This is a genomic window from Pseudoalteromonas sp. Z9A4 (genome assembly GCF_011378845.1).
Taxonomy (GTDB): domain Bacteria; phylum Pseudomonadota; class Gammaproteobacteria; order Enterobacterales; family Alteromonadaceae; genus Pseudoalteromonas; species Pseudoalteromonas arctica.
The window spans coordinates 230,687-288,357 of sequence record NZ_WTLA01000002.1; the positions used below are offsets into that span (position 1 = coordinate 230,687).

Below are 57,671 nucleotides of genomic sequence, written 5' to 3' on the forward strand. Positions count from 1 at the left end.
CATAAAATTAGTTATAACGTAAGGGCGTGCCATTTTGGGTAATGTTTGTAAGGTTTCTACAATAATGTTGGCGTAGTCTTCGCTGGGCGCAAGCGCTGAGGGAGTATGGATAATCAGTAAGTTTTTAACTTCTTTTGCGTGCAGTAAAATTTCTAATGCTTGCTTATAACGCGCAGGTGCTGAGTCGCCAAAAATATCCACAGGGTTTGAGGTGGTTTCTGATTGCGGAATTACTTTATTTAGCGCATTTCGGGTTTCAGCGCTCAACTCGGCTAATTTACCGGAGCTTTGAATTAGCTCATCAACGGCCATAACACCTGGGCCGCCACCATTAGTTAAAATTGTCAGTTGCTCTACTTTTAATAATTTTGGATGCATGGCGAGTGTTTGTGTTGCTGCAAATAGCTCTCGTAAATCATTTACGCGCAGCATACCCGCTCGTTGAAATAACGCATCGTAAACAGCATCAGAGCTTTGCTTTCCGCCGGTGTGAATTTCGGCTGCAAGTGCGCCTGCACTTGTTTTACCTGTTTTAATTGCAATTACAGGTTTACTAAAGGCCGCAGCTCTTGCTGCTGATATAAAGCCACGAATATCTTCAATGTTATCAATGTAGAGTAAAATAGCTTTGGTTTTAGCATCACGACCTAAAAAGTCGAGTAGTTCATTAAAGTTTATATCAAGGCAATCACCTACCGATACAAAATATGAAAATCCAATTTCTTTGTTTTTAGCCCAATCTAAAATGGTTGAGCATACTGCTGCTGATTGCGATACAAATGCAATTTTACCTGGGCTTGCTACTGTATGTGAAAAGCTCGCATTTAAACCAATATGAGGGATCAGCAAGCCCAAACAATTGGGTCCAAGCAAAGTAACCTGTTTGGCTTGAGCGCATGCTTTAAGCGCGCTTTTTTGCTCTCCAGAAAGCCCATCTGCAATAACAATCGCCGTTTTACAGCCAAGCTCTCCAAGCTGCTCAATAATATCAATTAAGGTATTTTTGTTAGTACAAATAACAGCAAGGTCGGGTACTTTTGGTAAGTCAGCAATAGAGGGGTAAGCAAGTACGCCATGTACTGCGCTATGGCTCGGAGTAACGGGCATTATCGGCCCTTTAAAACCGCCTTGAAGTAAGTTGCGCATAACCACAAAACCAGCACGAGTTGATATATTAGAGGCACCAATAACGGCCACTGAGCTTGGGTTAAAAAACTGGGTAATGCGCTTAAGGCTCATGGTTTTTCCTAGGCTGATTAAATTTTGCGTTATTTATAGTCTCAATGTACCCTGTTTACTGTGTTATTTCGAGCGTCTAGATGCTTATTATTGATATCAATCAAGGAGATTATTGTGAATAAAACCCCCGGTTTTTACATTGTTATAGCGGCTATTTGTTTAAGTATAGGCTTAATTAGCTTAGGGTTTATTTTAAAGAGCACAGCTCTCAGTGTAAAAGAGATGGAACGTACTGTGCAGGTTAAGGGATTGGCCGAGCGAGAAGTTATAGCCGATACGGTAATTTGGCCTCTGCAATTTAGTGATGCCGACAATAATCTTGAAAAATTAGTCAGCCGAGTTGAGAAAAAAAATGATGCTGTAACTGCTTTTTTAAAACTGCATGGTTTTGACGACGATGAAATAACAATAGGCAGCCAGTCAGTTATTGATAAGCAAGCACGTGAATACAGTAATGAAAATCAGCAATTTAGATACATAGTGCGTTCAAATATTATTGTTTATTCTGATGCGCCAGATAAAGTGCAAAACGCGCTGAGTAAAGTAAGCCAGCTTGCTAAACAAGATATCGCGATAGTGCAGGACAGCTACGAAACAAAAGTTGAATACATTTTTACAGGCCTCAATGATGTAAAACCTGCGATGGTGCAAGAAGCAACTGAAAAAGCGCGTGAAGTCGCTAATAAATTTGCTAAAGACTCTAATTCAAAATTAGGCAAAATAAAAACAGCTCGCCAAGGGCAATTTAGTATCAGTAATCGAGATTCAAACACACCGCAAATAAAAAACATAAGAGTGGTAACCAGTGTTGAATATTATTTAAATGACTAGGAAATAATATGTCAGAGTCTAAATATGGTCAGTTTGTACTGGCGCCCCGTTCGTATTTTTTTACTGCTATAGCGAGCGTAGTGTTTGCATTTATAGGCTTTAGTTATAATGCATGGCGAATGGAGGCAAGTGAAGAGAACAACAATACACGCATTGCTAGCTTTCAAATATTACAAGAACTAGCCGAGCTTGAGCTTATTGTATTTGCCGCACATTACGATAATAACAAAATAGATGGCAGCCCTAGAAAAGGCTGGGTTAAAGTTAACTTAATTCATGACTTAAGCTACTTAGCCGTTGATAAAGTACATTTAAAAACAAAAGACTTACAAAAGGTCTGGCAAACAAATTGGCCAAATATGGTTGATCACGAAAGTGCTGCGCAATCTATTACACATGCCATAGACAGTGTGCGTACAGAAGTTGTGAGTGAATTAAAGCGCCTTGATTAAGTGAGCAACTTGCGCCGTTGAGCGTTGCAAGTAAGCGGCGCTCAGTAAAATTGTGGTCTCGTTAACTTTTTGCCCTTTTAGTACGTTGGCAAGCTGCTGTTTTGCATTAGGGTTTTGTTTTTGCTCTATTTCCATTAATGCTAACAAAGCTGAAAATTCATGCTTTACCGGTGTGCTCGGTTTATTTGCATAGGCAATGTAGCAGGCAACTGGTGTTAATCCGTGAGAGTTGGGCTGCGCGACTGCTTTAACTAAGTCATCATTTGATTCAAACAACATTAAAGAGCGTACATAGTTAAATGGCAGCTTTGTAGTATCGGCATGTTTAAACACATTATGCAGTACGTTATTTCCTTGAGTATCTTGTACTAAAAAGCCTTTATTTACTCTCAGCGCTGGGGTGAAAAAGCTCAATGCGTCAATATTAGTGAGTTGGTTAATAAATAGAGAAGGTGCTGTATTAGTACTTAATATACGGATTGCTATGTTTTGCATAAAGTCATACTTAACACTCAACCGTTGGGCGCTGTCATATAAATGGTTAAGCTGCAAAGTTTGCTGAGCAGGGCTTAACTGCCTAAAGTCGTTATCGAGCTCATTTAACTGCTGCTTTGAAATACGCGCATTAAGTAGTTGTATGCTTAAATCCATTATTATTTCCAAAATCTTTTTTACTACTATAAAACAAAAAAGGTCGCAAATGCGACCTTTTCATATTTAAAGCAATTGTTTAAATTGGTTTTAAGCCTTTTTGCTTGCTACCCATTCATTAACAAAGTTTTCTAGTACATTAAGTGGTACAGGACCATTTTTAAGCACTACGTCGTGGAACTGGCGAATATCAAATTTATCACCAAGTTGCTTTTTAGCTTCTTCACGAAGCTCTAAAATCTTAAGCATACCCACTTTATAAGCTGTTGCTTGTGAAGGCATTACAATGTGACGCTCAACCATTTTAACACCGTCAGATGTTGCATTAGGCGTGTTATTTACGTAGTAATCAATACCTTCTTGGCGAGTCCACTTCATTGCGTGAATCCCCGTATCAACCACTAAGCGACATGCGCGCCATAATTCCATTGAAAGACGACCAAAATCTGAGTAAGGGTCTGAGTACATGCCCATTTCTTTAGGAATGAACTCTGAGTATAAACCCCAGCCTTCAATATACGCTGTGTAGCCACCAAACTTACGGAACTTAGGAATACCTTCTAGTTCTTGCGAAATAGCTATTTGCATGTGGTGTCCCGGAATACCTTCGTGGTATGCCAGCGCTTCCATTTGATACGTTGGCATTGCTTCCATATCGTAAAGGTTAGCGTAGTAAACACCTGGGCGTGAACCATCAGGAGCTGGCTGTTGGTAAAATGCTTTACCTGCTGCTTTTTCACGGAATGCTTCAACCGCTTTTACTTTTAAACCTGCTTTTGGTTTAACAATGAATAACTCATCTAAACGCGTTTTCATTGTATCAATAAGCCCAGTGGCTTCATCAAGGTAGCGTTGTTTACCTTGTGCATCATTAGGGTAGTAAAATTGCTTGTCAGTTTTCATAAACTGCATAAACGCTTTTAAGTCGCCTTTAAAGCCAACTTTGTCTTTAATTTCACGCATTTCATCATGAATACGTGCCACTTCAGATAGGCCAATTGCATGAATTTCTTTAGCAGTTAAATCTGTTGTAGTTGTGCGCTTAAGTGCGTTGTTATAAAACGCTTCGCCATCAGGTAATTTCCATGCGCCATCACGGTTATCTGCGCGTTTTTCAAGCTGTGCAAGGTAATTAATTAACTTAGAGTAAGATGGTTTAACAGCCGATTTTAATGCATCTGATGCATCGCTGATTAACGAGTCTTTTTCGTCTTGGCTAATTTCAAGCGCTGTTACTTTACGTTTAAAGTCAGCAAGCAAGGTAGAATCATCGCCTTTTTCAAACGGTGCACCGTGAATAATGTTTTTGCTTGAATCAATAACATGCGGGAATACAAATTTAGGGGCAATGATGCCTTTTTCTGCACGTACAGTTAAATCAATAATAAGCTGATCAATAACACCAGTTACACCATTTAAGCGTGAAATGTAGTCTTTAGCTTCTTTTACATTACTAATTGAGTGCTGATTAATTAAAAACGCAGGGATCATAGAATGCGTACCAAACATTTGGTTCACAGGGTAGTTATGGTAACGCCATTTAAAGTCAGCAATTGAGCTTTCAAGATCTTGTTTTTTTAAGTCGTAGCTAACTTTTGTTGCATCATCTAATAAATCACGGCTGATTGCTTTTAGTGCAACTAGGTCAGCTTTTGTTTGCGCTAAATCTTTAAGCTGTCTTTCTTCGCTGCCATCATCCCACTTATCGTAATCTTGCTTAATACCCATGTATGTTTGATATACAGGACTGCTCATTACGTCGCGGTTAAATGTATCTTCAAAAAAAGCATTCGCTTTGTCTATTTCACTTTGTTGTGATTGAACTGCTTGTGCAATAGGAGCTGAAGTCGCTTGTTGTGTTGTTTGCTGGCAACCAGCAAGTAGTGCAACGCTTACTGCGGCCGCAATAAAAGTAAGTTTACGCATTGTTTTCCCTTTTGTTGTTAGAAACCCATTAGGGTGTTTTATATTTATTTTTTGTGTAGCGCTGGGGGCTACACAAATAATTCTAGCAGGTCATTTAAAAAGCGATGACCTTTTAAGCTTACCTGCCAATGGCTGTCTGTTTGAGTCAATAAACCTTTATTAATTGCTTGGTTTAATGCGCTTTGCTGACCTTGCAGTGGCAGTGTTGTTAGTTTATTAAAATCATTAATTGGGCAAGGCTCAACAAGGCGAAAGCGGTTCATAAAAAATTCAAACGCTAAATCGTCTTGCTCTACATGCCAGCTTTTATACATATACGGTTTAATTAAATCCATATAGCCGCGTGGGTGTTTAACCTTTTCAGTACGCGTAATAAGCCCTGTATTTGCATCAGTAACCTTACCATGCGCGCCGCAACCAATACCGAGATAATCGCCAAAACGCCAATAATTTAAGTTATGTTGGCATTGATAACCCGGTTTTGCATAGCCCGATATTTCGTATTGTATGTAACCTGCTTGAGCGAGTAACTCGACCCCTTGTTCTTGAATGTCCCACAGTATTTCGTCTTGTGGCAAGGTAGGTGGTTTTGAAGCAAACTGAGTATTGGGTTCAATAGTTAGTTGATACCACGATATATGCGGTGGATCGAGCGCTATTATTTGTTTTAAATCGCTCAGTGCATCGTCAAGTGTTTGCCCAGGTAAGCCATGCATTAAATCAAGGTTAAAGCTATTTAAACCGGCTTCTTTAGCTTGTTGCGCGGCATAGTTTGCCTCGTCGCTGCCATGAATCCGACCAAGTGCTTTTAACTTGTCGTTTTGCATGCTTTGCACACCGATAGAAATACGGTTAATGCCTGCTTTTACGTAATCTTTAAAACGACCTGTTTCTACTGTACCTGGGTTGGCTTCAAGGGTAATTTCGCAGTGTTCTTCAAGACCAATTAGGTTGTCGACTTCATTTAATAAACGAGTATAAGCCGCACCAGTTAATAAGCTCGGAGTACCGCCACCAATAAAGATACTGTGAATTTTACGTCCTTGCACTAAGTGCAAATCTGCTTTTAAATCATCAATTAAATGCTGAACATATTCAGCTTCAGGTATTTCACCTTTTTGTCCGTGGCTATTAAAATCGCAGTACGGGCATTTTTGCACGCACCAAGGTACGTGCACATATAAGCTCAGTGGTGGAAGGTTCACAGGCCGCCTTTTTGCTGTAGCTCTAGCAATAGTTTTTGTAGTGCTTGGCCGCGATGACTCACTGCATTTTTTTGCTCTTTTGTAAGCTCAGCACTGGTACAATTTTTCTCTGGTACAAAAAATACAGGGTCGTAACCAAAGCCACCGTTGCCATTTTGAGTGAGCGTAATTTCGCCTTCCCAGCTTGCACTGCAAATAAGGGGGGTAGGGTCATCTGCGTGGCGCATTAATACCAGTACACACCAAAAACGAGCACTACGGATAGGGTTATTACCCAAGTCTACGAGTAACTTATCAATGTTATCTTGATCGCTGGCACCTGGGCCTGCAAAACGGGCAGAGTAAACACCGGGTGCGCCATTTAGGCCATCAACTTCTAAACCTGAGTCATCGGCAATAGCAGGCATGCCAGTAATTTTAGCGGCATGACGCGCTTTAATAATGGCATTTTCAACAAAGGTAGTGCCGGTTTCGGCAACTTCATCTACGTTAAAATCGCTCTGTGGAACTACATTAATATTCAGAGGGCTTAGCATGTTAGCTAGCTCATTTACTTTGCCAGGGTTACCTGTAGCAAGTACTAAAGTTTTGGTCATGTTATTAATCTACGTAAAATTTTTGCTGAAACTGTAATTTTTGAAATTGATTACTTTGTTGTATTTCAATCTCAAAGCGTAAAATCTCTTCGTTGGTATAATCAACTTGGGCAAGGTAATAAATTGAATCACCTTCTTTTACTTCTTTAAAAGTAAGCGTTTGTTTGTTGCCAAGTAGGTTTCTAGCTGTGCCAGTAAGCTTTGCTGTTTGGGCTGTATTTTCGGCATTATTTTTTAAAACAGAAATATTTACAATGCCTTTGTATCCGCTTCGCTCAAGGCCATACGTTTTTGCTATTTTTGGCTGAATAAAAGTAGAAGGAAAGGCGATGTAATGCACTTGCCAAGGGCCAAGCTCTTTATATTGTGCGCCTTGCATTTCTTCGCTTTGCGCGTTAAATGCAAATGCTAAACAAGCAATAAAACAAAACTTAATTAAACGGTTCATTATGTATTCCTCAAAACATATAAAAAAGAGGCCTTTGGGCCTCTAATTAAAAAATCCATATTAGACTAAAAAATCCATAAGCAGCATTTGCAAAAACTGAATACCAATAATAAGCACTAAAACTGATAAATCTAAGCCACCCATTGATGGCAATATTTTACGAATTGGTTTTAGCATTGGTTCAGTAAGCTGATGGAAAACCGCTTCTATAGGGTTATAACCTTGGCTAACCCAACTTAAAATAGCGCGAATAATAAGTACCCAAAAAACTAAGTTAAGGCCTTCTTTTAGTACCGTTATAAGTGCTTGTATAATTACAGGCTGTATTGCCCACGCATTATATATAACAAGCATTAAAGTACTAATTTTGGCTACAGCCACTATAAATGCCAGCAACAGAGATGCTAAATCAAGTCCGCCAAACCCCGGAATGATTTTACGCAGTGGTTTTACCGCAAACGAAGTGGCTTTAACCACAAACTGGCTCATTGGATTATAAAAGTCGGCTTTTGCCCACTGCAGCCAAAAGCGCAGTAATACCACCATTAAAAACAAATCAAACAGGGTACTGATTAAAAATTGCATGGCATTCATAGTGTAACCTTCAATAAAAAGTGGTTTTAAAGTTCTTTTTCCATTTGCTCTGCACGCGCAATACACGCATCCATTGCATCGCCGACGGTTTTAGTTAAGCCTTCGTCTTTTAAGTGCTCAACAGCTGCGTGAGTAGTACCGCCTTTAGATGTTACGTTTGAACGCAGTTGCGAAATACTAATATCAGGCTGGCTAAGTGCCATTTCTGCGGCGCCAAGGGCTGTTTGCTGTACTAAACGACGAGCGTCTTCATCATTAAAGCCCAGCGCTTTAGCTTTTTCTTCTATGGCTTCCATAAATAAGAAAAAGTAAGCAGGTGATGAGCCGGTCACAGCAATAATATCGTTAATTTGTGATTCTTTTTCGACCCATACAACAATGCCAGTGCATTCAAAAACTTGTTGTACAAACTCGTGTTCGCTTTGTGTTTCGCCCGCGCCATATAAACCTGATACACCACGGCCTAATAAAGACGGTGTATTTGGCATACAACGTACCATTTTAACGTCTTGACCTAGCATTTCACGTAAACGTTTTACAGTTAAGCCAGCAGCAACAGAAATAAACAGTTTATCGCTAAAATCTACGCCCGACTCTTGAAACGATTTACATAAATCGCCCATCATTTGTGGTTTAACAGATAAAACAATTACATCAGCATCGCGCAGGGCTTCGTTATTGTCACTGGTGGTTTGCACCTTGAAATCAAAGGCTACCTTTTCAAGCTTTTCTTGGTTGCGGTTAGTCGCAATAATGTTACTTGCGTTAAAACCGTTTTTTACCATGCCACCAATAATGGCGTAGCTCATATTACCTGTGCCTATAAATGCGATTTTTTTATCTGACATAAATCTGTTATCACCTTTTAAGTTCGTGTTCCAAAAATGTCTGTGCCGATCCTTACCATGGTTGAGCCTGCACTAATGGCAGCTTCAACATCGTTACTCATACCCATCGACAAAGTATCTACTTGAGGATATTGGGTCTTTAGTTTATCAAAGCAAGTTTGTAATTGCTCAAAAGATTGAATTTGCGTATCCAGATCGTTGCTTTTAGCGGGAATTGCCATTAAACCTCGAAGTGTTAAGTGCTCACATTGGTTAATAAAATCGGCAAGTTCATCTATTTCATCGCGGTGGCAACCCGACTTCGCTTCTTCATTACTTATATTTACTTGAATAAGTATATTAAGAGGCTGTTTATCGTCTGGGCGCTGGGAATCTAATCGTTTCGCTATTTTTATGCGATCAACACTTTGCACCCAATCAAAGTTGGCAGCCACTAAAGCACTTTTATTAGATTGAATAGGGCCAATGAAATGCCAAATGATGTCGCTATATGACTGTAGTTGAGCTATTTTATCTATAGCCTCTTGAACATAAGATTCACCAAATTCGCGCTGACCATGCTCATAAGCTGCAATAACATCTTCGCTTGGTTTAGTTTTAGACACTGCCAGTAGAGTGACTTCGTTAGTGTTTCGTTGTGCAATTTTTGCCGCGTCTGCAATTCTAGCGTAGGCGGATGTGAGTCGTTCTGCTATTGTAACCATATATTTATCAGTTAGTTGTGGAGTCATAAATGGATATTACCGAATTATTAGCGTTTAGTGTGCAACACAAAGCATCCGATTTACATTTATCGTCGGGTGTTTCACCTATGATACGCGTAGACGGTGATGTTCGCCGCATTAATATACCAGCCCTTGCAGACAAAGACGTAAACAGTCTGGTTTACGATATTATGAACGATAATCAACGCAAGGACTATGAACAAAATCTCGAAGTGGATTTTTCGTTTGAAGTGCCTAATTTAGCACGTTTTCGTGTGAATGCGTTTAACTCTAATCGCGGGCCTGCTGCGGTATTTCGTACCATACCAAGTGAAGTGTTAACGCTTGATGATTTAGGTGCGCCAGATATTTTTAAAACAATCTCCGATACCCCACGTGGACTCGTGTTAGTGACGGGCCCAACGGGCTCTGGTAAATCAACAACACTTGCCGCTATGGTCGATTATATAAATCAAAATAAACATCACCATATTCTAACAATAGAAGATCCAATCGAGTTTGTTCACGATAATAAATTAAGCCTTATTAATCAACGTGAGGTACATCGCGATACTCATAGCTTTTCAAACGCGCTACGTAGTGCATTGCGTGAAGATCCAGATGTAATATTGGTCGGTGAGTTACGTGATTTAGAAACAATTCGTCTTGCAATGACCGCTGCTGAAACGGGTCACTTAGTGTTTGGCACGTTGCATACAACATCTGCACCAAAAACCATTGACCGTATTATCGATGTATTCCCAGGTGAAGAAAAATCAATGGTACGTTCAATGTTATCTGAATCTTTGCGTGCTGTTATCTCGCAAACACTGCTTAAAAAGATTGGTGGCGGGCGAGTTGCAGCACACGAAATTATGATTGCAGTACCTGCTATTCGTAACTTAATTCGTGAAGACAAAATTGCACAAATGTACTCGTCTATTCAAACCGGTGCGTCTGTGGGCATGCAAACAATGGATCAATGTTTAACTAATTTAGTTAATCACGGCATTGTTACAAATGCGGCAGCGAAAGAAAAAGCACAAGACAAAACACAATTTGGCGGGTAAGAAACTATTATGGCTTTATCTTTAAACGACTTTTTACTCATCATGATTGAGAAAAAAGGCTCTGACTTATTTGTATCGAGTCAGCTACCTGTAAGCGCAAAAATAAACGGTGAGCTAACAGCCCTAAGTGACGATAGGCTTACTGATGAGCAATCGCTTGAGTTAGTAGAATCTGCAATGAGCGAAAAGCAAAAAGCAGAGTTTCATACAACGAAAGAATGTAACTTTGCGATTGCCACCGACGAAGGGCGTTTTCGTATTTCTGCTTTTTGGCAACGCGATAAAGCCGGTATGGTTATTCGCCGCATTGTTACGCAAATACCTGATGTGAGTGAGCTAGGTCTACCTTCTATTCTTACCGATGTAATTATGTCTAAGCGTGGTCTAGTATTGTTTGTTGGTGGTACAGGTACTGGTAAATCAACCTCACTAGCTGCACTTATTGGCTACAGAAACCGACATCAACGTGGTCATATACTGACTATTGAAGATCCGATTGAATTTGTTCATGAGCATCGCAAAAGTATTATTACTCAACGCGAAGTAGGGCTTGATACCGAAAGCTTTGAGTCAGCACTTAAAAGCTCATTACGCCAAGCTCCCGATGTAATTTTGATTGGTGAAATTCGCTCTCAAGAAACTATGGAATACGCACTAAGCTTTGCCGAAACAGGTCATTTATGTGTTGCAACACTGCATGCTAATAATGCTAACCAAGCGATTGACCGTATTATGCATTTAGTTCCAAAAGAAAAACACGATAAGCTTAAGTACGATTTAGCACTTAACTTACGTGCAATTGTGGCCCAGCAATTAGTACCGACTGCTGATGGTGAAAGCCGTGTTGCAGCTATTGAAATATTGCTTAACTCACCAATGGTTGCTGAACTGATTAAAAACGGTGATATTGGTGGTATTAAAGAGGCAATGGCTAAATCGAAAGAAATGGGCATGCAAACCTTTGACCAAGCATTATTTGAGCTGTATAGACAGCAGCGAATTAATTACGCTGATGCACTGCATCATGCTGATTCGCCAAATGATTTACGCTTAATGATTAAACTGCGCAATAACGAACAGCAAGGTGCGGGCTTTTTACAAGGCGTTACTATTGATGGCCTTGACGATAAAAATAGCGATCAATGATTTAAAAAGTAATGAATATAAATACTTTATATAAATAAAAAGCGCCAATTGGCGCTTTTTATTTATATAACGGGTTGTTTATGTAGCGGGCTTATTCACCGTAACTAGACTCAAAAAAACTTTCTAAAATAATAACCGCAGACATATTATCTACGTTACCTTTGCCTAAGTTTTTATAGCCACCACTTTCAAAAAGTCGCGCTTTAGCATCCGCAGTCGTTAAACGCTCGTCTTGTGTTTGCACCGGAATGCCATAATGATTATGTAATCTGTTGGCAAACTTTTTTGCTTTAAAGGTAACCTCTTGTGACGTTCCATCCATATTTAGTGGTAAGCCAACAACCATTAAGTCAGGCTGCCATTCGGTTACTTGTACAGCAATATGGTCCCAGTTAGGAATGCCATCTTGTGCTTTTACAGCCTTAAGGCTAGAGGCGCTGCCTGTTAGCTCTTGCCCAATAGCAATACCAATACTTTTGGTGCCAAAGTCAAAGCCCATTACAGTGCGTTCGCCTTGCGGCTTAAGCGATTTTTTTGTCATGTGTATCTTGTTTAAGTTTGCTAAGGGTTAAGTTACTATTATGCGTGACCAGCTTCAGGGCTGAGTTGGCTAATATCAAAGCCCAACATTGAAACTGCTTTTTCCCATCGTTTTTCAACGGGGGTATCAAAAATGATCTTCGGATCGGCTTCTATGATCAACCAACTGTTATCAAGTAACTCTTGTTCGAGTTGTCCTTGCTCCCATCCTGAATAACCCAATGTAATAATAAATTGTTCAGGTGCTTGTGCGGTAGTTAAGCTTGCTAAAACGTCTTTTGAGGTAGTGATCATAATATCGCTACTGAGCTTTTGGCTTGCTGAATAACCTGATTGAGGAGAGTGCAAAACGAAACCACGATCAGTTTTGACAGGTCCGCCTGCAAACACACTTACTTTTGCTGCGTTTTGCGTTTTGTCGTTATCAATTTCTATTTTATCTAAAAGTTCGCCAACAGTAACATCAATAGGTTGGTTTATTACCAAGCCCATAGCCCCATCTTCATTGTGCTCACAAATATAGGTAACAGCACGTTTAAAAAAAGGGTCTTGCATCGACGGCATCGCGATTAAAAAATGATTTTCTAATGACTGCATAGATTTCACCCTTTTTAGTTAATGAACTTTGAGTATGGCACATACCTTTGTTTTTAAAACTAAAAAAGCACTTTCATACGGTTTAAAAATTAATAGTTAACAACTATATTAAAATCTATGACACGAAAGTGCTTTTAATAACGACAGGTAGATGCTTATTTATCTAGCTTTCTTTCAATTGCGTCAAACAAAATACCTGTTATAGAGATATCGTATGCAGCTTCAATTTCGCGAACACACGTTGGCGCTGTAACATTAATTTCAGTTAATTTATCGCCAATAATATCTAAACCTACAAATATTAAGCCTTTTTCTTTAAGCGTTGGTGCAACCGCTTGCGCTATTTTTAAATCTGACTCGCTAAGTGGACGCGCTTCGCCTCGACCGCCAACAGCTAAATTACCGCGTGTTTCACCATTTTGTGGAATTCGCGCTAAACAATACGGAATAACCTCACCATCAATAACCAATACGCGCTTGTCGCCTTGTTTGATCTCTGGGATGTAATTTTGCACCATAGCAAAGCGGCTGCCGTGCTCGGTTAGCGTTTCACAAATTACACCAATGTTGGCATCGTCTTCTCTAAGGCGGAAAATAGATGCGCCACCCATGCCATCAAGGGGTTTTAAAATAATGTCTTTATGCTCGGCTAAAAACTCACGAATTTGTTTTTGGCTACGTGTAACAAGTGTGTCTGGCGTATGTTCGCTAAACCATGCTGTAAATAGCTTTTCGTTAGCATCGCGTAGGCTTTGTGGCTTGTTAATTATTAACGTACCTTCTTGTTCTGCACGCTCTAAAATATACGTCGCGTAAATGTATTCGGTATCAAAAGGAGGATCTTTTCGCATTAAAATAACATCAAGGTCGGCAAGGGCTATAGTGGCTTTTTCTTCAAGCTCGTACCATTTTTCTGCATTATTAAACACTTGCGCTTTAGACGCTGTAGCGTACGACTTACCTTTACGAAGAGATAAATCATCCATCTCCATATAATAAATTTCGTAGCCGCGTTCTTGCGCTTGCATCATCATTGCAAAACCGGTGTCTTTTTTGATGTTAAATCCACTAATAGGATCTGAAATAATACCTAACTTAATTGCCATGCGCTGTGCCTTACTATAAATGTTACTGTTTATATGAGGGTGCTTTTAGTTATTTCAATTAGCTAAATCGCCAAATTGAAGTTGTAATGCACTTAAGACCGTTAAAGCGGCTGTTTCCGTTCGTAAAACGCGCGGGCCTAAGCGAATATCTACAAATTCTAGTTGTTTAGTTAGTGCCATTTCATCGTCGGTAAAGCCGCCTTCTGGGCCGACTAAAAAGCGTACGCCATCTTCAGGTACCGTAATGGTTTTAATGCTGTGCTCAGCACGAGGGTGAAGAGTGAGCTTAATTGCATTGGTTTGTTGTGCAAGCCATTGTTTTAAATCTACAGGGGGATGAATAATTGGCACAAAATTACGCCCAGATTGCTCTGCCGCTGCTATTGCAATTTTTTGCCATTGTTGGTGTTTTTTCTCAAGACGATCGCCCATTAGTTTCACGCCACAGCGCTGACTAAAAATAGGGGTGATTTCGGTAATGCCCAGTTCAACTGACTTTTGAATTGTAAAATCCATTTTATCACCACGGGATACACACTGGCCTAAATGAATTTTAAGCGGGGATTCTACATCATGAGGATTAAGCTCTAATGGCATTACGACGACTGTTTTTTTTGTTACCTCAATTATTTCACTAAGGTATTCGCCGCCTTCGCCATTAAAAATAGATACATGCTCGCCTACTTTCATGCGCAGCACTCTGCCAATATGCCCTGCAGCATCGTCATCTAAAGTTACAGGGGTGTTTAGGGCAATACTCGATGTTTGATAAATATGAGGAACTCGCATAGGGCGTCACTTATTACTTAGCGTAAAAATATATACTGCTATGGTAAGTAAGCTGGGAGCTGTGCGCAATTATTTATTTTTATTAAGTTGCTCTGCAAGGTCTATTAAATCTTGTGGTGTGTGCGCTATATCGTGGTGATTTTGCGAAGGTTCCGTTAACGTCTCGTCGGTAACTAGGCTTAGTGTGTAGCCTGTATCATCAAAGCTTATTAAAAAGCGCTCTTCATGTAACGAGTTATAAATAAAGCGTTGTTTATCGCTTGCGAGTAAGTAATCGGTGCTATTAAAAAGGACTCCGTGTAAATCGTGATGCTCTTTTAGATAGTTAATTAATTCAGAAACGCTTATTTCGTTTTCAAGGTCGCAATAACTATAGTCTTTAATAAGCTCGTCAAACATCATTTTTACTAACTGACGGGTATTACTGCCTGCGGCAATAAGCGTACTCGCTTTTGTTTTACCATTATTATTTACATAGTATTCGGCAAATGCTCGGCTAAATTCGTTGTCTATGTCAATTAACAAGTAATTCGTTATTTCAAGTGGCATAGAGCTAGGACCTTGTTGCATTTAAGTAATTACCATTATTACTTAAATGCAGACTTTTAATGGCTGTATTTTAGTAAAAAGGTCTAAAGAGAAAACATGCTAATAAGTAAATAGCCTATAGCACAAAAAACAGCAAACTCTATACATGCTACCCCAATATTATCTTGATGGTCTATTTCAAGAGCCGTATCAATATTTGGTAAAGAGATAACTTTTATCACATACGTTAAGCTGTAAAGTAGTATCCACATTACACCGCAATGCATAACGAGTGTAAATATGTTTTCTACCATTTTACCGTTTTGAAATGCTGCGCTAGATAAACCAGCATACACAGCCAATGCTAAACCGATTGATTTGCCAGCATACCTTATACCAATAGATGTATTTTCTAGGTTAAAGTTACTTTGTAGCGAAGCTCCTTGATTTGCTTTTGCAAAACGGTGTTCTCGTATTTTACTATCCAGTGCAAACATTCCCTGAAGCGTAAAAAAGCTAACACAAGCAATAAGTAAGTTGCTAAATCCCAGTGTGTGCGTCCACGTGTACAAGCCAAGTGCGATAATACAGTTAGCGATTAACATGCCTGAATCTACCAATGCAGCACATACATTTTGTTTTAGTATGGCAGCTTCTTCGTTAAACCTGTGGAGTATCCATTTTCTGTGAATTAAATGACCCACTTTTATAAAAGTGAATAAAAGAATAATAATAATTAACACTTTTAACGGGTTTGACTGTGCGGTACTTATACTTATTTCGTCAAATAAGAAAGCCATAGTGGCTATAACAACTGATATTTCAGATGCAAAACTAATACCCATGGCAAAGTTGTCGTGTTGTGCTAGCTCATCTTTAAGCGCTTGTTTTGCTTTGATTTGAGTGACAACTCGTAAACAAAAAATAGTTATGCAAATAACCGCAAAACTAATGGCAATCGCAATAAAACTAGTGTTAGATAAAGACAAATATGACATGGTGATCCTAATTAAGTTAACCTTTCTAGGTTTTAATCATTCTAGTACGGTTATTGATGATATAAAAGAGAGGATTGATGAGTAACGTAAAGCAACTTCCTATTCAATTACAAAAACTTGGCTTGATGCGCTTTGAACAGTTATACCCGCAGCAAAGTAAACAAAGTGAAGTTGTAAGGTTATTAGCATTAAGCGACTTTGCTTGGCGCAGTTTAGAGTCACAACCTGATTTAAATACTTGGCTATTATGCAAAGACGAAATACAAAATAGAGTAATAGATTCTCCTTTTAAAAACCTTAACTTAGCTGACATTGATGAAGTGCAGTGCCATAAAGTACTTCGCCAATATCGTGAAAAGTACTGGCTCAAAGTCGCCTTTTTAGATTTATGCTGTAACAATCCCATTGCCGATAGTATTAATTACATAAGCCAACTGGCTGACATGCTAATAAATAGTGCTAACCAATGGGCGCATGCACAGGTGGCAAAAGTAAATGGTGAGCCGCTTGATGAGCAAAACCAAGCAATGCCGTTAATGGTTTTAGGGATGGGAAAACTTGGCGGACAAGAGCTAAATTACTCCTCTGATATTGATCTCATTTTTGCATATCCGCGCAGTACAAAAACCCAAGGTGGCCGCAGAAGCCTTGAGGCTCAAGTATTTTATACCAAAGTTGCACAAAAGCTCATTGCATCACTTAACCAAGCCACCAGTGACGGGCAGGTCTTTAGGGTTGATATGCGCCTACGCCCGTTTGGCGAAAGTGGCCCTTTGGTTATGAGCTTTAATGCCATTGAAGATTATTACCAAGAACAAGGTCGCGACTGGGAACGCTACGCGATGTTAAAAGGGCGCTTAATTGGCACGCCTAATAAATATTGGGATGAATTTATTAAGCTTTTAAAGCCGTTTGTTTATCGCCGGTATATTGATTTTTCGGTGATTGAATCTTTGCGTAAAATGAAGTTAATGATTGCACAGGAGGTTCGCCGTAAACGCTTAACTAATAATATAAAATTAGGCGCTGGTGGTATTCGTGAAGTTGAATTTATAGTGCAAGCCCTACAAATGGTACGAGGTGGGCGAGAGGCTAATTTACAAACTCAATCATTACTTAAAGCATTAAATGAGCTGGCACTTAACCAAGTTATAGATGAGCAAGAAGCAAGCGAGCTTAAACGCAATTACCTTTATTTGCGAAAAGTTGAACAGTACTTACAAATATTTGACGATCAGCAAACGCAAACACTCCCCGATGATGAATTGAACCAGCAGCGCTTAAATTTATTATTAGAACAAGCTGATTTCTCCGCCACTTTAATCACTATTGAAAAGGTAATGAAGCAAGTTAACGGTGAGTTTGCACTCGTTATTGGTGAAGAAACCGCGCCACTAGATACCTGTGAAGGTGCATTTATTAGTGCTTGGGATCATGGTGATGTGAGCTTTCTAAAAGAGGCTAGAGATGAATGGCAAACACCCCTTAACGATTTTAAATTAAGGCTGTCTAAGGTCAACATAGGTAACCGAGGGCGTGAAACCCTTGATAAATTAATGCCTGTTTTATTGAGCCAGTTAAATGACTTTAATGCCAGCGCAGCTGCTTTTACAATGGTTTGCCAAATTTTTAATAAGATAATTTCACGTACTGCTTATTTAGAATTGCTGTACGAAAACCAAGGTGCATTAAAGCAACTTGTTTTACTGTGTTGTCATAGCAAATGGATAGGCGAGCATATTTCTCGCTACCCTATATTGCTGGATGAGCTAATAGACCCGGCTGTTCTTTATAAACCAACACCATTAACGGCTTATAAAGATGAAATAAGACAGTATTTTTTACGAATAGAGCATGACGATTTAGAACTGCAAATGGAGTCGCTTAGGCAATTTAAGCAAACGCATCAACTAAGAATTGCTGCTGCCGATGCAACCGGTGTTCTTGATGTAATGAAAGTAAGCGATCACTTAACGGTCTTGGCTGAGGCTGTTGTGGATCAAGCTGTTAATATTGCATGGCATAACACCATTAAGCGCTTTGGCATGCCTCCTGGCACTGATGATGAAAATAAAGGCTTTGCTGTTATTGCATATGGTAAAACAGGCGGCTTAGAAGTAGGGTACGACTCAGATTTAGATTTGGTGTTTGTACATAATCATGATGGCTCAAGTCAAACCAATGGTGAAAAACCGATAGATTCTCGCCAGTTTTATTTAAAGCTCGCTCAGCGCTTAATGCATTTATTTAATACTCGTACTGCTTCAGGCATTTTGTATGAGCTCGATACACGGCTTCGCCCTGAAGGTGCATCGGGTTTACTGGCTATTAATCTAGAGAGCTTTAATCACTACCAGCAAACTCAAGCATGGACGTGGGAGCATCAAGCACTTGTTCGGGCTCGTCTGATTTTAGGTCAAGATGATCTGATAGAGCGTTTTTCACAAATTCGTAAAAATATACTCTGCCAACATCGCGACGATGCCGTATTAAAAGCAGATGTGATAAAAATGCGCGAAAAAATGCGCGATCATTTAGCGAAGGGAAATATTGAGCAATTTGATTTAAAACAAGATGTTGGTGGTATGGCTGATATTGAGTTTATAACGCAGTACTTAGTGCTTAAACACGCTAATGAGTTTGAACAGCTTACCGTTTATTCAGATAACGTAAGAATACTAACGGATGCAGCAAAGATAGGCTGTATTACTGAGGAGCAAAAACAGCAGTTGATTAAAGCGTATATTGATTATCGTTCACGCTACCATGTGCTTAGTTTAGAGCAACAGGGCCGGTTGATACCGCGTTTAGGGCTAGAAAATAACATTAACAATGTTAAATCTATTTGGAAAAGTATATTTTTACCAAAGTAGTTCGCAAATTTATTTTTGTATTATTTATTAGATAACGCTGTTGTATCAATTTTTATAACTTTATAAAAGTAACTTGTTTTTGAAGTTATAATATCAATTCGCAGTAATATTTAATTAATTTGAAGGATTAAACTTGATGCTTACTATGTTAAAAATTTCTGATATGCGACAGCATGGATGCAAAGTAATGCAGGGACAGTTAGTGATTACAACTAAATAAATAAATTTTTGCCTTGTCATAGACAAGGCTTTCTTACCTCAAAATAGCGCACTTAATTAAGCGAATGAGTATAAGGTCATACTCTATGTTTAAACAGGTCGATCTCCTATCTAAATTGTTAATCTAATGCAATTAGAACGTACGAACTCAGAGGGTAATTCAGTGATTATAGCAGCACGTTGTTTGTAACAAAAAAAGGTGTAAACTTCATTTACGAAATCATTATTTATAGAGCGACTAACCTTATACAAAGTAGTTATGAAGTCTCCATCCATTCTGAAATGATCTTTAACAACGTAGTCTTTATCTAAATACCAATAAAGTATAATGTCCTCTTTTTTTGCATAGTCAGTTAAAACTTCTTTAAGAGTAAAGCCTCTTTCAAAACGTCTTGCCTTTGTTTCTCCAACCCAGTTAGCTGACATCGGATCTACGGTTCGTCCTCTTGCACTTAAAACGCGATCTAAACTTTGTTCAGGCTTACTCAAATCAAGTACATACTTATCATGCTCTTTGTCTTCATTTATTTTACTACGAATAGATTTATAGAATCTAGATAATCCGTTTGCAGCAGCGTTTGAAGAGTCTTTAAAGTTAACTACAGAGTCACTATTTAAAATGAAGTAAAGAGCGCAAGTGATTAAAGCAACACCTATTACTATATGTTTAATCCAAGATAACATAATCGTTGTTCTTCTTATTTTGTTATTTATTACGCTATATATACCATTACTTTTTATAAAAAGAAGGGGTATTTTTATCAGGTCGAGTTTTAAAGCGACGGTGCAGCCACATGTATTGCTCTGGAGCTGCATTTATACATAGCTCTACGCGTTGATTAACACGTGTTACATCAGCCTTGTCATCACCACTTGGGAAGTTTTCAAGCTCAGGTACTACCTCTAAATGGTACTTACCATTTTCGTCACGGCGCGAGATTAAACTCATAGTTTCGCAGTTTTTACTGCCAGCAAACATAAGAGTACCTGTTGTTGTTGCAGTGTCAGGTACTGCGTAAAATGGGACAAATTCACAGCGGTTACGGCCGTAATCTTGATCGGGTAAGTAATAACATACCTTTTTATTTTTTAATGCTTTTAGTAAACCTTTTACATCTTTTCGACCGATTAAATATTCGTTAGAGCGAAGGCGCCCATTAGTCGTAAAGTATTCCATTAGTGGGTTGTTATGAGGGCGATAAAAGCCAATACCCTGACACTCTAAGCCCATAATACGGCTAGCCATTTCAAGATGCAGAATATGAGGGACAAGCAATAAAACACCTTTACCAGACGCTTGTACGCGTTCAAAGTGCTCAAGCCCTTTAAAAGACCCTAATGCTTTTTGTGCTCGCCACTGTGGCCACCACCAGGCCATGCCAGTCTCAACCATTGCAATACCGGTGTTTTCCATATTTTTGAGCACAAGGTCTTTTTGATCTGCTTCGCTCATATCAGGAAAACACAGCTTAATATTTACTTCTGCAATATGGCGACGGCGCTTCATAAATTTATGAACTAAGCGACCAAGCTGTTTACCCATTGCCAATTGTAGTTTTTGCGGTAACCAAGAAATTAAATATAAAAATAGAACGCCAATCCACGTTAACCAGTATCGAGGGCCCAAAAAAGATGCTTTAAAAGGAGATGAGGTGACCACAAAAATATCTCTGAGAATAAAAACGATAGTTTAACGCTAAGCGCTGTAAAATACAAAAAGCCAGCATTTAGCTGGCTTCCAATGTTTTTAACTACATGAATTATGCGATTTAAGCGGCTTTTAAACCTTGGTTTATAGCAACTAGATCTGCACTTGTTAATGTACCAGCAGCTTGTTTTAGGCGAAGGGTAGATAACACATAACGGTAACGTACATCAGCAAGGTTACGCTTTGCATCGTATAAATTTTGCGTACTTACTAGTACGTCAACAATGGTACGAGTACCTACTTCAAAACCAGCTTCAGTTGCTTTAAGCGCACTTTGAGCTGAAACAACAGCTTGCTCTAGCGCTTTGTAAGTAGCAATGTCTGAAACAACTTGGTTATAAGATGTAATCACTGTGCGAGTTACTGCACGATAATTTGTTTCATAATCTTGGCTCGCACCTACGTAAAATGCACGGGCCTGATTTGTTGCAGCAACTGTAGCACCACCTGAATATAAAGGTACGCTAAAGTTAAGCCCTACAGAGCTTGAGTCTGAACGTGGCTGATCATCAAAGTTAGCGCCATTTATTTGATTGTCTGTAAGAGAATCGCCGTAACTAGCACTTAGGGTTAGTTTTGGGTAATGACCCGCTTTTGCTAATTCAATTTGATCTTTTGCAATATCAACCGTTACTTTAGACACTTGCAGGTTTATATTTTTATCTTCAGCTATTTTAACAAAGTCGCTTGAGCGCTTAGTTGGTTTAGTTGTTGAGAAAGTATCTGTATTTAAAAAATCTAATTTTTCGTGGTATTTACCTGTAATCTCACGAAGTTGCTCGCGTGCTGTTTCTACAGCATTACCTGCAATAATTTCTTGAGCTACTGAGTTGTCAAACTGAGCTTGCGCTTCATGTACGTCTGTAATAGCTGTTAGGCCAACTGCATAACGTTGTTTTGTTTGCTCAAGTTGGCGTTCAATTGCACGTTTTTCAGCTTCAACAAATTCAAGGTTATCGCTTGCACTTAATACGTTAAAATAACCCTCAGCAACGCGTACAATTAAGTTTTGTTTAGCTGCATCGTATAGGCCGCTTGCTTGAAGCGCTTGCTTGTCGGCAATATCTAACGTATTCCAGGCACCTAAATCAAATAATGTTTGGCTTAAGCTTACACCGCGAGAGAATTGGTCTGTATCACTTTCAACTTTTACTTGGTTAGATAAGTCGCCAACGCTTTGGTACGACGTTGCATCGCTTTTTGTATAACCCATAGTTAAACCAATTTGAGGTAATAGTGCACTCATCGCCAAATCGCTTTGGTAAGACTGCGCATCGGCTTGGGCTTTTGCTTTTAAAACAGTAGGATCGTTAGCTGTCGCTATTTCAAAAACTTGTAGTAAATCTTCAGCTTTCACTGCTGTTGCACCTAGTGCGCATGATAAACTAACTAGCGCCGCAAGAATGTTCTTTTTCATGTGGGGTTCGGTCCTTAGACAATTTTTGTACTAAAAGCATGTTAACCTGTTTTACTCCATAACAAAAAAAATAATTAGTAAAACAGTATGTTCAAGTGTAACAGAATATATTAACGCATTTTAAAGCTTTAGATAAGTAGGAGGTAGGTACGTGGTTGATAAAAAACTCGTTCAATTTACACATAAAGATGTAAATTTAAAGCCAATAAAAAATCTTTATAAAGGTTTTTTTCAGGTTGATTTGTACCAGTTTGAACATGCTCTTTTTGCGGGTGGAAAATCTAAAGTAATTAGCCGAGAAATATTAGAACGTGGCGATGCAATTGCAGTACTCCCTTATGACCCAATTTCAGATACTGTTCTTTTAATTGAGCAAATACGTATTGGCGCTATTAAAAGCAAGCATTCGCCTTGGCTACTAGAGTGCATAGCTGGAATGACAGACGGCAGCACTGATTACGAATCAGTTGTAAAAAAAGAAGCGTATGAAGAAGCTGGGCTTGAATTAACTGAACTTGAATTTATGCTTTCATACCTATCAAGCCCTGGTGGTACAACTGAGCGCTTACATTTATATTTAGCGCGTACTGACTTAAGCCAAGTGAAATCAGGTGTATATGGTCTTGAAACTGAAGGCGAGGATATAAAAACCCATATTTTATCGGTTGATGATGCGCTAATGCGCCTCAATAACGGTGAAATGGATAATGCGGCAACGGTTATTTGTATGCAGTGGCTTGCGCTAAATCGCGAAAAAATGGCAAGTAAATGGACATAAACTCTTACTAATATTATGGTGGTACTTTGACAGCACAATTAGCAACAAAGCGATATATTCAGAGCCTCCCAAAGTATTTAACACTTTGTGAGCATAACTATGTGCGACTATTAAAGTTGTTACCGAGCGAGCGTAATATAGGAAGCATTCGTGAAGTTAAACTTGGCAACAGTGAGTTTGCTACAAAAATTGATGGCAGCGCAAAATACACCATGGATATTTCAATTAAGCAGCTAACAGGAATGGTTAAAGGGATTACGCCGCTGTATTTAACGGTGCGTTTGTATCACGATGCCAAAGTGGCTGAAATTGTTCATCACGATTATCATCAACGCATAAAACCATCTTATGGATACCCTAACCCTAAAATGCATCAAAAAGATGAAAAGTATCAACTGAATGCTTTTTTATACGACTGGTTAGTGGCCTGTGTAGAGCACGGACAAGCGACGTTAAATTGGGATGTAAATAATGGCTTGGTTTGATGATACATATACATTTGATAAATCATCTTTGTGCATTGCTCATATTACCGACAGCCATTTATTCGCAGACAAAAGCGGTGAGTACTTTAATGTAAATACCGCAGATCATTTTGAACAAGCCTTGGCACACATAGCTAAGCAATCAATAGACTGCATTATTTTTGGTGGCGACTTAACACAAGACCATAGTTTCGAATCGTATTTATTATTTAGTGAACTTATAAATGCCAGTGACATTACTAGTCCTGTATTTTGGGTGCCAGGTAATCATGATGAACTAGCAATGCTTAATCGCATAAGTGGTGGGCAAATAAATTCGGCTAAACATATTATTGCTAATGGGATTGAGCTACTTCTTATTAATTCTAAAGGGCCCACGCCCGCAGGATGGGTTACTGGCACGCATTTAGATGAAGTAACGGACGCTTTAGTCAACTCGAATAATAGTAAAGTTATATTTTGTCATCATAATCCGCTGCCAATAAACGGCTACCTTGATAAACACTTATTAGAAAATGGCCCACAGCTTTTAAATATTTTAGTTAATAGTAATAATGTATCTGCGCTTTTTCATGGGCATGTGCACAATGATTACGAACAAAGTTTTAGAGGCTTGCCCATATATGCAAGTCCTGCCAGCTCAATACAATTTGTAAAGCACACTTCACAGTGGGAGCAAAAAAATGCGGGACCAGCTTACAGAATGCTAAATATAAAGAGTAAAAAAGATAAAGTAGAAGTAAAAACGGAAGTAGTATGGCTAAACGCGTAATTTATATTCATGGCTTTAATAGTTCACAAAAATCATATAAAGCTGTGCGCTTTGGTGAGCTTATGGCAAACTATGACGTTGATTATTGTGTACCGAACTTAAACCACGAGCCCCTACAAGCTATAATTGAGCTTGAACAATTACTAACGCCAAATACCGTTTTATTAGGTAGCTCGTTAGGTGGTTTTTTTGCCACGTATTTATCGCAGCGTTATCAAATTCCTGCAGTGGTTATTAATCCCGCGGTCGCACCCTATAATTTATTACAGTCGTTACTTGGACCTAATTATAATCCGTATCAAGATTATCATTACGATTTAAATAACAGTCATATTGAGGCACTTAAATTACTCGCTGTAGATAAATTAGCATACCCTGAGTTACTGTACTTATTACAGCAAACAGGCGATGAAGTGTTGAACTTTCAACACGCAGTAAAATATTATTCGCAATGCAAGCAATTGATAGAATTTGGTGGCGATCATAGCTACGTTGAATTTGAACGCACCTTTGCAAGTATTGTAGATTTTCTTAAAATCACGTAAAACTAGTTAGCCTGAACTGAGGTTAGTTACTATATTAACGCTTTAGCGCATATAACAATAAAACTAGTAAAACGTATTAGAGCCTTAGCGGATATAAAGACAAAAACTATGAGTGATCAAAATTATAACGCCGAAGCCATTGAAGTACTTAATGGATTAGATCCGGTAAAACGACGCCCAGGGATGTACACAGATACAACACGTCCCAATCATTTAGGCCAAGAGGTTATCGATAACAGTGTCGATGAAGCTATGGCTGGTCATGCTACTCGTATCGACGTAATACTCCACGAAGACAATTCGCTTGAAGTAAGTGATGACGGGCGTGGTATGCCTATTGATATTCACCCAGAAGAAGGTATCCCTGGGGTTGAATTGATCTTCACCAAATTACACGCCGGTGGTAAGTTTTCTAATAAAAACTATCAATTTTCGGGTGGTTTGCACGGTGTAGGTATTTCGGTAGTAAATGCGTTATCTACGCGTGTAGAAGTAACAGTAAGACGCGATGCTCAGCAATTTAGAATGGCATTTGAAAGCGGCGATAAAGTAGAAGACTTAAACGTAATTGGTACAGTTGGTAAGCGTAACACCGGTACTACGGTTCGTTTTTGGGCTGATGTTAGCTACTTTGATTCACCAAACTACTCAATTACCAAGCTTAATCATTTATTAAAAGCCAAAGCAGTTTTGTGCCCAGGGCTACGTATTAAGTTTGTTAATAAGCAAACAAAAGAAACCCAAGAATGGTTTTACGAAACAGGCTTGAAAGATTATTTAGTTGAAGCAATTAAAGGTTTTGAAACATTACCGCAAGACCCATTTGTTGGCGAATTTAAAAGCTCAATTGAAGGCGCTGACTGGGCTGTTGTATGGCTACCAGAAGGTGGTGAATCAATAGCTGAAAGCTACGTAAACCTTATACCTACCGCGCAAGGTGGTACGCATGTAAATGGTTTACGCCAAGGCTTGCTTGAAGCAATGCGTGAATTTTGTGAGTTTAGAAACTTACTCCCTCGTGGTGTGAAATTAACTCCTGATGATATTTGGGATCGTTGTAGTTACGTGTTGTCGGTAAAAATGCAAGACCCTCAATTTGCCGGTCAAACAAAAGAAAAACTATCATCACGCTCGTGTTCTGCGTTTGTATCGGGGGTTGTAAAAGACTCGTTTAGTTTATGGTTGAATGAACATACAGATACCGCTGAGTTATTAGCTGAGTTATGTATTTCAAATGCACAAACTCGCTTGCGTGCAGCTAAAAAAGTAGTGCGTAAACGTGTTACTGCAGGTCCTGCCTTACCGGGTAAACTAACAGATTGTAGCGCTGCTGATAACGACCGTACCGAATTATTTTTAGTGGAAGGTGATTCTGCTGGTGGCTCTGCTAAACAAGCAAGAGACCGTGAGTTTCAGGCTATCATGCCGCTACGTGGTAAAATTTTGAATACCTGGGAAGTTGAGTCAGGTCAAATACTAGCATCACAAGAAGTACACGATATTTCAGTGGCACTGGGTATTGATCCAGAATCAACCGATATGTCGGCATTACGCTACAATAAAATTTGTATATTGGCCGATGCTGACTCGGATGGACTACACATCGCGACGTTATTATGTGCACTGTTTGTTCGCCATTTCCCAGAGTTAGTAAAAACAGGGCATGTGTATGTAGCAATGCCGCCATTATTTAGAATCGATATTGGTAAAGAAGTTTATTACGCACTTGATGAGCAAGAAAAAACCGCTATTTTGGCGCGCATAGAAGCCGAGAAAAAACGCGGAAAAGTAAACGTCCAACGATTCAAAGGTCTGGGTGAAATGAACCCGTTACAACTGCGTGAAACCACGATGGATCCAAATACACGACGTTTAGTGCAGCTTACGCTTGATGAAGAAGTAGAAACCATGGAAATGATGGATATGCTGCTTGCTAAGAAACGATCGCCTGATCGTCGTCAATGGTTAGAAGATCATGGTAACAAGGCACTCGTTTAATTACCTGTGCTTAACACTAGGAGAGGCGAATGAAAAAACTACTAGGAAGTTTGCTGTTACTTGGGCTGACTACCGCTCCTGTAATGGCGAAAAATATACTCGATAAGCTCACAGTCGCGCCGGGATTTGAAATAAGCTTATTTGCAAATGATGTAGAAAATGCACGTCAAATAGCCGTTTCAAAAAAAGGTATTGTGTATGTTGGCTCTCGTAAAGCGGGCAACGTATATGCGCTTATTGATCATAATAGCGATGGCGTAGCAGATAAAAAAATTGTTGTGGCTAAAGGCCTAAACATGCCCTCTGGCATAGCAATTAAAGATGGCGATTTATACGTAGGCGAAGTACATCGTATTATTCGCTTTAAAAATATTGATACCCAATTAAAAGATCCAAAATTTGATGTGGTTTATGACGCATTACCGAGCGAGCGTCATCATGGTTGGAAATTTTTACGTTTTGCACCAACGGGCGAGCTAATCATTCCGGTGGGTGTACCGTGTAATATTTGTGCTGAGGATGAACGTTTTGGTCGTATTTTTGCGCTTAATGTAGAAACAAAACAAATAAAAACAATAGCCAAGGGCGTTAGAAACACCGTCGGTTTTGATTTTCATCCAGCTACTCAAGCTTTATGGTTTAGTGATAACGGTCGCGACATGATGGGCGATGATATTCCGCCTGATGAGTTAAACCGTGCAACGCAAGAAGGTGAGCATTTTGGTTTTCCGTATGTTCATGCCGGTGCAATTATTGACCCTGAGTTTGGGGAAGGTAAAAATATTGCCGATTACACGTCGCCAGCTCTTGCACTTCCAGCGCATGTAGCGCCACTGGGCATTCATTTTTATAACGGTAAGCAATTTCCAGCAAGCTATAAGCAACAATTATTTGTTGCTGAACATGGCTCATGGAACCGTTCTAAAAAGTCAGGTTATAAAGTAGGGCTAGCAACAATTGAAGTAGGTCGCGTAACTAAATATACGCCATTTATTACTGGCTTTATGAAAGACGAAACAACATTTGGACGCCCTGTTGCATTTGCAGAATTAGGTGACGGCAGTCTGTTAGTAAGCGATGATTACGCTAATGTAATCTACCGTGTAAGCTATAAGAAAAACTAGGTAAGCTTTAATGAGTGATACAGATACCTTGCTAATGCAAGGAATTGAGCAACAAACAATGGGGCGTTTTACCGAAGACGCCTATTTAAATTATTCCATGTACGTGATCATGGACCGCGCCTTACCGCATGTAGGTGATGGTTTAAAACCAGTACAGCGTCGTATTATTTATGCGATGAGCGAACTAGGTTTGTCGGCTAACGCTAAGTACAAAAAATCCGCCCGTACAGTGGGTGACGTACTTGGTAAGTACCATCCACACGGCGACAGTGCATGTTACGAAGCGATGGTATTAATGGCGCAGCCGTTTTCTTATCGCTACCCTTTGGTAGATGGACAAGGAAACTGGGGTGCGGCAGATGACCCTAAATCGTTTGCAGCAATGCGTTATACCGAAGCGCGTTTATCTAAGTTTTCAGAAGTACTATTAAAAGAGCTTGGCCAAGGCACCGTTGATTGGACACCAAACTTTGATGGCACAATGGATGAACCTGTAGTATTGCCTTCTCGTTTACCGCATATTTTACTAAACGGTATAACGGGTATTGCTGTAGGTATGGCAACCGATATTCCGCCACATAACGTACGTGAAGTGGCTAGTGCATGTTGTTTATTACTTGATAAACCAAAAACAGAGCTTGAAGAATTACTTGAGCTTGTACATGCACCAGATTACCCAACAGATGCTGAAATAATTACCCCAAAAGCCGATATTCACAAAATATATAAAACCGGTCGAGGGTCTATCAAAATGCGTGCGGTTTATACCGAAGAGCATGGTGATATTGTTATTACAGCGCTGCCGCATCAATGTTCTGGTGGTAAAGTACTTGAGCAAATTGCAGCGCAAATGAACGCTAAAAAATTACCAATGATTGCCGATTTACGTGACGAGTCAGATCACGAAAATCCAACACGCATTGTAATTATTCCGCGCTCAAACCGCATTAAAGCTGAGCCATTAATGGCGCACTTATTTGCAACCACCGATCTTGAAAAAAATTACCGAGTAAACTTAAACATGCTAGGCCTCGATGGCCGCCCGCAAGTTAAAGATTTACGCTGTATTTTAAGTGAGTGGCTAATATTTAGACGCGAAACAGTGCGTCGTCGTTTGCAGTATCGTTTAGATAAAGTATTAGCACGTCTACATATTTTAGAGGGTTTGTTAGCCGCCTTTTTAAATATTGATGAAGTGATTGAAGTCATTCGCAGCGAAGATAAACCAAAGCCTGTATTAATGGAGCGCTTTGATTTAACGGATACGCAAGCAGAAGCTATTTTAGAATTAAAACTTCGTCATTTAGCCAAACTTGAAGAGTTTAAAATTCGTGGTGAGCAAGACGAACTGGCCAAAGAGCGTGATAAATTAGCGCAAATATTAGGCTCAGAACGTCGTATGTCGACACTGCTTAAAAAAGAAATTCAAGAAGCCGCTGAAATGTATGGTGACGATCGTCGCTCGCCAGTGATTGAGCGCTCAGAAGCAAAAGCGCTTAACGAAAAAGATTTAATTCCATCAGAGTCGGTTACTGTTGTGCTGTCAGATAAAGGTTGGGCACGTGTTGGTAAAGGCCACGACTTAGATGTACAAGGCTTAAATTATCGCTCGGGTGACGGCTTTAGAGCCTCGGCTCGTGGTAAGAGTAATCAACCGGCTGTATTTTTAGATTCAGCAGGGCGGGCGTTTGCAACCGATGCGCACAGCCTACCTTCTGCGCGTAGCCAAGGCGAACCAATGACAGGTCGCTTTAACTTAACACCAGGCGCTAATTTTGAGCACGTGGTAATGAGTGAAGACGAGCAAGTATTGCTTATGGCATCGGACGCAGGTTACGGCTTTATTACTGACTTTAAAGATTTAGTTAGTAAAAATAAAAATGGTAAAGCGCTGGTAAGCGTCCCTAAAGGTGGAGTATTACTTTCTCCTATTAGAGTGAACAATGTTGCTAGCGATTACTGCATGGCTATTTCTAACGAAGGTCGAATGCTTTTATTCCCGCTGCGAGACTTACCAAAATTAGGTAAGGGTAAAGGTAATAAAATCATTTCTATACCAGGGGCTAAAGTACAAGCTCGCGAAGAGTTTGTAAAAGTGCTTGCTGTTGTGCCACTAGGAAGCAGTGTTACGCTTCACGCTGGTAAGCGTAAACTAACGCTTAAACCAAGCGACTTAGAGCATTATCATGGTGAGCGAGGGCGTAGGGGTAATAAACTACCGCGAGGCCTGCAACGTGTTGACGAAGCTGTTGTAGAACTAACCCCTCAAGATGATGAACCGATTGAAGTCATTAGCGAAGAATAAGCATTAGTTACCGCGCTTATAAATAAAAACGGTCTGCATTTGCAGGCCGTTTTTGTTTTAAAATAAAGAGCTTAAATATTTCAGCGTACACTTGTGCGCTATAGACTCGTTTGTGTCACAAAATAACGCTATAATAATCATAATTGATTTTTGGAGAAACCCATTTGCTAGCTGTTATACGCGTTTTTATTATGCTGCTGTTTATATTATTCAGTTGTTTTTTTGGTTTATTATTGTCGATAGTAAGACCATTTCATCCTAATAATGTACATATTATATCGGGTTGGTTTGGCTCAATGGCTAAAATGGTTGGCGTTAAGCTAGCTCTAACACGTCATAAAGATGCCGTTGATCCAGGTCCTGCAGTTTATGTTGCTAATCATCAAAATAGCTACGACTTATTTACAGTGCCAGCAATGGTGCCAAAAAACTGCGTAAGTTTGGGTAAAAAGAGCTTAAAGTGGATCCCATTTTTCGGTCAGCTTTATTGGTTGTCGGGTAATATATTAATAGACAGATCGAATCGCTCTAAAGCGGCAGGAACTATCTCAAAAGCAGCCGAAAAAATTAAAAATAATGGCTTATCTGTATGGATGTTTCCAGAAGGCACACGAAGCTATGGAAGAGGGTTGCTACCATTTAAAACAGGTGCATTTCACACCGCAATGAGCGCAGATGTACCCATAATTCCGGTATGTATGAATACAACACATAAAACCATTAAGCTAAATCGTTGGGATAATGGTACAATTCACATCGAAATGTTAGCGCCTATACCGCTTGATAAAGAAATTAGCGCGCGTGAGCATGCTAAAAGCGTGCATAGCATTATGGCTGCTAAAATAACTGAATTAGATGCTCAAGTGAGAGAAAAATAATGGAAAACTGGCGTGAAATAAGTGAAGACATCGTAAGTTCACTACTTGAAGATGGGTCAGACCCTGAAATACTTTATGAAGTAGAGCACCACTTTGTGTGTGAAGACTTTCCTAAGTTAGAGCAAGCTGCACTTGCTGCTTTTAAATTGGGTTACGATGTTGAAGAACCAGCAGAGCTTGAGCTTGAAGACGGTAACAAAATTTGGAGCTTTGACATTGTAGTTGAAGCTGAGCTAGACGTAGACGTTATTATGGAAGACGTTGATAAGCTAGCACAACTAGCTGTTGAGTGCGAAGTTGAGTACGACGGTTGGGGTACTTACTTTCAAGAGTAACGTAACTAACGAGTGTTTAGATTAACTAATTTAAAAGCGAGTGTTGTAAAAACACTCGCTTTTTTGTGCCTATAATTAGGTCATGTTTGTTTTTCGAGGTTAAATAAATATGCTGCTGAAAATTCAACCATCAAAGATCAACACGCCCTAGCTAGAGAGTAATAAGCCTAAATGTTTTAGTGTTTTAATATGCTAGTAAATCTTCTAATTAAATCTCCAAATTAAAGCTCCGGTTAATTATTTATTCGTACTAAATCTATTTTCAAACTAAGCTATATTAACGCTTTATTGGTATGACCAGTTTTACTCAGTTACAATTTTATTAAAAATAATTTTAGTTTATTCATAATGCATTAAGCTGTTCATGGAAAGCTGGTAATAGAGGTTTTTGTTTGAAGTACTACTATTTTATGAAATTTACCAATAATTGCATTCTATAATTTTAAATGATTGGATTTTTAGTTTGTTGTTTTTTAAGCGTTTAAGTTTGTTTGTATTGTGTTTTTTAGAATGTTTTGCTGCTCATACGGTAACAATTAACTTGTTGACATATTGGCAACAAAAAATATAGCCTTGCTTTACCAGTTTGGTAAAGGTTTTGGTAATACCAACTTGAATTGCTTAATTTATTTTTGCTATTACCAATTTTTTGAATCGAAAGTCTGTTTATACAATGCGTTTAAGTTTGGTATTTACTACCAAGTTAAGTTGTTAGGTTATTTATATACAGATTTAAAGGAATAAAAATAATGGTTAAATACAAAAAGTTACTTATTTGCTCTGCAATTGCTGCGAGCACTTCTTTTGCGCATGCTGCCACGATTGATAACTCGGGTTTTGAAGATGGTTGGAGCGATTGGAATGAAACAGAGCCAGCAGCGCTATCTTCAGATGCATACAAAGGCTCAAAGTCACTGAAAATACAAGGTAGCCCAGGGCGTGTTTACCAGAATGTAGATGTAGATCGCAATACTCAGTACACGTTAAGTGCGTACGTACTTGGCAAGGGACAAATCGGCATTAACGATCTTAATGGTTTGTTTAAAAGTGAGAAATTTAACGTTTCTTCGTGGACAAAAGTATCTAAAACTTTCACCACAGCAAATACAGGTTCGCTACAAGTATTTGCTAAGCATGATAAGAGCTCAAGCGATGTTCGTTTTGATGACTTTTCGTTAACTAAGGGTAGTTCTTCTGGCGGCGGAGACACAGGTGGTGGTGATACTGGCGGTGGCGACACTGGTGGTGGCTCAGGTATAGCAAGCAACATCACCAACGGTAGTATTTTTGACCTTGAAGGTAACGATCCTCATCCATTAGTAAATAGCGACACTTTAGAGTTTGTTCCTCTAGAAGCGCGTCATATCACTCCAAATGGGAATGGCTGGCGTCATGAATATAAAGTAAAAGAAAGTGCACGTGTTGCGATGACCGAAACCTATGAGGTTTTTGAGGCAACTGTAAAAGTTGAAATGTCAGATGGTGGTAAAACGATTATTTCTCAGCACCACGCTAGCGATACGGGTACGATTTCAAAAGTATATGTTTCAGATACTGATGAATCAGGTTTTGATGATAGCGTAGCAGGTAACGGGGTTTTTGACGTTTATGTTCGCCTGCGTAACACCAGTGGTAAAGAAGAAAAACATGCACTAGGTACTATCAGAAGTGGTGGTTCATTCAATCTAAAAGTAGTTAATAATTACGGTGATGTAGATGTGACTGCATTAGGTACTACCTTTGGTATTCCGGTAGAAGATGATTCAGAATCTTACTTTAAGTTTGGTAATTATTTACAATCACAAGACCCATATACACTAGATGAGTGTGGCGAGTCAGGAAACTCAGATTCATTTAAAGAGTGCTTTAAAGATTTAGGAATTACAAAAGCTAAAGTAACAATGACTGACGTTAGTTATACGCGTAAAACTAACTAATTATTTAGTTATTCAGTAGTTTAGAAGGCCACTCAGTTTAAAGCTGAGTGGCTTTTTTAATGCTTTTTTAATGTATAAACTTAATCTATAACCATTTTTTATTTTTAAAATACACACCAATACCGCCAGTAAGTACAATCAAAAATATAACAAACGCACTAAATGCATAGGGGCTCTCGGTACCCGGAATACCTCCTACGTTTACGCCTAACAGGCCGGTTAAAAAGCCTAAAGGTAAAAATAATGCAGCCACAACCGACATTACATACATACGCTGATTTAATTGCTCAGACACTTGGTTAGTGATTGTTTGTTGAATGATTTGCGCACGTTCAATAGAGCTATCAAGCTCCTCTAAATAACGAATAAGTAAGTTAGTTGTTTCGTTTAATTTTGCTTTATCGTCATCTAACAGCCACGGGTAGTGATTATTTATCATTGAGCTAAGGGCTTCTTTTTGCGGTTTTAAATAACGCTTTAAGGCAATTGTTTGACGGCGCAACTGTGATAAACCTTGGTTATCAAACTTTTTACTTGGTTCATCTATTTCTTCTTCAAACTCATCGAGTGTTTCATCTAGTGAGTCAATAACGCTTTGCATGCGAGAAGTTAGTTTTTGTGTAATAGAGCATACTAGCTCAGAAATATTGCATGGGCCTTTATTTTCATTTAAACAGGTGAGCGTATCCTGCACCGATAATAAACGACGCTTGCGGGTAGTAATAAGAATGTCTTCGCTAATAAATAAACGAATTGAAACCATGTCTTCAGGGCTTTGTGCTGGATTTAAATTTACACCACGTAAAAATAACATATGTCCGTTAGTCGTTGATGTAATACGCGGGCGTGTTTCATCAGCAATTAAGGACTCTAATTCGTAGTCGTTTAAATGAGGTTGTGCCTTGAGCCACTCAACAGCCTCGCTTTGGCTATAGTCCATGTGCACCCAAAGTTTTCCGTGGCTTGGTTGCCAGCTATTTAGCTCATTAGTGCTTTCAATAGGGCGAGCGCCGCCTTGTCCATCAAGTACAAGTGCATGTAGTAAACCATTAATCATAATTATTTCTCATAATAGTGTATTTTTAATACCGTTAACTATAGTGTATCTACTTAACTATTTTAAACTTACCTTTATTTTTAATAAGTTAAGCTTAAATAGCAAAATATATGCAGAGCCTTTGGGCTGAGTAAAGTGGCATAAAGTACTATTCAGCAAGGCGTGCATTGTGTGACCAGTTGTTTAAAAAGATCAATTTAATTTACTAATCGACTAGATAAATTTATTTCGTTGGTGTTTTTTTACCTGTAGCGTATAAGTCACTTTTTTATTAAGGGCACATTTATGACAGCAAAGATCACAGTTGGTTGGCGTGAGTGGTTAAGTTTACCTGGGCTTGGTATTAACGAGATAAAAGCAAAAATTGATACTGGCGCTCGCACTTCATGTATTCATGCAATTAACATTGAAGAATACGAAGTTGACTCAGAAAAATGGGTTAAATTTACGGCCCAGCCGCTGCAAGATGATGAGCAAACGCAAGTCACTTGCAATGCAAAAGTTAAAAAAATGAAGTACGTAACCAGCTCAAGTGGGCAAAAAGAGTTACGTTACTTTATAGAAACTACATTGCATGCAGGCGAGCATAGCTGGCCTATCGAGCTTACTTTAACAAGCCGTGCAACAATGAAGTTTAGAATGTTATTAGGGCGTACAGCCATGGAAAATCGTATAGTCGTTGACCCGGCTTTATCTCAACTATTAGGTCGTAAGGTTTAACTATGAAAATCGGTATTTTATCTCGCAACAGAAAATTATATTCAACGCGTCGCTTAATTGAGGCGGCAGAGGCACGCGGTCACGAAGTTAAAGTGATTGATGCATTGCGCTGTTATATGAATATCAACTCTGAGCAACCAGAAATTCACTATCGCGGTGAAAACTTAAAAGAATTTGACGCAATCGTCCCGCGTATTGGTGCATCGGTTACATTTTATGGCTGTTCGGTACTTCGTCAGTTTGAAATGATGGGTGTTTACCCTGTAAACGAATCAGTCGCTATTTCTCGTTCGCGCGATAAATTACGCTCACTTCAGTTACTTTCGCGCAAAGGCGTTGGTATGCCAGTAACAGGTTTTGCTAGCAAACCAGATGATGTAAAAGACTTACTAGAAATGGTAGGCGGTGCACCTGTTGTAATTAAATTACTTGAAGGCACACAAGGCATTGGTGTTGTACTTGCTGAAACACGCAAAGCGGCTGAAAGTGTTATTGAAGCATTTATGGGCTTAAAAGCTAATATTATGGTTCAGGAATACATTAAAGAAGCGGGTGGTGCGGATATACGTTGTTTCGTATTAGGCGATAAAGTAATAGCAGCTATGAAGCGCCAAGCACAAGAAGGTGAGTTCCGTTCTAACCTTCACCGTGGCGGTAGTGCTACATTAGTTCGTATTACTCCAGAAGAACGTAAAACGGCAGTAGCGGCGGCTAAATCAATGGGCTTGAACGTAGCGGGAGTTGATTTACTTCGCTCATCTCGTGGACCACTTGTGATGGAAGTAAACTCATCACCAGGTTTAGAGGGCATTGAAATAGCAACAGGTAAAGACATTGCAGGCATGGTGATTGATTTCATCGAAAAAAATGCTTCAAGTAAAGGAACAGCAACACGTGGCAAAGGTTAAAATTAACCGTCCTTTTTCCTTATTAGGAGAGAGTGTAGGCGTAGGCGAGCGTAAAACACTTGCCTTAGAGGCAGCTAAACTTTATACCCATTCACCACTTAATATTCCTATTGAAGTGGTTAACGGTGTAATGGAAGGTCCTGTGCTTATGGTGTGTGCGGCTATTCATGGTGATGAGCTAAATGGCGTAGAAGTTGTGCGTCAGTTAATTGCTAAAATAGACCCAAGCCAACTGCGCGGCACAATAATCGCTGTGCCTATTGTGAATGTGTTTGGCTTTATTCATAAATCGCGTTACTTACCAGACCGACGCGATATGAATCGTAGCTTTCCAGGTTCTGAGCGTGGCTCACTTGCTGGGCGTATGGCTTATATGTTTTTTAATCAAGTGGCAATACATTGTACCCACATTATTGATTTACATACTGGCGCTATTCATCGAACTAACTTACCGCAAATTCGCGCTAACTTAGCTGATGAAGCAACCGCTGAAATGGCTAAAGCATTCGGCACGCCAGCAGTTATAGATGCATCATTGCGTAATGGCTCATTACGAAGTGAAGCTGCAAACCTAGGTATACCGGTTATAACCTATGAAGCTGGTGAAGCACTGCGTTTTGATCCAATCGCCATTGCGGCAGGTGTGCAGGGTGTTGATTATGTTATGCGTCATTTAAAAATGATCCGTGGCAAGCGTCCTAAAAAGTTACCAGATCCTATTATTGCAGGTTCAACTAGTTGGATACGTGCCGAAGTTGATGGCATTGTGCGTGCACAAGTATCACTGGGTGAGCATGTAACTAAAGGGCAAGTACTTGCTTATATTAGTAGCCCACTAGGTGACTCTGAGCTTGAGCTTTTAGCGCCTAAAGGCGGTATTGTTATTGGTCAGCAAACTATGCCATTGGTAAATGAAGGTGATGCGGTATTCCACCTTGCTTACTTTGCAAATGACAATAGTTTAGTAGAGCAGCAACTAGAGAACTTTATTGACGAGATAAACGATTTAGATGACGAGCTTAAAACAGCTGAGCTAAATAACTAATAGTTCACCTTAATTTTGGTTAGTTAAAGCATTAAAAAGCCGCAGAAGTTAATTACTTACTGCGGCTTTTTTGTGACTAGTACTTTTTTAACTATGTTTTTTAGGGCCAATAATACGCTTTATAACGGGAGCTTTTGTTGGCTTTGGTTCTTTATTTAAAACCATGACAGGGCGTGTCACAAATAAATTATTAGGGTAAATTACACGGTGCCCATCAATATGCTCAAGTACTACATTCATTAAGCCCATTTCAACAATGCGCCCTTCAACATGATTTGCACCATCAATAATTCGTACCCAATAGCCAACACGGCAATCGTTTTGAATAAACATTAGTAAAAATGCGGTTAGGTTACTCAGTAATGACCAAGCGGCAAAAAGCGCTACGCCTAACATAGCGAATAAAGAGGAGCCTAAAACCAATAAGCCACGAAGCTCTATACCCCAAAATACTAAAACTAAACACAGCACGACAAAGGCGAGTATAATTTTTAGTAAGAGCTCTGCACGGTATTTTCGGTGTAAATCAACTTTCCCCTTAATTGCTTTTTCGAGTAATTTTTTGGTTATTTTTAATAGCAGAGGGAAAACCAAAATAGCGATTATAGTTACAATTAACTTATATTGTGATGCAAACAATTCTAAAACTTCTATTATTTCCACATTAGGCCCTGAACTTTTATACCAATTTAATTTAATTCAATTGGTATTAGTTTAACGCGTTTGTATTATTTAAAAAGTGTTTTTAACGCTTACTAACCACTGTACTGAGTCTACGTCATCGTAGCTATCAACTGGGGCTGCAATATCAATGTGAATCATGGTTCCTGAGTTTGCACGACTCGGTGCTAAACGAAGACCCACGCCTATATTTTTTAATACATGTGCGTTTTCACCATTATCTTTATCGTTAAACCATGCTCTGCCCACATCTACAAAAGCTGCGCCACCCACTTTAAATAGTTGTAGTAAATCGTACTCCCAGTAATAGCGCTTTTCTAGATTAACTAAAAAGCTGCGGTCGCCATGTTGATAATCCATAGGGTAACCACGCAGGCCTGTTTCGCCGCCTAAAGTAAGCTGTTGATCAGCAGTAAGGTTTTTTGCGTATTGCACCCGGGCTTTAACATACCAAGATTGGTCTTCACTGGTATTTAAATAATATTGTACTTGGCTGGTGGCCATAAAGTTTTCGAGTTTTTTCTGTTCTTTATTCCAATAGCCATCAATATCAGCACTAAAACGCCATAAGGTATTATCGTTAGTAAAGTGGGCTTTTTTAAAGTTAAAAGAATACACCGCGCGGCTGTCGTCATTACTTAATGATTCGTCTGAATAGCCAATTAAGCTTTTAATATTCCAACCTAAGTTTAAATCCTCAGTGCGAGATATACTGTCAAAATTGCGTACTTTTATGTAGTTATCTTCAAACCAATGGCCGCTTATAAAGGGATAACTTAAACTTCTGTCATCGGCAAGTGGTGCAAATGTAGTGTCTATAGCTTCAAAGGTATGCTGCTCGTCGGTATAACCTAAGGTTAAGCGTTGGGTCCAATTATTATTAAGCGCTTTAGAGTGTCCTATAAATGCACGGTTTAAATCAGTAGTTTGATCAAATTCGCTAAACTCTTCGCCGCGTTTATATAGTGACTCTTCGCGCTGCTCAGAATAGCTTAAAATACCGTAACTAAAAGGGGTGTCTATCGCGTAAAATGGATAGGTTAGCTCAAGTAAATGGCGCTTGCCATCGCTGTTATCAGCGTACTCTAAACGGCCGCGGTAGCGAGTAGATAAAATATTAGGATCGTCGTAAACAAATAAATAACCGCTACGATCGCTGTCGGTCGTGCGTGACAACGAAAGGCGCTTCCCCCAACCAAGCAGGTTTGATTCTCTAAAACCTATACTCGATTTATTTTCTCCGCCGCTACGGCTAAAGTTTACTTCAGGTAAAAGTGTCCACAAATCACGGGTAACCACTTCTACATTAACGTCACCGTCGCAGTTTTCGATTGCACTAATTTGTGCATCATATAAGTAGCTTTCTTTACGAAGTAGGCGCTCAGACTCTGCAAGCTTTTTAGCATCGTACTTGTCACCAGGGGAGAATAATAAAAGGTTATTAATGACATCGGGCTCTGTTTGAATATGAGCGCGGTTAGCAAATCGAAATAGTGCGTTGTTCTCCTCTTCAAGCTCAGTATTAAATACATTAAGTTGCTTGAGCTTTATTGAGGCTATTTTAGCGTTACTATTACTGTGCGTGAGGGTTGTTTTGTCTTGAACTTCTCGGCGTAAGTTTTTATTTGTGCTTAAATCTGTCTGTTCTACAAGGCAGTTATCAGTTTTCGTTGAAGATTGTTGTGCGAATGCATTAGGCACATAAAAGCTTAAAACCGTTAAGCTAATACAACATTGTGCTATCCATTTCTTGTTCACCATTAAACCTCTTTACTGCTACGTAGCAAATGACTATCGTAATATCAGCTTACATCATTGTTATTATAATGTAAGTAAAAGGTATGGATTTTGAAACTAATTAATTGTTACTCATATTCACTTATGTTAATAACCAACCTGGTTTAGAACCGCCTGTGGGCGGGATATTAAAAGCTAACTTAAATAAAATGCTAAAGCGGCTAATAAGTGCTCAGCTTCATGGCCTTCGGCATTAATCCAAATACTTTGGCTGTAATGCTCATAGTTTAAATTAAAGGTCTGCTGATTATAGGTAAAGCGAACTTGATGGCGATCGGCGCCTGCAGAATACTCATTGAGTGTTACATCGTCTGAGTGTAAAAAGAGTGTGCTCCACAGTTCAAAGTCTTCATCGTGTGGAGGCTCGACTGGCGTAATTAAAATGTATTTATGGGCGTGGTCATATTCTATTTGGGTCATAACATTCTTAATTTGTAGCTAGGTAATTGCGAATTGCAGTTAAAAACTCGCCGCCGTATTTATTTAACTTAGTAAAACCCACACCCGACACTTTTAAAAATTCGCTGTCGTTTGTTGGCATAAGCTGCGCCATTTCGGCTAGCGTTTTATCATTAAATACCACATAAGGTGGTACATCATCGGCATCAGCAAGTTCTTTACGTAGTGCGCGCAGGCGAGCAAACAGTTTTTTGTCGTAATTAAATTGTGCTAATTTATCTTGATAAACGTGTTTGGCTTGCAGGCGTGGCTCGGCTAATTGCAGTGCGTACTCACCTTTTAAAATTGCACGCGCGGCTTCGGTTAACCTAAGTGACGCACCTTGCGTTATATCTTGGCTAAGTAAGCCTTGATGAATAAGCTGGCGTAAAATACTAAGCCAAAATTCACTGCTTTTATCTTTACCTATGCCGTAAGTGCTTAGCTCATGATGATTGTTATCGCGTATGCGGCTAGTATTTGCACCACGTAGTAATTCAACAATGTACCCAAGACCAAAGCGCTGGTCAGCTCTGTACACACAAGAAAGCGCTTGTTGGGCAACTAATGTACCGTCAAAGCTTTTAGGTGGATTTAGACAAATATCGCAGTTACCACAAGGTTCGCGTTGATATTCACTAAAATAGTTAAGCAATATTTGCCGACGACACGTTTGTGCTTCTGCAAAGCTTGCCATTGCGTTAAAGCGTTGTTCTTCTACACGGCGGCGTTGCTCGTCGTCTATGTCTTCAAAAAAGCGTCTTACACGGCCAATATCAGCTGGGTCAAAATACATTATGGCTTCTGCGGCAAGTCCATCTCGCCCAGCACGCCCTGTTTCTTGATAGTACGACTCTATACTTTTTGGAATATCGTAATGCAGTACAAAACGCACGTTAGGCTTGTTTATACCCATACCAAAAGCAACGGTTGCGACCACTATTTGTATATCGTCACGGGCAAAGCCAGTTTGTACAAATTGTCGTTGCTCGTTACTCATACCTGCATGGTAAGCGGCAGCGTTTAGCCCTGCATCTGCAATTTTTTCAGCAATGTCGTCTACGCGTTTACGGCTGGTGCAATAAATAATACCGCTTTGGCTTTTTTGCTCCTTTAGGTAGCGAAGCAATTGCACCATAGGTTTAAATTTTTCTTCTATAGTGTAGCGAATATTGGGGCGATCAAAGCTGCCAGTATGAATATAAGGCTGTTGTAGTTTTAGTTGCTCAACTATATCAAAACGGGTGGCTTTATCGGCAGTTGCAGTGAGCGCCATCATGGGTACATGTGCAAAACGTTGCTTTAATTCGTTTAAGCGAAAGTAATGAGGCCTAAAATCGTGACCCCAATGCGACACACAATGCGCTTCATCAATGGCAAATAAGCTTACATTTAAATGCGATAAACGCTCTAAAAATTCGCGTTGTAATACTTTTTCAGGTGCCACATATAAAAGCTTAATTTGCCCCTGATGAAGCTGTTGATACACCAATTGCTGCTCTTCTCGCGCTAAGCTGTTATTTACGTAAGCGGCTTTTACCCCAAGTGCTTGAAGTTGACTTACCTGATCTTGCATTAGCGATATGAGCGGAGATATGACAATAGTGACGCCTTCGAGCACTAAAGCGGGTATTTGATAGCAAACCGATTTTCCGCCGCCAGTAGGGAGCAATACAAGCGAGTCTTGGCCGTTAATAGCAGCATCAATAACTGTTTTTTGGCCGTCGCGAAATTCACTGTAGCCAAACACTTGTTTGAGGACAGTTTCGGGTTTACGCACAAGGGTGCTAGAAGGTGGTGTTGATGTATTCATTGGCGGGTATTTTAGTGGTTTTTTAGTGAGATGTCTTTAGCTGAGTTACTTATACCAATCCGCAATACTACTTAATCAATTTGAGGGATCAAATCTGACGCTAGCTGCGTTAAAAATTTCTGATATAGAACAACTAAATAACGAGTTTTTTGCCTTGTTATAGACACTATTTTCTTACCTCCAGATAGATCACTTAATTAAGCTAATTGGTATTAACCTCAACTCTATTGTAAGTAAATTAAACTCTGGTAGTGTTGAAACCGCTTATTAAGATAGATCTGCTTTCTTAAAGTTAGGTTGCTAAGTAAATGATTTAACTAGAGCCTCGTAGTTTTGCTTAAGTTATGCTTTACTCATCGTACCAGTTTAAACATAGAGAATAATAATGAATAAAGAAATGTTAATTGAACAAGTGGGCGCATTATTTGTAAATGGCATGCCGTTTAACCAGTTTTTACAAATATCGGTTGAGTCGTTGAGCCCTGAACAGGCCAAAATTACGTTTCCGTGGCAGGATGTACTCATTGGTAACCCTGCGCAAAAAATACTGCACGGTGGTGTTATTTCAGCCGTACTTGATAATGTAGGCGGTATGCTCGCTGCAGCAAGCGTGATTGATAAGCTCACCGATTTAGATATAGGAAGTGTGCAAACAAAATTAGCCACGCTTGGGACTATCGACTTGCGCACTGACTATTTGCGCCCTGGTAAAGGAGAGAGCTTTACAGCGAGTGCCACACTTATTCGCTCAGGTAATAAAGTGTGTGTTTGTCGAATGGAATTACATAACGAACAGTCTGTTCAAATTGCTTTTGGGACAGGCACGTATTTAGTTGGATAAAACGTGTATGGCAAGTAAACTAGCGGCCTTTTAAATCACTAAGTGTTTATTATGTCGATTGATACTGAGCAGCGTAAAGGTGCTATTTTTGCTTGTCTTGCTTTTTTTATGTGGGGCCTTGCGCCAATATATTTTAAGTTAATTCAGCATGTTTCTGCCTTTGAAATTTTAATGCATCGGGTTGTTTGGTCGGTTGTATTTTTAGTATTAGTAGTAAGTGTTTTAAAGTATTGGGGTAAAATTAAACGCATTATTGTTCAGCCTAAGCTTTTGCTTATGCTTGTTATTACCTCAACATTACTAGGGTTTAACTGGGGTTTATTTATATGGGCTATAAATAATAACCATATGCTTGATGCGAGTTTGGGCTATTACATAAACCCTCTTTTAAATGTATTACTGGGTATGCTCTTTTTAGGTGAACGCCTGCGTAAGTTTCAAGGTGTAGCAGTGGCACTGGCCTTTACCGGTGTTGTGCTGCAGCTAATTAGTTTTGGCTCGTTTCCGGTAGTGGCATTTTCATTAGCTATATCGTTTGCGCTTTATGGTTTGTTACGTAAAAAACTACCCGTTGAAGCCTTGCCTGGCATTTTGCTTGAAGCACTTATATTACTGCCTGTTGCACTCATTTATTGGTGGTTAATGGTGCCTACAGTAACATCAAGCCTGCCAGCTAACGATTGGCATACTAATGCATTACTGATTAGTGCAGGTATTGTAACTACATTACCATTGCTGTGTTTTACCGGCGCCGCTAAGCGTTTGCAATACACTACATTAGGCTTTTTTCAGTATATTGGGCCAAGCCTAATGTTTATATTGGCAGTGGTGTTTTACGGTGAAGTGTTTGACGCTGAGAGATTAGTAACGTTTGCATGTATTTGGAGTGCGCTAGCTATTTTTAGTTGGGACTCTTACAATCAATCACGCAAACGTAAAAAAGCGGCTATTACAGCCGCTGAAGTATAATTAACCTAATAGAGCTGTTAGCTAACTACTTTATTACGACCAGATTCTTTAGCGTCGTAAAGCTTTAAATCGGCCTGTTTTAATAATTCATCAATTTGATAAACAGGCCCATCTGCAAAACCAATAGATATAGTAAATTTGATTTTTTCTTTACTAAACTCTTGGCTATTCGCCTCTATAAAGTACCTAAAACCTTCAAGTCTTTTTAGCGCTTCTTGTTTATCCGCATTTGCAAAGTAAACGGCAAACTCTTCGCCACCTAAGCGGGCCACTAAATACTTTTTAAAATATTTGCTAAAGCAAATGGAGAGCCCTTTTAATACTTCGTCGCCTACATCATGCCCGTGAGTGTCATTAATTATTTTAAAATGGTCAATATCAAGCATGGCTAGCGCTCCTGAACCTTGCTTATTTTTAATCTTTTTGAGTGATTTGTTTGTTTCTTCAAAAAAGTAACGACGATTAGGTAGATTAGTTAGGTAATCGGTGTTGGCTTGGCGTTTAATTGTGGCTATTTGTTCTAGCATATCGACGTTTTGGCTAAGCCTGCAGTAAAACTCTTCACTATTAAAAGGTTTATGTAAATAATCGTTTGCGCCATTTTTTAAAAATAAACTAGAAAGCCCTACAGAGTCAGAGCCCGAAATACCAATAATGGCTTTTTCGTCATTGCTATATAAGCGGCGAATTTCGCTACATAACTCATCACCATTCATGTTTGGCATTTCGTTATCAGTAATGATGACTGAAATGTCGGGTGAACTTTCGAGCATTTTTAATGCTTCTTGTCCGTCTTGTGCTTCAATAATTTGATATTTGTGACGAACTAACAAGCTGCAAATGTATCGTCGAGTCGATTTAGAATCATCAACAACGAGTACTTTTACATTTTCATTGCGAGGTAAGCGGTGTAATTGTTTTTCTAGGTATTGGTAAGCTTGTTTGTTTTCTTTAATGATGTAATCGATGATTGGGTATTTTTCGACGGTGTCGCGGGTTTTTTTATCAATATTACCCGTCATTACAATAGTTGGGATATCAGCATTAACAGTGCAGGGTACTGCTTCACCTGATGGGGCATCAGGTAATATAAAGTCAACTACAGCGCAAAAGTAGCTATTTTTACTTATAAGCTCTTTTGTTTGTGCTAATGACTCTGCTATATCAACTTCATAGCCTGCTTTAAGCGCGATGTGCTTTTGCACTCGCGCCATTGCAGGTGTATCTTCAACTATTAGTATTTTTCGCGTCACGGAACAACCCTGTTTATATTTTGCAAAAATATTTGCTTATACAAGTTGTAACTGTTAAAACGCAAAAAAGCAAATAACTTAAGTACTTACAGATTATCCGCTTCTGAATAATACTCTTGGCTAATCGGTGCCGGTCCTGACATTTTTGAGCGGCCAAATAAAGTATGAAACTTAGTTTTACAGGTCGTTAGCTTTAAGTATTTTACCCAAGCACGTTCGATTGGGTTAGTAGGTTCTTGTGAGCCAGTGACTACTGCTACAAACTGTTCTTGATGTTCGTTTTGCGGCTCAATTGTTTTACTGTATAAGCCTCTTAAAACAACACCGTGTTGTTCTAATATACTGGCTTCTAATAAGGTGAAGTTTCCGCTGCGGCTAAAACCACGTGGAAAATTCTGATCATCATAAAATTGACGTTGGCTAACAAATGCTTGGCGTAGTAATGAAATGTTATTGCTCATAGCTTTATCCTCATACCCTATTAATTAGCTGGAGTATGATGCAAGTTTGGCAATTTATTAAACAAATTATTTTTATCGTGAGGATAAAAAATTGGATATCGATTTATTAAAAACATTCGTTGAGGTAGTGCGTACGCGTCACTTTGGTAAAGCGGCCGAAAACCTTTATATTACGCAGTCTGCAGTGAGCTTTAGAATTCGCCAATTAGAGCAAGGGCTTGGTGTTAATTTGTTTATTCGCCAGCGTAATAATATTCAACTTACAGCACCTGGCGAGCGCTTATTACCGCACGCACAAATGATTATTACGGGCATGCAGCGGGCCAAAGTCGATGTTGCACTTGCCGACAATATGCATAAGCAAATTAGCTTAGCAGGAACGCCTAATATTTGGGATGCTTTTTTACAGTTTGGTATAACAAATATTGTATCGGCGATGCCGGGCGTGTCGTTAGTTGCAGAAGTTAAAGCACAACAAGAGAGCACTCGACTTTTATTAGAGCGTACTCTCGATTTGGCAATATTATTTGATCCACCAAAAGTAGATGAACTCGTAGTAGAGCGTATTTGTGAGTTGCCAATCATTCCAGTAAGCGGATACGACACCGCAACGAACGAAAACTTTTTTGATAATCAATATGTGTATGTGGATTGGGGAACTACTTTTTCTCTTTGGCATGCGCGTCAGTTTACAGGAAAAACGCCACCTTACTTTAGAACCAGCACGGGACGTATTGCACTTGATTTAATACTGCAATGTGGTGGTAGTGCATTTATACCTCAAGTATTGGTTGAAGGGCATTTAGAAAAAGGTGAGTTGTTTCATGTTAAAGGGGTAGAAAACACCTCAAGAGACGTATTTATTGCGTATCACAGAGACAACGAGCAAAAAGAGCTAATAGAAACCTTAGTTAATTTACTTTCGCAAATGACGCCAAGCTTGTCATTAAAGCAAGGTAAGTAAGTACGACCATCTACTAGGCTTTCATGTTATTTTGATTTCATATTTAATGCATTTTTATTAACAAAAAAAGACAGTAATATTTCTATTGTAATATTACTGTCATTTAGGAATGACAAAATGCAGCAGTTTTGAAAATTAGTCTTTTGTGATTATCCAAGGAAATAACATGAAATTTGTAAAATCGAGCTTATGCTTAGCACTATTAAGTGGTTTATCTTTTAATGCACTTGCCGACGTAGACATTTACGGTAAAGCGAATGTAACAGTGCAATCATCTGATGATGGCGAAGGGTCTTTTACCGAGATAAAAAGTAATGCATCTCGTCTTGGTGTTAAAGGTTCTGAAAAAATAAATGATAGTTTAGAAGCGGTATATAAGTTTGAGTTTCAAGTTGATGTGTCTGATGCTGATTCAAAAGGCGATAACGACGACAATATTTCTGCGCGTAACCAATACGTTGGTTTAAAAGGTGCGTTTGGTCAGGTTGTAATTGGTCGTAACGATACTGCGCTTAAGCAATCTCAAGGTAAGTTAGATTTATTTAACGACCTTGAAGGCGATATTAAAAATGTATTTAAAGGTGAAAACCGCTTAGGAAACACAGTTAGCTACTCATCAAACTCATACGAAGGCTTTAAAGTACTTGCTACTTTTGTAGCTGAAGACGATGTAGACGCTGATAACGGTTATTCAATGGCGGTGACATACGGTGACGTGGCTCTTAAAAAGAGCGCGGTATACGCCTCTATTGCAGCCGATAGTGAAGTAAATGGCTACGACGTAGTGCGTGCATCAATCCAAGGTAAAGTTGAAAACTTTAAATTGGGTGCAATGTACCAAACACAAGAAGCAGTAGATGGCAGCGCAGAAGCGGATGGTTACTTGCTAAATGCTGCTTACAGCATGGGTAGCAACACATTTAAAGTGCAATACCAAGATATGGACTTTGACGACAGCGACGATAAGTCAGCAATTTCAGTTGGTCTTGACCACAAATTAAATAAAAACATTAAAGTATTTGGCTTTTATTCAAGCTTCGACATGGACAACAACGTTGACCAAGATTACGTAGGCTTAGGTATGGAATACAAGTTTTAACGACTAGCCTAATTAGTTAAAACACTCCCTTTTTAACCGCGCTCTTTTGAGTGCGGTTTTTTTTGCTTTAAATTATTTACTTAGCCGCCCATAATAGAGCTTCATTTGGAATGAGGTGCGAGTCCTCGACTGTTCCCGCAACTGTAATTAGCGCAAAGCTTTAAGTCAGATACAAATGGTATGATACCAATTTTATTAAAAACATGATCTTTCTAGCGAATTAAATAACTTACTAACTTCGTTAAAAATTATTCATATAGAACAACTATATGTCATAATTTCCGCCTTGTTATTAAGCTATTTATTTGTCGCTATAATAAATCACTAATTTAATGCAATTGGTATGAATTCTTTTAACGAGCGGGTTTACTCATTTTTTCTTGTAGTGCATTAGTATTTTTATCGCATTTTGGTGAGTTTAACCTAGGGTCTGTTGATCTTTGCGGATTAAAATTTGTTCAAACTAGGGGCTATTTAATCGCGGCGCGAGGTTTGTAACCTGGTGGGCTAAGTAAAAACCGAGCAACAAAGAGTAAATAGCCCCTAGGAAGAACCCTTTGGGCAGCGCCTGTTTGGCATTAATGCTACGTTATCGCCCATTTATGGGGAATAACCACACTACATAGGCTCTGCCTTGCCTAAATACCAAACAGACTGTTGCAAATTTAACCTTGAAAGATCAACAGACCCTAGCCTAGGACTGACTATTGCGCACTCAAACGCCATTAAATAAACCATTACTAAACGTTAAAAACGTATCATGGGGTATTGGCAATAAAACGATTCTCAAAAAAATAAACCTTAAAATAACCACAGGTAAATTTGTTGGTTTAATTGGACCTAATGGCGCAGGTAAATCGAGCTTATTGCGTTGTTTATATCGTTTTAATAAACCAAGTGATGGCGTTGTAGAGTTTAACAACACCGACATTTGGCAGCTAAAAAGTGATGAGTACGCAAAAAAAGTCGCGGTTGTTTTACAAGAAACCCCTTCGCAATTTAACTTAAGCGTATTTGATGTTATTGCACTTGGGCTAACGCCTCATAAATCGCTATTTAGCTCAATAACCAATATTGATAAACAAAAAATCATCCAAGCTATCAACACCGTAGGGTTAGTGGATCATATTGATCAAAGTTTTGAATCGCTCTCAGGCGGTGAAAAACAAAGAGCGCTTATTGCTCGTGCTATTGTGCAGCAACCTCAACTATTAATTATGGACGAACCAACCAGCCATTTAGATGTTAAATACCAAATACAGGTTATGGAGCTTGCTAAATCGTTGGGTGTAACGGTATTTGCATCGTTTCACGATTTAAACTTAGCCTCTGCAATGTGCGATGAACTAGTGGTTATTAAAAACGGTGAAATTACACATACAGGCACGCCAAGTGAGGTATTAACCGAAAACATGCTAGGCGACGTTTTTGGTGTTTGCGCCCAAGTAAATAACCATCCGCAGTTATCTAAAGCAGGAAATAGCATTCCTCACATTACTTACTTTTATGGTTATGAATAATATGAGCGCAGTTAATACTCGCCAATCATTTGCGCTATTTATAAGTGTTGTAGCTGCTTTATTTAGCTTATTTGCAGCACTTAGTTTTGGCGCAGCAGAGACCTCACTTCAAGACGTACTTAATAGTTTTTTACTCTCAAATGATGCGTCTTTTAATTCGCGTATTATTTACGAGCTAAGAATGCCACGCACATTACTCGCCTTTTTAGCAGGCTCTGGCTTAGCAATTGCGGGGCTTATTTTACAAACGGTAACGCGCAACCCTTTAGCCGATCCTTACTTATTTGGTATATCGTCGGGTGCCTCATTTGGCGTGGTGTTACTTATGGCGCTAGCAGGCATTAGCGCAGGCTTTATGCTATCGGCAGCAGCACTGCTGGGCAGCTTACTCGCTATGAGTTTATTAATACTTATTGCAGGTAGGCAGCAAAGTGCACAGGTAGAATCAATGTTATTAGCTGGTGTTGCTCTGTCATTTTTATTTAGTGCATTTACCAGTTTGTTGCTTTATTGGAGCGACCCTCAGGCGGTAGCCGCTATTTTATTTTGGACACTGGGCAGCTTTGCTCGTGCGCAGTGGGCTACGCTTTGGTTACCTTTATTGGTAATCACATTGTGTACGTTTGTAATGCTGATCTTTAGAAGGCAACTCAATGCTATGTTACTTGGCGATGAAAGCGCGATTACATTAGGTGTTAGGGTCCAGCGCTTTAGAATACTTATGCTGGTTTTGAGCTCATTAATTACCGCTGTGCTGGTGGCTATGTGTGGTGGTATTGGGTTTGTAGGATTAATGGTACCGCACATTGTGCGCTTTTTTATATCCCAAGGCACCATCGCTGGCTTACTGGTAACCAGCTTAGTGGGCGGTACATTTATGGTGTGGGTTGATGTACTTTCGCGCTCCTTGCTAAAAAACCAAGAATTGCCCGTAGGCGTTATTACTGCTGCTATTGGTAGTGTGTTCTTTTTAAGTTTATTGTTTTTTAGAAAGCGAAGGGTGTAATTCCATGAAAACCTTAATGGTGCAAGGCACTACTTCCGACGCAGGTAAAAGCACTTTAGTTGCAGCCCTTTGCAGGGTATTTGCTAAGAGAGGGGTAAAGGTTGCGCCTTTTAAACCACAAAATATGGCACTTAATAGCGCAGTAACAAAAGATGGCGGCGAAATTGGTCGTGCGCAAGCTTTGCAAGCAATAGCAGCTAAAGTAGAGCCCGAAATAGATTTTAACCCTATATTACTTAAGCCTAATAGCGACACGGGCGCACAAGTGATTATTCACGGAAAAGCCATTAGTAATATGGAAGCTGGCAAATATCACGACTATAAAAAAGTCGCGATGGATGCGGTAATTACTTCACATAACCGCTTAGCTAAACGTTTTGAATTACTCCTTGTTGAAGGAGCGGGGAGCCCTGCTGAAATAAACCTGCGTGAAAACGATATTGCCAATATGGGTTACGCCGAAGAGGTAGATTGCCCTGTCATTATTATTGCCGATATTGATAAAGGTGGTGTGTTTGCACATTTGGTAGGTACGCTTGCGTTGTTAAGCGAGTCAGAACAGGCGCGCGTAAAAGGCTTTGTTATAAACCGATTTAGAGGCGATATAGGTTTGCTGCAAGGCGGGCTTGATTGGCTTGAAGAATACACAAACAAACCCGTACTTGGCGTATTACCTTATTTGCACGATCTTGCGCTTGATGCCGAAGACGCCGTCGCAATTGATAATAATGTAACCAACGCCACAATTAATATTGCAGTGCTACTTGTTCCCCACATTAGTAACCACACCGATTTTGATGCACTGCGTTTGCACCCAAACATTAATATAAATTACGTGCGCCATACGCAAACGATCCCAGAAGTTGATCTGATCATTCTCCCAGGCAGTAAAAACGTGCTGGGGGATTTAACCTTTTTGAAAAATGAAGGCTGGGATTTACAAATTAAGCGCCACTTACGCTATGGTGGCAAAGTACTTGGCATTTGTGGCGGCATGCAAATGCTGGGCAATACAATCAACGATCCCGATGGTATTGAATCGTCATTAAAACAAGTGAATGGGCTTGCTCTATGCGACTTTGAAACCACGCTGACAGCGCAAAAAGTATTAACTAAAATAACCGCTACACTGCTTTTAAATAACCAATCAACACCCTGTAGTGGTTACGAAATACATGCAGGGATTAGCCAAGGTGCAGCGCTTGATAAGCCATTTTTAACCTTTGATGAAAACCACCCACATGGTTTTACGTTTGATGGCTTTATTAGCGATGATAACGCCATTGCGGGCACCTATTTACATGGTTTGTTTGATGAAGCCGATGCTACATCGCAAATTTTAAAATGGGTAAAACCAAGCGCCTCAATTAACCCAATTAGTATTGCCGCTCACCGCGAGCAGCAGTTAGAACGATTAGCAACCATGTGCGAAACGCATTTAAACATACAGCAAATTATCTCGATTTATGAAGGGCACAATAATGACTGAACAAAACAACGATAAGCACCAACAACGCCAACAAAAAGTAAAAGAGCAAGTGGATGCACGTGTTGCTGCCGCACAAGATGTTAAAGGTATTTTTCAGGTGATTACGGGTAATGGTAAAGGTAAATCAACCTCGGGTTTTGGCGTTGTAGCACGCTGCGTAGGTCATGGTAAAAAAGCAGCCGTTTGCCAGTATATCAAAGGTACTTGGGAATGTGGCGAGCGTAATTTATTACAAGGTGCAGGTGTTGAGTTTGTTGTAATGAACACCGGTTTTACCTGGGATACGCAAAATAAAGAAGCTGATACCGCAGCCGCCCAAGCAACATGGCAAGAGTCAAAACGCATGCTTGCTGATAGCAGTATTGATTTAGTATTACTTGATGAGCTTACGTATATGGTGACCTACGGCTACGTTGATTTAGATGAAGTAGTAACGGCGCTTAATAACCGCCCACCAATGCAGTCAGTTATTATTACAGGGCGTGCAGCGCACCGTACTTTAACAGACCTTGCCGACACAGTAAGCGAAGTGCGTAATGTAAAACACGCATTCGACTCTGGTATAAAAGCGCTTGAAGGGTTTGATTACTAATGTTTAAAGCGCTTTTTATTGGGCTGCTGCTTTTTAGTGTATCGGGCAGTGCACTTGCAGAGCAGGTTAATGATTCTAAAAAACTGCGAATAATCGCGCTTGCACCACATATAGTCGAAAACCTATTTGCCATAGGGGCGGGCGATAATATTGTGGGCACGGTTGATTACGCCGACTATCCTGCTGAGGCCCAAAGTATTGAGCGCATAGGCGGTTATTACGGTATCTCGCTTGAAAAAGTATTGGCGCTTAAACCCGACTTAGTAATTGCGTGGAAAAGCGGAAATCAAAGCGAAGATTTAGCCCAAATAGAGCGCCTTGGCATAAAAGTATATTTGAGTAATCCCACCACAATCGCTGGTGTAGCCGACGAGTTACTTACTTTTGGTGAATTTACAGGGAACATTAAGCAAAGCCAGCAAGCGGCAAGCGCATTTAAACATAAGCTAAATGGTATTGTTAAAAGCCAGCAAGATAAAAAAAATATTACCGGGTTTTATCAGTTATGGGCTGAGCCCATGATGACAGTAAGTAAAAATACATGGATAAATCAGCTGATTGAAACATGCCATGTAAGCAATGTATTTGCACAGAGCGTTACAGATTACCCGCAAATTAGTATCGAAAATGTCATTGTTACTAAGCCACAAGTTATCATTATTCCTGATGAAAAATCAAAAACACCACAGCCGGTTGTTAATTGGCAAAAGTGGCCAGAAGTGCCCGCCGTTAAAAATGATCAATTTATTAGCGTAAATGCCGATTTATTACATCGTTTTACTCCGCGCATGCTAGATGGACTCGCGGATATGTGTGATAAAATAGACGCATCACGTAAACAGATTAAGAGTACACAATGAGCGATTGGGCTACATTTTTAGAAAGTGAATTACAGCAACCTTACATGCAGGAAACGTTAGAGTATGTGGCTAATCGCCGCAATGAAGGTGTTGCTGTTTATCCGTCTGAACCTCAAGTATTTAGTGCTTTTGATGCCACAGCACTAAATGACATCCGCGTTGTAATTTTAGGACAAGACCCATACCACGGAGAAGGGCAAGCGCATGGCTTGTGTTTTTCGGTATTGCCTGATGTAAAAAAGCTGCCGCCGTCGCTTAAAAATATGTACAAAGAGTTAGCTACCGATATCAGCGGTTTTGCTGTTCCTGAACATGGGTACCTGCAAAGCTGGGCAGATCAGGGCGTGTTTTTACTCAATACAGTATTGACCGTTGAGCAAGGGCAAGCGCATTCTCATAAGCATTTAGGGTGGGAGCAATTTACCGATAATGTAATAGCGCATATTAATAAACACCGCGAAGATGTGGTATTTATTTTATGGGGTGCACATGCACAAAAAAAAGGTAAAGGCATAGATAGCGCTCGCCATCATGTTTTAAAAGGGCCGCACCCATCACCGCTTTCGGCGCATAGAGGCTTTTTTGGCTGTCAGCATTTTTCAAAAACGAATGAGCTATTACAAGCCCAAGATGAAAAACCGATTAACTGGCAGGTGTAAATAACCTGGGCTCTGAATAATAAATTTATCTCATGCAGCTATTTTCAGCGCATTAAAAAAGGCTTCCATATATCGGAAGCCTTTTTGTTTAGTTGGGGCGTATTGAATTAAAAGTCGAGCTCTTCAATTGCAATACTGTCTGTAAAGTAGTCTAGTTCTTGTAGTTCTTTACGTAGGCGCTGTTTGTCTTTTATTGCTTCTATTTCACGCCATTTTCTTTTTTTATTTTTCTGAGAGGTTTTCCTTGTTGTATCTGGTCCTTCTAATATCTCTAATATATCGTTTAGGCTATCCATGAACTTCTCCTATTGATTTTATTGACCTCAAGAATACCTATACCACAGGCCTAGTTAAAATAGAATAAAAAAGTGACAGTTATGTTACATAAGTGTGATTAATTGATGAAGGTTTATACGAAGATTATATGAAGTCGATATGAAGATTATATAGAGGGGTAGCGTATTTTAGGCATAAAAAAACGCCGCTATTGCGACGTTTTTAAAACACGATTATAGCAAATTACATTGCTTTAAAGCGCGCCTCTAGTTGTTCTTGTGCATCAGCAAAAGAGCGAATACCTTCAGCTAGTTTTTCAGTAGCCATAGCATCTTGGTTATGTAACCAACGGAACTGTGCTTCTGTTAATGGCTCTGGTTTTGGCTCTTGTGGAACATCGCTTTCAAGCAAATATTCTTGTGCGCCTTCAAGGTTACCTAAATCTTCTAAAAGATTAGGGCTAATAGTTAGCTTGTCACAACCTGTAAGTGCAATAATTTCACCTGTATTACGGAAACTTGCACCCATCACAACTGTTTTGTAGTCATGGCGTTTGTAAAATTCAAAAATGCTGCGTACAGACTGAACACCCGGATCTTGTAGCGGATCGGTTGGTTTTTCCATACCGTTAGCAACGTGCCAATCTAAAATACGACCAACAAATGGCGAAATTAGAAATACGTTTGCATCGGCACACGCGCGGGCTTGGGCATCGCTAAATAATAAAGTAAGGTTACATTTAGTGCCTTCTTTTTCTAGCTGCTCAGCGGCTTTAATACCTTCCCATGTAGACGCTACTTTAATTAAAATTTTGTCTTTGCTTACACCTTCTTTTTCGTAAAGGCTAAGTAGGGTATGTGCTTTATCAATCGTAGCTTGCGTATTAAACGAAAGGCGTGCATCTACTTCAGTAGAAATATAACCAGGTACAATAGCGCTAATTTCTTTACCTAGTAATACGGCAAAGTAATCACATGCTAGTTCAAGTTGTTTAGCTGGCTCTTGCTCGGTTTCTTTTGCGTAGCTCCAAGCTTTATCTAGGTAAGGCTTATATGCTTCAATCTCGCTCGCTTTTAATAAAAGCGATGGGTTTGTAGTTGCATCTTCTGGTTGATGCTTTTTAATAGCTTCAATATCACCAGTGTCGGCTACGATAGATGAATGTTGTTTTAGCCTTTGTAGAGCTGAAGTCATTTGCTTTCCTCATTCCAAGCAAGTTAAAAGAAAAATCTAATCACTCTTAATATATCTAATCCATACTGCAACAGTGTGACAATGCTTGATAGGTCTTATGTCCTGATCAATAAAAAAACGGCAATGCATGGGTTATTAAGAGAGGATTTATTTAAACAAAACGTGCTTTTCGTTTCATTTAATGTTGAAATTGACACTAAATAAATTACAAGTCAATAGCTAACTATGATCACTGTTATTTCACCTGCAAAAAATCTTGATTACGAAACGCCACCCGCAACAGACAAGTTCACTCAGCCTGAATTACTAGAGCACAGCGAAGAGCTCATGAAAGTATGCCGTGAACTAACACCAGCGCAAATTGGCAGTTTAATGAAAATTAGCGACAAGCTATCTGGGCTTAACGCAGCACGCTTTAGCGAGTGGGCGCAGCCGTTTACACAAAGTAATGCTAAACAAGCAGTGCTTGCCTTTAATGGCGATGTATACGGCGGTTTAGATGCAAGCACGCTTAAAGCTAGCGAGCTTGATTATGCACAAAACCACTTACGTATCCTTTCTGGCTTATATGGCTTATTAAAACCACTTGATTTAATGCAAGCTTACCGCCTAGAAATGGGCACCAAGCTTGAAAACTCGCGTGGCAAAAACTTATACGAGTTTTGGGGCAGCGTAATAGCGAATAAATTAAACGAAGTATTAAAAGCACAAGACGCGCAATACTTAGTTAACCTTGCTTCAAACGAATACTTTAAAGCGGTAGATAAGAAAGCATTAAATGCACAAATTATTACCCCACACTTTAAAGACTGTAAAAACGGTCAATACAAAGTAATTAGCTTTTACGCTAAAAAAGCACGCGGCATGATGGCGCGCTACATTATCGAAAATAAAGTAACGCAGTTAAGCCAACTTAAAGAGTTTACGGTAGCAGGTTATTACTTTAGCCCAGAGGCAACAGTTAAAGAGCTTGAGCCGGTATTTATGCGCGACGAACAAAATTAGGTTTATAAGCTTAAATAAAAAACTTAAAAGCCATGCATTGCATGGCTTTTTTGATGTTGGCGTTATATTTGCAATCTCATCTAATATTAATGAGAACACTAATTAAATAGGTGCAAATAAAATGATCAGCATTCCGTCAATTGACGAAGCCGAAAAACTAATAGAAGAAAAGCTCGGAGGGTGGTTTGATGTTGTAATAAGTCATATCCCTAATTTTATAGTTGCGATACTGATCGCAATTGTGTTTTCAATATTGGCACGCTTTGCTGGCAGGCTGATGAAAAACGTATTACGCAGATCCCTCGATTCAAAACAAATTGCCGATTTAATGGCTTCAATATTTAAAGTTATTGTTTTGTGTATCGGTTTATTTATAGCGCTCGATTTTGTTGGCTTAAAAGGCACCGTTACCTCACTACTTGCTGGTGCGGGTATTGTGGGCTTAGCAATTGGTTTTGCGTTTCAAGATATGACCGAAAACTTGATAGCCGGTATTGCTATGGGTGTACGCAAACCATTCAAAACAGGCGACGTAATAGAAACCGATGACGTGTTTGGTTCAATACATTCTATAAACCTACGTAACACGCTAATAGAGAGCTTTTATGGGCAGTTAATACTGGTACCAAACAAAGTATTATTTAGAAATGTACTAAAAAATTACACCACTTTAGGCGTTAGGCGCATAGAAGTACCTGTTGGTATTTCGTATGGCGATGATATAGAAAAAGCAAAAGACGTTATAGTCGAAAAAATTAATGAATTCGACTTTGTAATACGCAAAGATGAAACCGCCGTATACGCTGAAGGTTTTGGCGACAGCAGCATTAACTTACTGGTGTGGTTTTGGATTAAATACCCAGGCGAGCCTGACTTTATGACGGTACGCCACAAAGGTGTTGTTGCCGTTAAGCAGGCACTCGATGAGGCTGACATTAGTATTCCATTCCCAATTCGTACTTTAGATTTTGGTATTAAAGGCGGCGAAAAACTCGATGCCATGATAAGCGACAAAATAAGCCAGCAGTCATCAAATAAAGACAGTAGCGACGGTACTGACTCTAACCAAAGTGAGTAATTTAGTTAAAGCTCATTAGGCAAAAGCATTGGGAAATAGTTACTTACCAACAGCGCATTTTTACAGAGTAAAAAATGCGCTTTTTAATTAGTTCAAGTCACTTTTCTTTATTCATTAATTATTTTCTCCAGCAGATTTTGTAACGTATTTTTTATAAGGTAAGTTTCCCTTTTATCTATTTATTATGCAATTATTGGTTATACAAGGTGTATTTTTTTTAGATATTAGGGTTACAAACAAATGAAGTTAAGGATTAAATGGTTTACAAAAATAATTTTATTTTCAAGCCTAGTTATTAGCTTTA

Annotated in this window: 58 protein-coding genes and 1 riboswitch (2 of these 59 running past the window's edge); of the genes, 31 read left to right on the top strand and 27 right to left on the bottom strand. The window is 39.4% G+C overall.

Annotated elements, in window-relative coordinates; translation table 11 throughout:
- On the bottom strand, window positions 1–1,239 hold the beginning of the coding sequence (locus GQR54_RS02695) for a bifunctional acetate--CoA ligase family protein/GNAT family N-acetyltransferase (protein WP_165725176.1). The gene continues 1,431 nt to the left of window position 1, outside the view; 1,239 of the gene's 2,670 nt are visible here — the first part of the coding sequence; it begins with the start codon at window positions 1,237–1,239; its stop codon lies beyond the left edge, outside the window.
- A gap of 114 nt (window positions 1,240–1,353) precedes the next feature.
- On the opposite strand from GQR54_RS02695, the gene GQR54_RS02700 reads away from it, so the two are divergent.
- Window positions 1,354–2,070 (top strand): SIMPL domain-containing protein, encoded by a 717-nt coding sequence (locus GQR54_RS02700; protein ID WP_024590673.1) that lies wholly within the window; start codon window positions 1,354–1,356, stop codon window positions 2,068–2,070.
- A gap of 8 nt (window positions 2,071–2,078) precedes the next feature.
- Complete coding sequence (locus GQR54_RS02705) at window positions 2,079–2,522, top strand: hypothetical protein (protein ID WP_024598899.1); 444 nt, start codon at window positions 2,079–2,081, stop codon at window positions 2,520–2,522.
- Here GQR54_RS02705 and GQR54_RS02710 read toward each other — a convergent pair.
- From GQR54_RS02710 to GQR54_RS02745, 8 genes are all read right to left on the bottom strand, one after another.
- Entirely contained in the window at window positions 2,505–3,173 is a 669-nt protein-coding gene (locus GQR54_RS02710) for a hypothetical protein (protein WP_166376465.1), read from the bottom strand. The two genes, GQR54_RS02705 and GQR54_RS02710, sit on opposite strands and share 18 nt — an antisense overlap.
- A gap of 90 nt (window positions 3,174–3,263) precedes the next feature.
- Window positions 3,264–5,099, bottom strand: a complete 1,836-nt coding sequence (locus tag GQR54_RS02715) for a DUF885 domain-containing protein (RefSeq protein WP_166376466.1) — start codon at window positions 5,097–5,099, stop codon at window positions 3,264–3,266.
- A 68-nt stretch (window positions 5,100–5,167) separates the two neighbouring features.
- Window positions 5,168–6,304, bottom strand: coding sequence for a radical SAM family heme chaperone HemW (hemW, locus tag GQR54_RS02720; protein ID WP_166376467.1), 1,137 nt, complete (start codon window positions 6,302–6,304; stop codon window positions 5,168–5,170).
- On the bottom strand, window positions 6,301–6,900 hold the full coding sequence (locus GQR54_RS02725; protein WP_166376468.1) for an XTP/dITP diphosphatase: 600 nt from the start codon (window positions 6,898–6,900) through the stop codon (window positions 6,301–6,303). The genes hemW and GQR54_RS02725 overlap by 4 nt, the downstream gene beginning before the upstream one ends.
- A 4-nt stretch (window positions 6,901–6,904) precedes the next feature.
- On the bottom strand, window positions 6,905–7,348 hold the full coding sequence (locus GQR54_RS02730; protein WP_166376469.1) for a DUF4426 domain-containing protein: 444 nt from the start codon (window positions 7,346–7,348) through the stop codon (window positions 6,905–6,907).
- 60 nt (window positions 7,349–7,408) lie between these two features.
- A complete protein-coding gene (locus tag GQR54_RS02735; RefSeq protein ID WP_007585413.1) occupies window positions 7,409–7,942 on the bottom strand; it encodes a YggT family protein in 534 nt (177 codons plus the stop codon).
- 26 nt (window positions 7,943–7,968) lie between these two features.
- Window positions 7,969–8,790 carry a pyrroline-5-carboxylate reductase gene (gene proC / locus GQR54_RS02740; RefSeq protein WP_002962567.1) on the bottom strand — a complete coding sequence of 274 codons (822 nt, stop codon included), beginning with the start codon at window positions 8,788–8,790 and terminating at the stop codon, window positions 7,969–7,971.
- Window positions 8,791–8,807: 17 nt separating this feature from the next.
- A complete protein-coding gene (locus GQR54_RS02745) occupies window positions 8,808–9,521 on the bottom strand; it encodes a YggS family pyridoxal phosphate-dependent enzyme (RefSeq protein ID WP_007585410.1) in 714 nt (237 codons plus the stop codon).
- A 2-nt stretch (window positions 9,522–9,523) separates the two neighbouring features.
- On the opposite strand from GQR54_RS02745, the gene GQR54_RS02750 reads away from it, so the two are divergent.
- Window positions 9,524–10,564, top strand: a complete 1,041-nt coding sequence (locus GQR54_RS02750) for a type IV pilus twitching motility protein PilT (RefSeq protein WP_007585408.1) — start codon at window positions 9,524–9,526, stop codon at window positions 10,562–10,564.
- A gap of 9 nt (window positions 10,565–10,573) precedes the next feature.
- Window positions 10,574–11,710, top strand: a complete 1,137-nt coding sequence (locus GQR54_RS02755; RefSeq protein ID WP_010553294.1) for a PilT/PilU family type 4a pilus ATPase — start codon at window positions 10,574–10,576, stop codon at window positions 11,708–11,710.
- A gap of 91 nt (window positions 11,711–11,801) precedes the next feature.
- Here the strand turns inward: GQR54_RS02755 and ruvX are convergent, their stop codons facing one another.
- The 6 genes from ruvX to GQR54_RS02785 all read right to left on the bottom strand — a co-directional run bounded on the left by ruvX (window position 11,802) and on the right by GQR54_RS02785 (window position 16,268).
- Window positions 11,802–12,251: a Holliday junction resolvase RuvX gene (gene ruvX, locus GQR54_RS02760; RefSeq protein WP_008170791.1), complete on the bottom strand. Its 450-nt coding sequence runs from the start codon at window positions 12,249–12,251 to the stop codon at window positions 11,802–11,804.
- Window positions 12,252–12,289: 38 nt separating this feature from the next.
- A complete protein-coding gene (locus GQR54_RS02765) occupies window positions 12,290–12,847 on the bottom strand; it encodes a YqgE/AlgH family protein (protein ID WP_007585401.1) in 558 nt (185 codons plus the stop codon).
- Between the two features lie 155 nt (window positions 12,848–13,002).
- Window positions 13,003–13,953 carry a glutathione synthase gene (gshB, locus tag GQR54_RS02770; RefSeq protein WP_007585399.1) on the bottom strand — a complete coding sequence of 317 codons (951 nt, stop codon included), beginning with the start codon at window positions 13,951–13,953 and terminating at the stop codon, window positions 13,003–13,005.
- Window positions 13,954–14,007: 54 nt separating this feature from the next.
- Window positions 14,008–14,742 (bottom strand): 16S rRNA (uracil(1498)-N(3))-methyltransferase, encoded by a 735-nt coding sequence (gene rsmE, locus GQR54_RS02775; protein ID WP_166376470.1) that lies wholly within the window; start codon window positions 14,740–14,742, stop codon window positions 14,008–14,010.
- Between the two features lie 69 nt (window positions 14,743–14,811).
- Window positions 14,812–15,312, bottom strand: coding sequence for a hypothetical protein (locus GQR54_RS02780; RefSeq protein ID WP_007585395.1), 501 nt, complete (start codon window positions 15,310–15,312; stop codon window positions 14,812–14,814).
- Window positions 15,313–15,374: 62 nt separating this feature from the next.
- On the bottom strand, window positions 15,375–16,268 hold the full coding sequence (locus GQR54_RS02785) for a hypothetical protein (protein WP_166376471.1): 894 nt from the start codon (window positions 16,266–16,268) through the stop codon (window positions 15,375–15,377).
- A 77-nt stretch (window positions 16,269–16,345) separates the two neighbouring features.
- On the opposite strand from GQR54_RS02785, the gene glnE reads away from it, so the two are divergent.
- Complete coding sequence (glnE, locus tag GQR54_RS02790) at window positions 16,346–19,141, top strand: bifunctional [glutamate--ammonia ligase]-adenylyl-L-tyrosine phosphorylase/[glutamate--ammonia-ligase] adenylyltransferase (RefSeq protein ID WP_166376472.1); 2,796 nt, start codon at window positions 16,346–16,348, stop codon at window positions 19,139–19,141.
- Between the two features lie 330 nt (window positions 19,142–19,471).
- On the opposite strand, the gene GQR54_RS02795 is transcribed toward glnE, so the two are convergent.
- From GQR54_RS02795 to tolC, 3 genes are all read right to left on the bottom strand, one after another.
- On the bottom strand, window positions 19,472–20,044 hold the full coding sequence (locus GQR54_RS02795; protein ID WP_166376473.1) for a TcpQ domain-containing protein: 573 nt from the start codon (window positions 20,042–20,044) through the stop codon (window positions 19,472–19,474).
- A 46-nt stretch (window positions 20,045–20,090) separates the two neighbouring features.
- On the bottom strand, window positions 20,091–21,020 hold the full coding sequence (gene lpxL / locus GQR54_RS02800) for an LpxL/LpxP family Kdo(2)-lipid IV(A) lauroyl/palmitoleoyl acyltransferase (RefSeq protein ID WP_166376474.1): 930 nt from the start codon (window positions 21,018–21,020) through the stop codon (window positions 20,091–20,093).
- Window positions 21,021–21,129: 109 nt separating this feature from the next.
- Window positions 21,130–22,485 carry an outer membrane channel protein TolC gene (tolC, locus tag GQR54_RS02805; RefSeq protein ID WP_166376475.1) on the bottom strand — a complete coding sequence of 452 codons (1,356 nt, stop codon included), beginning with the start codon at window positions 22,483–22,485 and terminating at the stop codon, window positions 21,130–21,132.
- Between the two features lie 151 nt (window positions 22,486–22,636).
- On the opposite strand from tolC, the gene GQR54_RS02810 reads away from it, so the two are divergent.
- From GQR54_RS02810 to GQR54_RS02855, 10 genes are all read left to right on the top strand, one after another.
- Window positions 22,637–23,263 carry an NUDIX domain-containing protein gene (locus GQR54_RS02810; protein WP_166376476.1) on the top strand — a complete coding sequence of 209 codons (627 nt, stop codon included), beginning with the start codon at window positions 22,637–22,639 and terminating at the stop codon, window positions 23,261–23,263.
- Window positions 23,264–23,289: 26 nt separating this feature from the next.
- Window positions 23,290–23,748 carry a DUF1249 domain-containing protein gene (locus GQR54_RS02815; RefSeq protein ID WP_024592841.1) on the top strand — a complete coding sequence of 153 codons (459 nt, stop codon included), beginning with the start codon at window positions 23,290–23,292 and terminating at the stop codon, window positions 23,746–23,748.
- Window positions 23,735–24,520, top strand: coding sequence for a metallophosphoesterase (locus GQR54_RS02820; protein WP_166376477.1), 786 nt, complete (start codon window positions 23,735–23,737; stop codon window positions 24,518–24,520). Before GQR54_RS02815 ends, GQR54_RS02820 begins: the two co-directional genes overlap by 14 nt.
- A complete protein-coding gene (locus GQR54_RS02825) occupies window positions 24,505–25,065 on the top strand; it encodes a YqiA/YcfP family alpha/beta fold hydrolase (protein WP_007585377.1) in 561 nt (186 codons plus the stop codon). The genes GQR54_RS02820 and GQR54_RS02825 overlap by 16 nt, the downstream gene beginning before the upstream one ends.
- 108 nt (window positions 25,066–25,173) lie before the next feature.
- Entirely contained in the window at window positions 25,174–27,063 is a 1,890-nt protein-coding gene (gene parE / locus GQR54_RS02830) for a DNA topoisomerase IV subunit B (RefSeq protein ID WP_010553287.1), read from the top strand.
- Between the two features lie 29 nt (window positions 27,064–27,092).
- Window positions 27,093–28,187 (top strand): PQQ-dependent sugar dehydrogenase, encoded by a 1,095-nt coding sequence (locus tag GQR54_RS02835; protein WP_121954961.1) that lies wholly within the window; start codon window positions 27,093–27,095, stop codon window positions 28,185–28,187.
- Window positions 28,188–28,197: 10 nt separating this feature from the next.
- Window positions 28,198–30,492 (top strand): DNA topoisomerase IV subunit A, encoded by a 2,295-nt coding sequence (gene parC, locus GQR54_RS02840; protein WP_166376478.1) that lies wholly within the window; start codon window positions 28,198–28,200, stop codon window positions 30,490–30,492.
- 164 nt (window positions 30,493–30,656) lie between these two features.
- On the top strand, window positions 30,657–31,370 hold the full coding sequence (locus tag GQR54_RS02845; protein WP_166376479.1) for a 1-acylglycerol-3-phosphate O-acyltransferase: 714 nt from the start codon (window positions 30,657–30,659) through the stop codon (window positions 31,368–31,370).
- Window positions 31,370–31,705 carry a ribonuclease E inhibitor RraB gene (rraB, locus tag GQR54_RS02850; RefSeq protein ID WP_007585369.1) on the top strand — a complete coding sequence of 112 codons (336 nt, stop codon included), beginning with the start codon at window positions 31,370–31,372 and terminating at the stop codon, window positions 31,703–31,705. Before GQR54_RS02845 ends, rraB begins: the two co-directional genes overlap by 1 nt.
- Before the next feature lie 749 nt (window positions 31,706–32,454).
- A complete protein-coding gene (locus GQR54_RS02855; RefSeq protein WP_166376480.1) occupies window positions 32,455–33,642 on the top strand; it encodes a polysaccharide lyase family 7 protein in 1,188 nt (395 codons plus the stop codon).
- An 85-nt stretch (window positions 33,643–33,727) separates the two neighbouring features.
- Here GQR54_RS02855 and GQR54_RS02860 read toward each other — a convergent pair whose 3' ends face one another.
- Entirely contained in the window at window positions 33,728–34,699 is a 972-nt protein-coding gene (locus GQR54_RS02860; protein WP_166376481.1) for a zinc transporter ZntB, read from the bottom strand.
- Window positions 34,700–34,984: 285 nt separating this feature from the next.
- Between GQR54_RS02860 and GQR54_RS02865 the strand changes: the two genes are divergently transcribed.
- Genes GQR54_RS02865 through GQR54_RS02875 form a run of 3 tightly spaced genes read left to right on the top strand, consistent with a single transcriptional unit; the run spans window position 34,985 to window position 37,372 of the window.
- Window positions 34,985–35,419, top strand: coding sequence for an ATP-dependent zinc protease (locus GQR54_RS02865; RefSeq protein ID WP_007585784.1), 435 nt, complete (start codon window positions 34,985–34,987; stop codon window positions 35,417–35,419).
- Window positions 35,420–35,421: 2 nt separating this feature from the next.
- Window positions 35,422–36,327, top strand: coding sequence for a 30S ribosomal protein S6--L-glutamate ligase (rimK, locus tag GQR54_RS02870; protein WP_002961977.1), 906 nt, complete (start codon window positions 35,422–35,424; stop codon window positions 36,325–36,327).
- Complete coding sequence (locus GQR54_RS02875) at window positions 36,314–37,372, top strand: succinylglutamate desuccinylase/aspartoacylase family protein (protein ID WP_007585786.1); 1,059 nt, start codon at window positions 36,314–36,316, stop codon at window positions 37,370–37,372. The genes rimK and GQR54_RS02875 overlap by 14 nt, the downstream gene beginning before the upstream one ends.
- An 87-nt stretch (window positions 37,373–37,459) precedes the next feature.
- Here the strand turns inward: GQR54_RS02875 and GQR54_RS02880 are convergent, their stop codons facing one another.
- From GQR54_RS02880 to recQ, 4 genes are all read right to left on the bottom strand, one after another.
- Window positions 37,460–38,035 carry a mechanosensitive ion channel domain-containing protein gene (locus tag GQR54_RS02880; RefSeq protein WP_007583721.1) on the bottom strand — a complete coding sequence of 192 codons (576 nt, stop codon included), beginning with the start codon at window positions 38,033–38,035 and terminating at the stop codon, window positions 37,460–37,462.
- A 69-nt stretch (window positions 38,036–38,104) separates the two neighbouring features.
- Complete coding sequence (locus tag GQR54_RS02885; protein ID WP_024609055.1) at window positions 38,105–39,814, bottom strand: BamA/TamA family outer membrane protein; 1,710 nt, start codon at window positions 39,812–39,814, stop codon at window positions 38,105–38,107.
- Window positions 39,815–39,985: 171 nt separating this feature from the next.
- Window positions 39,986–40,270, bottom strand: a complete 285-nt coding sequence (locus tag GQR54_RS02890; RefSeq protein WP_007583724.1) for a DUF3630 family protein — start codon at window positions 40,268–40,270, stop codon at window positions 39,986–39,988.
- A 7-nt stretch (window positions 40,271–40,277) separates the two neighbouring features.
- The gene (recQ, locus tag GQR54_RS02895; protein WP_010553279.1) at window positions 40,278–42,101 is read right to left on the bottom strand and encodes a DNA helicase RecQ; all 1,824 of its coding nucleotides are present in this window, start codon (window positions 42,099–42,101) and stop codon (window positions 40,278–40,280) included.
- Between the two features lie 385 nt (window positions 42,102–42,486).
- Here recQ and GQR54_RS02900 point away from each other — a divergent pair, with 385 nt between their 5' ends.
- Both GQR54_RS02900 and rarD read left to right on the top strand, forming a co-directional pair.
- The gene (locus GQR54_RS02900; RefSeq protein WP_007583728.1) at window positions 42,487–42,942 is read left to right on the top strand and encodes a thioesterase family protein; all 456 of its coding nucleotides are present in this window, start codon (window positions 42,487–42,489) and stop codon (window positions 42,940–42,942) included.
- Between the two features lie 51 nt (window positions 42,943–42,993).
- The gene (gene rarD, locus GQR54_RS02905; protein WP_166376482.1) at window positions 42,994–43,911 is read left to right on the top strand and encodes an EamA family transporter RarD; all 918 of its coding nucleotides are present in this window, start codon (window positions 42,994–42,996) and stop codon (window positions 43,909–43,911) included.
- Window positions 43,912–43,928: 17 nt separating this feature from the next.
- Here the strand turns inward: rarD and GQR54_RS02910 are convergent, their stop codons facing one another.
- Together GQR54_RS02910 and GQR54_RS02915 are read right to left on the bottom strand one after the other, a co-directional pair.
- Window positions 43,929–45,164, bottom strand: a complete 1,236-nt coding sequence (locus GQR54_RS02910) for a response regulator (protein ID WP_024592846.1) — start codon at window positions 45,162–45,164, stop codon at window positions 43,929–43,931.
- Window positions 45,165–45,250: 86 nt separating this feature from the next.
- Window positions 45,251–45,625: a DUF413 domain-containing protein gene (locus GQR54_RS02915; protein WP_007583734.1), complete on the bottom strand. Its 375-nt coding sequence runs from the start codon at window positions 45,623–45,625 to the stop codon at window positions 45,251–45,253.
- A 91-nt stretch (window positions 45,626–45,716) separates the two neighbouring features.
- Between GQR54_RS02915 and GQR54_RS02920 the strand changes: the two genes are divergently transcribed.
- The 8 genes from GQR54_RS02920 to ung all read left to right on the top strand — a co-directional run bounded on the left by GQR54_RS02920 (window position 45,717) and on the right by ung (window position 53,814).
- Window positions 45,717–46,589 (top strand): LysR family transcriptional regulator, encoded by an 873-nt coding sequence (locus tag GQR54_RS02920; RefSeq protein WP_010553277.1) that lies wholly within the window; start codon window positions 45,717–45,719, stop codon window positions 46,587–46,589.
- A gap of 166 nt (window positions 46,590–46,755) precedes the next feature.
- Entirely contained in the window at window positions 46,756–47,688 is a 933-nt protein-coding gene (locus GQR54_RS02925; RefSeq protein WP_166376483.1) for a porin, read from the top strand.
- 61 nt (window positions 47,689–47,749) lie between these two features.
- Window positions 47,750–47,884, top strand: a riboswitch (cobalamin riboswitch).
- A gap of 511 nt (window positions 47,885–48,395) precedes the next feature.
- A complete protein-coding gene (locus tag GQR54_RS02930) occupies window positions 48,396–49,208 on the top strand; it encodes an ABC transporter ATP-binding protein (RefSeq protein ID WP_166376484.1) in 813 nt (270 codons plus the stop codon).
- 1 nt (window position 49,209) lies between these two features.
- Complete coding sequence (locus GQR54_RS02935) at window positions 49,210–50,214, top strand: iron ABC transporter permease (protein WP_166376485.1); 1,005 nt, start codon at window positions 49,210–49,212, stop codon at window positions 50,212–50,214.
- Window positions 50,215–50,218: 4 nt separating this feature from the next.
- Entirely contained in the window at window positions 50,219–51,703 is a 1,485-nt protein-coding gene (locus tag GQR54_RS02940) for a cobyric acid synthase (RefSeq protein WP_166376486.1), read from the top strand.
- Window positions 51,696–52,295 (top strand): cob(I)yrinic acid a,c-diamide adenosyltransferase, encoded by a 600-nt coding sequence (gene cobO, locus GQR54_RS02945; RefSeq protein WP_165722116.1) that lies wholly within the window; start codon window positions 51,696–51,698, stop codon window positions 52,293–52,295. The genes GQR54_RS02940 and cobO overlap by 8 nt, the downstream gene beginning before the upstream one ends.
- Window positions 52,295–53,155, top strand: a complete 861-nt coding sequence (locus GQR54_RS02950) for a cobalamin-binding protein (RefSeq protein WP_166376487.1) — start codon at window positions 52,295–52,297, stop codon at window positions 53,153–53,155. Before cobO ends, GQR54_RS02950 begins: the two co-directional genes overlap by 1 nt.
- Complete coding sequence (gene ung, locus GQR54_RS02955; protein ID WP_166376488.1) at window positions 53,152–53,814, top strand: uracil-DNA glycosylase; 663 nt, start codon at window positions 53,152–53,154, stop codon at window positions 53,812–53,814. The genes GQR54_RS02950 and ung overlap by 4 nt, the downstream gene beginning before the upstream one ends.
- Before the next feature lie 107 nt (window positions 53,815–53,921).
- Here the strand turns inward: ung and GQR54_RS02960 are convergent, their stop codons facing one another.
- Together GQR54_RS02960 and tal are read right to left on the bottom strand one after the other, a co-directional pair.
- Window positions 53,922–54,110 (bottom strand): DUF3545 family protein, encoded by a 189-nt coding sequence (locus GQR54_RS02960; RefSeq protein WP_007583746.1) that lies wholly within the window; start codon window positions 54,108–54,110, stop codon window positions 53,922–53,924.
- Window positions 54,111–54,333: 223 nt separating this feature from the next.
- The gene (tal, locus tag GQR54_RS02965; protein ID WP_007376481.1) at window positions 54,334–55,284 is read right to left on the bottom strand and encodes a transaldolase; all 951 of its coding nucleotides are present in this window, start codon (window positions 55,282–55,284) and stop codon (window positions 54,334–54,336) included.
- 225 nt (window positions 55,285–55,509) lie between these two features.
- On the opposite strand from tal, the gene yaaA reads away from it, so the two are divergent.
- From yaaA to GQR54_RS02980, 3 genes are all read left to right on the top strand, one after another.
- Complete coding sequence (yaaA, locus tag GQR54_RS02970) at window positions 55,510–56,289, top strand: peroxide stress protein YaaA (protein WP_039488339.1); 780 nt, start codon at window positions 55,510–55,512, stop codon at window positions 56,287–56,289.
- 121 nt (window positions 56,290–56,410) lie between these two features.
- The gene (locus tag GQR54_RS02975; protein WP_166376489.1) at window positions 56,411–57,367 is read left to right on the top strand and encodes a mechanosensitive ion channel family protein; all 957 of its coding nucleotides are present in this window, start codon (window positions 56,411–56,413) and stop codon (window positions 57,365–57,367) included.
- A gap of 240 nt (window positions 57,368–57,607) precedes the next feature.
- On the top strand, window positions 57,608–57,671 hold the 5' end (the start) of the coding sequence (locus GQR54_RS02980) for a hypothetical protein (RefSeq protein WP_166376490.1). Its footprint extends 620 nt past the window's final position; only the first 64 of its 684 coding nucleotides appear in the window; it begins with the start codon at window positions 57,608–57,610; the stop codon falls past the right edge of the window.

Coding starts and splice junctions, on each gene's coding strand:
- GQR54_RS02705 (WP_024598899.1), top strand. CDS start 2,079: ATGTCAGAGTCTAAATATGGTCAGTTTGTACTGGCGCCCCGTTCGTAT.
- GQR54_RS02935 (WP_166376485.1), top strand. CDS start 49,210: ATGAGCGCAGTTAATACTCGCCAATCATTTGCGCTATTTATAAGTGTT.
- GQR54_RS02735 (WP_007585413.1), bottom strand. CDS start 7,942: ATGAATGCCATGCAATTTTTAATCAGTACCCTGTTTGATTTGTTTTTA.
- rimK (WP_002961977.1), top strand. CDS start 35,422: ATGAAAATCGGTATTTTATCTCGCAACAGAAAATTATATTCAACGCGT.
- GQR54_RS02885 (WP_024609055.1), bottom strand. CDS start 39,814: ATGGTGAACAAGAAATGGATAGCACAATGTTGTATTAGCTTAACGGTT.
- GQR54_RS02765 (WP_007585401.1), bottom strand. CDS start 12,847: ATGCAGTCATTAGAAAATCATTTTTTAATCGCGATGCCGTCGATGCAA.
- cobO (WP_165722116.1), top strand. CDS start 51,696: ATGACTGAACAAAACAACGATAAGCACCAACAACGCCAACAAAAAGTA.
- GQR54_RS02865 (WP_007585784.1), top strand. CDS start 34,985: ATGACAGCAAAGATCACAGTTGGTTGGCGTGAGTGGTTAAGTTTACCT.
- GQR54_RS02780 (WP_007585395.1), bottom strand. CDS start 15,312: ATGCAACAAGGTCCTAGCTCTATGCCACTTGAAATAACGAATTACTTG.
- GQR54_RS02940 (WP_166376486.1), top strand. CDS start 50,219: ATGAAAACCTTAATGGTGCAAGGCACTACTTCCGACGCAGGTAAAAGC.
- rraB (WP_007585369.1), top strand. CDS start 31,370: ATGGAAAACTGGCGTGAAATAAGTGAAGACATCGTAAGTTCACTACTT.
- GQR54_RS02750 (WP_007585408.1), top strand. CDS start 9,524: ATGGATATTACCGAATTATTAGCGTTTAGTGTGCAACACAAAGCATCC.
- GQR54_RS02755 (WP_010553294.1), top strand. CDS start 10,574: ATGGCTTTATCTTTAAACGACTTTTTACTCATCATGATTGAGAAAAAA.
- rarD (WP_166376482.1), top strand. CDS start 42,994: ATGTCGATTGATACTGAGCAGCGTAAAGGTGCTATTTTTGCTTGTCTT.
- yaaA (WP_039488339.1), top strand. CDS start 55,510: ATGATCACTGTTATTTCACCTGCAAAAAATCTTGATTACGAAACGCCA.
- GQR54_RS02860 (WP_166376481.1), bottom strand. CDS start 34,699: ATGATTAATGGTTTACTACATGCACTTGTACTTGATGGACAAGGCGGC.
- rsmE (WP_166376470.1), bottom strand. CDS start 14,742: ATGCGAGTTCCTCATATTTATCAAACATCGAGTATTGCCCTAAACACC.
- GQR54_RS02960 (WP_007583746.1), bottom strand. CDS start 54,110: ATGGATAGCCTAAACGATATATTAGAGATATTAGAAGGACCAGATACA.
- GQR54_RS02975 (WP_166376489.1), top strand. CDS start 56,411: ATGATCAGCATTCCGTCAATTGACGAAGCCGAAAAACTAATAGAAGAA.
- GQR54_RS02795 (WP_166376473.1), bottom strand. CDS start 20,044: ATGTTATCTTGGATTAAACATATAGTAATAGGTGTTGCTTTAATCACT.
- GQR54_RS02820 (WP_166376477.1), top strand. CDS start 23,735: ATGGCTTGGTTTGATGATACATATACATTTGATAAATCATCTTTGTGC.
- GQR54_RS02890 (WP_007583724.1), bottom strand. CDS start 40,270: ATGACCCAAATAGAATATGACCACGCCCATAAATACATTTTAATTACG.
- parE (WP_010553287.1), top strand. CDS start 25,174: ATGAGTGATCAAAATTATAACGCCGAAGCCATTGAAGTACTTAATGGA.
- recQ (WP_010553279.1), bottom strand. CDS start 42,101: ATGAATACATCAACACCACCTTCTAGCACCCTTGTGCGTAAACCCGAA.
- GQR54_RS02835 (WP_121954961.1), top strand. CDS start 27,093: ATGAAAAAACTACTAGGAAGTTTGCTGTTACTTGGGCTGACTACCGCT.
- GQR54_RS02900 (WP_007583728.1), top strand. CDS start 42,487: ATGAATAAAGAAATGTTAATTGAACAAGTGGGCGCATTATTTGTAAAT.
- tolC (WP_166376475.1), bottom strand. CDS start 22,485: ATGAAAAAGAACATTCTTGCGGCGCTAGTTAGTTTATCATGCGCACTA.
- GQR54_RS02730 (WP_166376469.1), bottom strand. CDS start 7,348: ATGAACCGTTTAATTAAGTTTTGTTTTATTGCTTGTTTAGCATTTGCA.
- GQR54_RS02745 (WP_007585410.1), bottom strand. CDS start 9,521: ATGACTCCACAACTAACTGATAAATATATGGTTACAATAGCAGAACGA.
- GQR54_RS02785 (WP_166376471.1), bottom strand. CDS start 16,268: ATGTCATATTTGTCTTTATCTAACACTAGTTTTATTGCGATTGCCATT.
- GQR54_RS02725 (WP_166376468.1), bottom strand. CDS start 6,900: ATGACCAAAACTTTAGTACTTGCTACAGGTAACCCTGGCAAAGTAAAT.
- glnE (WP_166376472.1), top strand. CDS start 16,346: ATGAGTAACGTAAAGCAACTTCCTATTCAATTACAAAAACTTGGCTTG.
- GQR54_RS02825 (WP_007585377.1), top strand. CDS start 24,505: ATGGCTAAACGCGTAATTTATATTCATGGCTTTAATAGTTCACAAAAA.
- GQR54_RS02710 (WP_166376465.1), bottom strand. CDS start 3,173: ATGGATTTAAGCATACAACTACTTAATGCGCGTATTTCAAAGCAGCAG.
- GQR54_RS02925 (WP_166376483.1), top strand. CDS start 46,756: ATGAAATTTGTAAAATCGAGCTTATGCTTAGCACTATTAAGTGGTTTA.
- ung (WP_166376488.1), top strand. CDS start 53,152: ATGAGCGATTGGGCTACATTTTTAGAAAGTGAATTACAGCAACCTTAC.
- tal (WP_007376481.1), bottom strand. CDS start 55,284: ATGACTTCAGCTCTACAAAGGCTAAAACAACATTCATCTATCGTAGCC.
- GQR54_RS02915 (WP_007583734.1), bottom strand. CDS start 45,625: ATGAGCAATAACATTTCATTACTACGCCAAGCATTTGTTAGCCAACGT.
- GQR54_RS02855 (WP_166376480.1), top strand. CDS start 32,455: ATGGTTAAATACAAAAAGTTACTTATTTGCTCTGCAATTGCTGCGAGC.
- parC (WP_166376478.1), top strand. CDS start 28,198: ATGAGTGATACAGATACCTTGCTAATGCAAGGAATTGAGCAACAAACA.
- proC (WP_002962567.1), bottom strand. CDS start 8,790: ATGTCAGATAAAAAAATCGCATTTATAGGCACAGGTAATATGAGCTAC.
- GQR54_RS02715 (WP_166376466.1), bottom strand. CDS start 5,099: ATGCGTAAACTTACTTTTATTGCGGCCGCAGTAAGCGTTGCACTACTT.
- ruvX (WP_008170791.1), bottom strand. CDS start 12,251: ATGACAAAAAAATCGCTTAAGCCGCAAGGCGAACGCACTGTAATGGGC.
- GQR54_RS02950 (WP_166376487.1), top strand. CDS start 52,295: ATGTTTAAAGCGCTTTTTATTGGGCTGCTGCTTTTTAGTGTATCGGGC.
- gshB (WP_007585399.1), bottom strand. CDS start 13,953: ATGGCAATTAAGTTAGGTATTATTTCAGATCCTATTAGTGGATTTAAC.